Here is a 43,703-nt window from a genome sequence, read left to right as displayed (position 1 = left end):
CGAACCGTCCGCCGCCCTGGCCGTCCTGCGGCGACTGGAAGGACAGGCCGCCGGAGATGTCGAAGCCGGCCTGCTCCAGGGCCCGTTGCAGATCTCCAGCCCGGCCGCGCAGTTCGGCCGCCGCATGGGGATTGTCGAAGGCCATGGCGGCGGTGAGCTTGCCCTGAGCGTCAATATCGACCCGCACGTCCACCCGTCCGAGGCCTTCCGGCGTCAGCTGGATGTCGAAATGCGTATTGCGGCCCTGCAGCTTGCGCGACACCTGGGTCGCCAGGTCAGCCACGGTGGCCGAGGTCGCCGCCACGCGGCCGGCCTCGCGCGCTTCAAGGTTGGTCGAAGAGGCGCCGGTGGCCGCTGACGTGTTGGATTGATCGGGCGCGTCGAGATGGGCGGTGGCGTCCGGGATCTCGACGTCCGCCGGTGCGCCGTCGCCCGCTGTGGGTTCAGCCGCCGTGGCCAGCAGGGTCTGGGCCTCGGGCTTGGCGGCTGCGGCCGCAGGATCCGGCTGGATCAGGGCGAAGGCGTTCGGCTTGGCCTGTTCGACAAAGGCGTTGGGTTTGGCCTCGCCGGCCTTGGCGGCCGCTGGGGCCGTCTGGTCGGCGGTCTCGGTGGCGGCGGTCTCGACCGGGTCTGTGGTCTGGGTCGCCTTGAGGCTGGTGGCGGAGGCCGCCACGGCGGCGGTCATCAGCGGCTGGGCTGCGGCGACGACGGCGGCCTGGGCTGGGGCGGCCGGCGTCGGCGGCGAAGTCGTGTCCGTCGCGGCGGGCGCCGTGGGCGCTGCCGCAACCGACCCTGTCGCCGGGGGGCGTGCGGTGTTCTGGGCGGCCGGATCGCCCGATGGGACGTGGGCGGCCGGCTTGGAAGCCGCGGCCGGCGTCGGAGAGGGCGAAACCTCATTCGTGTCTGCTGAGGCTGCAGTCCCGGGCTTCGCCTCGACGGCAGGCGCCGGGGTGTCGGGGACCTCGGGCGCGGCGGTTTCGGCGGGAGGGGCCTCCAGCTCGGGGGAGAGCGCGGCGTCGACGTCTGGGACGGCGGCAGAGGACGACCCTACAGTCGTCGGGGTCACGGCGACGCCCGCGACGGGGTCGATGGCGGTCGCCGTCCGATCGGTCGGAACAGTGATCGGAATGACAGGCGGCGGCTGCGCCGCCGCCGCCAGCAGGGCGGCCTCGGCGGCCATGGCCTCGGCGTCTTCGCCTTCAGGCGCGTCTCCGGTTCCTTCAGGGGTGGTGGCGTCGGGCGTGCTCGCCTCGGTCGGGACGGCCGCCTTGCCCTTGTTCCCGGGACCGACAGCGGCTTGCCCCTGCGCCTCGGGGGTTTCGCCCAGCAGCGCCGCCAGCAGGGCGCCGAAACCCGACGCGGCCGACGCGCCCGGGGCGTCAGGCGCAGTCTGGCCGCCGGCTCCAGAGACGGCGGGGGGCGGAACGGCGATAAGCGGCAACGAAAACGACATCAGGGCCAGCAGGCTGGGCGCAGAAGCAATTGCGCCGGACGTGAAGTGGGATGTGGCGCCTGCTGCGCCGGGGTGTTCGACACAACGCCAGCAACCTTCACGCCAATTCCGACATCGCCACTAAGAAGCTGAAAAAGCTGGATAAACGCGAATTGCTCCGTTTCGGGCCTGGCTTGGGCGCAGGCGGATCTTGCCCAGTCGACCCTTGATGGCCCGGACGAGTCTGCCGCCTTTCAAAAGGGTTACCGGGCCGGTGCGCAAAAGCTGGCGCCAGACTTGCGACCGTTCAGGTGTCCGTTCCGGGCCCTGAATGGGTCGGTATTGAAAAGGCTAGGGTTTTTCCGGGCCCTCGCGTGCGCGTTCACTCTATGCCCGGCAGAATGCGCCGGGCGCCGCAGCGAGGATTGCCGGGTGGAAGGTGAAGGCCATGTCGCTGACAGCGGTCCTGAAGACAGCCAATTCCGGCCTGGTGGCGTCGCAGGTCGGACTCCGCGCCGTCTCCGACAACATCGCCAACGTCAACACCGCCGGCTACGTCCGCAAGACCGTGGACCAGCAGCAGCTGGTGGTCGGCGGTCGCGGCATGGGCGTCGAGGTCTCGGGCGTCAAGCGGGTGACAGATCAGTACCTTCAGTTGGCCAGTCTGAGCTCGGCCTCCGAAGCGGGGCGCTGGGAAGCGGTCGCCCAGTATATGGACAACGCCCAGTCCCTGTTCGGCGACCCGTCGGGCGACGGCTTCTTCTTCGGGCGGCTCGATGACATCTGGAGCGCCTTTGCGGCGACGGCCAATGATCCGTCCTCGAGCCTGCTCCGCAGCCAGGCTCTTTCCACGGTCGAGGATTTCCTCAACGAAGGCGGCCGGATTAACAACTCGCTGCAGGACCTGTTCCGGACCGTCGACACCAAGATCAGCGCCGACATCGACCGGGCCAATGACCTGCTCGACCAGATCAACAAGCTGAACGCCGACATCAGCCGGGCCAAGATGGTCAATGCCGACGCCTCAGGCTCGGAGAACATCCAGAGCCAGCTGGTGGACGAACTCACCACCTTGATGAACGTCCAGGTCTCGGCCCGGCCGACGGGCGGGCTGATGATCCGCTCCACAGAGGGCGTAATGCTGGCGGGCGACGGCGCAGCCGTGCTGTCCTATTCCCGCACCGACAGCACCAAGGGCTATATCACCGCCGTCACCACAGCCGGATCCGGCGTCAGTAAGCCGATCACCATCACCGGCGGCGAACTCCGCGGGCTGCTGGATTTGCGCGACGACAAGCTGCCTGGCCTGTCTGACCAGCTGGGCGAGTTCATGAGCCGGGCGGCCGACGCGATCAACGCCGCACACAACGGGGCCACCACCGTGCCGGCCCAGGCGACGCTGACCGGGCGGTATACGGGTCTTGACCTGCCCACGGCGGTCAGCGGCTTCAGCGGCGCCACCACGGTCGCCATCGTCGACGCCGCCGGCCAGCTGACCCGCCGGGTGGACATCGACTTCGACGCCGGGACCATGAGCGTGGACGGCGGCCCGGCGGCGGCCTTCACCCCGGCCAGCTTTCTGGCCGATCTGAACACCAGCCTGGGCGCCACCGGATCGGCGAGCTTCACCAACGGGGTGCTCAGCCTTTCGGCCGCAGCCGGCGGCGTGGCGATGGATGAGGGGACGTCCCAGAAGGCCGGGCGGGGCTTCTCGCACTTCTTCGGTCTGAACGACATCGTGCGCTCCGATGGCGTCACCAACTATGACAGCGGCCTGTCCCTCACCGACGCTCACGGCTTCACCCCGGGCGACCAGATGGTGCTGCGGCTGGCCCAGGCCGACGGCAAGCCGATCCGCGATGTGACGATCACGGTGCCCGCAGGCGCCACCATGGCCGACCTGGTCAACGCCCTGAACAGCAACACCACGGGCGTCGGGCTTTATGGCCAATACAGCCTGGACGCCAATGGCGCCCTGGCCTTTGCTGGGTCCGATCCCTTCTACGCCACCGTCTCGGTGGTGCAGGACAACACCTCCCGCGGCGCCGGCGGGCCTTCCATCAGCGAACTCTTCGGCCTGGGAGTCACAGAGCGCACGAGCCGGGCCAACCGGCTTCAGGTGGCTCCTTCCTTCGTGGCCGACCCGATGAAGGTTGGCCTGGCCAAGCTCGATCTCTCCATGGCGCCGGGGCAGCCCGTGTTGACCCCCGGAGATGGCCGCGGCGCCCTGGCCCTGGCGAATGCCGGTGATGTGGTGACTCGGTTCTCCGCGGCTGGCTCCCTGGGCGCGGTGAACATGACCGTCTCGCGCTACGCCTCGGAATTCGGCGGCTCGGTCGGTCGGGAGGCCGCCGCCGCCGACACTCGCAGAGATAGCGCGCGGGCGGTCCAGACCGAGGCCATGAACCGTCGCCAGGCTGTCGAGGGAGTCAATCTCGACGAAGAGCTGGTGCGAATGACCACATATCAACAGGCTTTCAACGCTTCGGCCCGCATGATCCAGGCGGCCAAGGAATTGTTCGACGTCCTGACCAACATCGTCTGAGGACCATCCACATGGTGAGCCGCGTCTCCACCGGCGGGAACTACAGCGCCGTCCTGGCCAATCTGATCGCCGCCCAGCAGCGTCAGACCGACGCCGGGGAAAAGGTGTCGAGCCAGAAAAACGGTTCGGACCTGAAGGACTATTCGCGCAACGCCGAGATGCTGACCGCGATGCGCTCCATCGACACGCGCCTAGCCAGCTATACCGAGCAGAATAAGCTCGTGAACGACAAGCTGATCACCCAGGACTTCGCCCTCAACCAGGTGGCCGACGCCGCTCAGACCGCCCGGCAGGCGATCGCCGAGGCCATCGCCAGCGGTCGGGTGGACACCCTGATGCAGGACATGCAGGGCGCCTTCCGCAACGGGGTTGAGGGGCTGAACAGTCGCTATGGCGGCAAGTATCTGTTTTCCGGCGGCCAGGTGGACACTCCGCCGTTCTCGGCCACCACGCTCAGCGACCTGACTATACCGGCCACCAATGTGGCCGACTATTTTCACAACGACACCTTCATCGCCCAGGCCAAGGTCGACGACTCCACCCTGGTGAACACCGGCTTCCTGGCCGACGCCTTCGGAACGGATATGATGGAGGCCTTCAAGTCCATGCAGGCGTTCCACGAAGGTCCCGACGGCCCGTTCACGGGCAATCTCACCGACGCCCAGCGAACCTTCCTTGAGGGTCAGTTGCAGATCTGGGACAGCGTTTACAACGATCAGATCAACACCGTCGGCCGCAACGGCATGGTTCAGAGCCGGGTCGAGTCGGTAAAGGAGGATCTGGTGATCCGCACCAACAGCATGAAGAGCATGATCGGCGAGATCGTCGACGCCGACATGACGCAAGCCATCTCCAACCTTGAACAGGCCCAGATCTCGGTTCAGGCCGCGGCCCAGGTCTTCGTGGCCCTGAAGGAAAGCTCCCTCCTCAACGTCCTGAGGTAGGGCCTAGCCCCCTACGGGGCGGCGAGAGAACATCTTGCGAACATAGAACAAAAAGCGTACACCCGAGTCCTGGCCGCGCGAGCCGGGGATCGCCCCGGTCGGCCCGATGGAATCATGGGATAAGGGGTCCCCTCAAATGGCACAGTCGGCGTTGAAACTCGTGGGTAAAGAAGAAGGCGACAAGCAGCGCGCGCTCGAGGCGGCGCTGTCTCAGATCGATCGGGCCTTTGGCAAGGGCTCTGTGATGAAGCTGGGGGACAAGGGCAAGATCGTCGAGATCGAGTCCTATTCCACCGGTTCGCTTGGCCTGGATCTGGCGCTGGGGATCGGCGGCCTGCCCAAGGGGCGGATCGTCGAGATCTACGGCCCGGAAAGCTCCGGCAAGACGACGCTGGCCCTGCATGTGGTGGCCGAGGTCCAGAAGGGCGGCGGCACAGCGGCCTTCGTGGACGCCGAGCACGCGCTCGACCCGTCCTACGCCCATAAGCTGGGCGTGAACCTGGACGATCTGCTGGTCTCGCAGCCGGACACCGGCGAGCAGGCCCTGGAGATCACCGACACCCTGGTCCGCTCCGGCGCCGTCGATGTGATCGTCATCGACTCCGTGGCGGCGCTTACGCCGCGGGCCGAGATCGAAGGCGAGATGGGCGACAGCCTGCCGGGCCTGCAGGCCCGCCTGATGAGCCAGGCCCTGCGCAAGCTCACCGGCTCGATTTCCAAGACCAAGACCCTGGTGATCTTCATCAACCAGATCCGCATGAAGATCGGCGTCATGTACGGCAGCCCGGAGACCACCACCGGGGGCAATGCGCTGAAGTTCTACGCCTCGGTGCGCCTGGACATCCGCCGCACCGGCTCGGTCAAGCAGCGCGACGAGATCGTCGGCAACAATGTCCGGGTCAAGGTGGTGAAGAACAAGGTGGCCCCGCCGTTCCGCGAGGTCGAGTTCGACATCATGTACGGCGAGGGCATTTCCAAGCTCGGCGAGATCATCGACCTGGGCGTCAAGGCCGGCGTGGTCGAGAAGTCCGGCTCCTGGTTCTCCTTCAACAGCCAGCGGATCGGCCAGGGCCGCGACAATGTGCGGGAGTTCCTGAAGGCCAATCGCGACGTGGCCGACGAGATCGAGAAGGCGGTGCGCGGCGCCACCTCCAAGATCGAAGAAGAACTGCTTGTGGGCGGGCCCGACGACAAGGACGACTGAGGTCCTGAGCGGCGCCTCAGGCGGGTCCTGGGACGCGCTCGCCATAGGTTTCTCCGCAGACAGCGTCGCGCCCGGGCCGGACACCCCCGCCGATATGCGTCCGGTCCTGCCAGGACCCCAACGTGGCGCCTCGTTTGCGGAGGAGGACGCCCTGGCCCGCCGCCAGGGCGTCCTTTTTCTTTGCGCGCGCCGTGGACTCCCGTAAACGACCGGCAAAATTCCCCTGCGCGGCGGAGCCTGCGCGCCCTATATGCAAGCCATGTCCAGCCTGAACCAGATCCGCAGCACGTTCATCGACTTCTTCAAGGGTCGCGATCACCTGATGATCCCGTCGGCGCCGCTGGTGCCGCAGAACGATCCGACGCTGATGTTCGTCAATGCCGGCATGGTGCCGTTCAAGAACTACTTCACCGGCGCCGAGACCCCGCCCGCGCCCCGGGCGGTGTCGGTGCAGAAGTGCGTGCGGGCCGGTGGCAAGCACAACGATCTGGACAATGTCGGCTATACCGGCCGCCACCAGACCTTCTTCGAAATGCTGGGGAACTTCTCCTTCGGCGACTATTTCAAGGAAGGCGCCATCGAGCTGGCCTGGGAACTGATGACCAAGGACATTGGTCTGGACCCCGCGCGGCTGATGGTCACCATCGCCCCGGATGACGAGGACGCTGCGGCCCTTTGGCGCAAGATCGCCGGACTGCCGGATTCCAAGATCGTGCGGCTGGATGAGAACTTCTGGTCCATGGGCGATACGGGCCCCTGCGGCACCAACACCGAGATCTTCTACGACCACGGCGACCACGTGGCCGGCGGCCCCCCCGGCAGCCCGGACGAGGACGGCGATCGGTTCGTCGAGATCTGGAATCTGGTCTTCATGCGCTGGGAACAGTTCGCCGACGGCACGCGCAAGGACCTGCCCAAGCCGCAGATCGATACCGGCATGGGCCTGGAGCGGATCACCACGGTCCTGCAGGGCGTCCATTCCAACTATGACACCGACCTGTTCCGCACCCTGATCGCGGCCAGCGAAGAGGCCACGGGCGCGGCCGCCCGCGGCGAGGCTCGGTTCTCCCACCAGGTCATCGTCGACCATCTTCGGTCCACCAGCTTCCTGATCGCCGACGGCGTTTCGCCCTCGAACGAGGGTCGCGGCTATGTGCTGCGGCGGATCATGCGCCGAGCCATGCGCCACGCCCACATGCTGGGCGCCGCCGAACCCCTGATGCACCGTCTGGTGCCGACCCTGGTCTCGGAGATGGGCGAGGCCTATCCGGAACTGCGGCGGGCCGAGGCGACGATCTCCGAGACCCTGCGCCAGGAGGAGGAGCGCTTCCGCCGTACGCTCGGCCGCGGCATGAGCCTGCTGGAAGAGGCCACCGCCCAGCTCGCGCAGGGCGGCGAACTGCCGGGCGAGACGGCCTTCAAGCTCTATGACACCTATGGTTTCCCCCTCGACCTGACCCAGGACGCTGTGCGCGCCATGGGGCTGAGCGTCGATCTCGCTGGCTTCGACGCGGCCATGAAGCGTCAGAAGGACCAGGCGCGCGAAGCCTGGACCGGCTCTGGCCAGGTGGCGGCGTCGGGCGAGTGGTTCGCCCTGCGCGAACGCCTGGGCGCCACCGAATTCGTCGGCCACGACACCACCGAAACCACAGCCAAGGTCCTGGCCCTGGTGGACGGCGGCGCAGAGATCGCCCGCGCCGAGGCCGGCCAGACTGTCCAGGCCCTGTTCGACCACACCCCCTTCTATGGGGAGAGCGGCGGCCAGGCCGGCGATCTGGGCGAGGTCGAGTGGGCCGGCGGCCAGGCCCGCGTGCTCGACACCCAGAAGCAGGCCGGCGACCTGCATGTCCATGTGATCGAGATCACCGACGGGGCCCTGGTCACGGGCGCCGCGGTGCGCCTGGCCCTGGACGCCGAGCGGCGCACCGCCACCCGGGCCAACCACTCCGCCACCCACCTGCTGCACGCCGCCCTGCGCAACGTGCTGGGCCCCCATGTGAGCCAGAAGGGCCAGATGGTGGACGGCGAACGCATCCGCTTCGACTTCAGCCACGGCCAGCCCCTGACGCTGGAAGAGATCGACCAGATCGAGGCCGAGGTGAATGCGGTGATCCGTCAGAATCTGCCGGCCGAGACCAAGAACATGGCCCCTGAGGAGGCCATCGAGGCCGGCGCCATGGCCCTGTTCGGCGAGAAGTATGGTGACGTGGTCCGCGTCCTGACCCTGGGCCGGGCCCTGGACGGCAGCGGCCCTTATTCGGTTGAGCTCTGCGGCGGCACCCATGTGGCGCGCACCGGCGATATCGCCCTGTTCAAGATTGTCTCAGAGAGCGGCGTGGCGGCCGGGGTTCGCCGCATCGAGGCCCTGACCGGCGAGCCGGCCCGACGTTGGCTGCTGGACCAGGCCCTGGTGTCTCGCCAGCTGGCCGAGCAGTTCAAGACCCCGGTTTCCGAGGTTCTGGGCCGAGTGGAGGCCCTGGAGGCGCAACGGCGCAAGCTGGAAAAGGAACTGGGCGACGCCAAGCGCCAGCTGGCCATGGGCGGCGGCGGCGCGGCGCAGGCGGGACCTGAGGACATTGGCGGCGTCCAGGTGCTGGCGCGGGTGATGGACGGCGTCGGCGGCAAGGATCTGCGGCCCATCGCCGAGGAGTTCAAGAAGCAGGTGGCCGACGGGATCATCGCCCTGGTGGGGGTGGCCGACGGCAAGGCCGCCGTCACCGTCGCGGTGACCGGCGCGGCCAAGGACCGCTTCAACGCCGCTGACCTCGCCAAGGCCGCGGTGATCGCCATGGGTGGCCAGGGCGCCGGCGGGCGTCCGGACTTCGCTCAGGGCGGCGCTCCCGACGGGGCGCGGGCCGAAGAGGGCCTGGCGGCTCTCAAGGCCGCCATCACCGGCTAGGCTAAGGCCCGTCAGGCCGGCGGCGTGCGCACGCAGGCCAGCTTGTTGCCCTGGGGATCGCGGACATAGGCGGCGTACCAGCCCTCGCCATATTGCGGTCTAAGGCCGGGCGGCCCCTCGTCGGCGCCCCCATGAGCCATGGCCGCGGCGTAGAAGGCGTCCACCACCTCCGGCGTTGGCGCGTAGAAGCCCAGCATGACGCCATTCCCTTCCCGGGCAGGCTGACCGTCGAAGGGCTTGCAGACCCAAAGCGTCTGGCCTGAGGGGTCGCCTTCGCGGCCATAGCCGGTCCAGCCTTCGAAGGCGTAGAGCTGGCTCAGGCCCAGGGGCGCCAGCGCAGCGTCATAGAAGGCGACGGCGGCAGGCAGGTCGTCTGCGCCAAGGGTCATGTAGCCAAGAACCGGGGCTGCGGCCCCGGCGGTCGGCGGCGTCGTCATCTGATCTCTCCCATCTCATCAGCCAGCCCGTTAGGCCCGCTCAACGATAAGAACATAACAGGAACGCTCTAGCTTAGGAAGTGGGCGGCCAGGGAGAGGGTCAGTGCGCTCAGCACCGTACCGGCAATCACCGCCTCGGCGGCGCCGCGGGCGAAGACGCCTAGGGCGCGGGTCTGAATGAAGACGTTCACGGCCGTCGGACACGCCGCCAGCAGGGTGGCGACAGCGCGGGTGGCCGGATCGGCTCCGCCGAGTCCCAGGACCAGCCAGACCAGCACCGGGGCGGCGAGCAGCTTCAGCCCCAGGGCGAGGCCCAAGGGGGCGAGGGCGGCGCGGTCCGGCCAGGCGCCCTCACGGCCGATGAGGCCGCCCAGCGCGATCAGGGCGATCGGGCTGGCGGTCGCCGCGAGCAGGCTGAGCCCCTGGTCGGCAGGTCCGGGCAGCCGCATGCCTGTCGCTGACAGGAAGAGGCCGCAGACGGCTCCCAGCACGGTGGGATTGGCCAGCACCCGCCGCAGCGCTGCGCCAAGACCGACCGAGGCGGCGCCGGTCTGCAGGATGGCCACGGCCAGGCCCATCAGGACGATGAAGTCCACCGCCACCAAGGCTGCGGCCTGGGGACGGACGGCTTCACCCAGCACGGCGACGGCCAGGGGCGCGCCCAGAAAGGCGGTGTTGCCGATGGCTGCGGCCATGGGCAGGCCGGCCACACTCTGGCGGGGCAGGCCGAGCCGCCGGGCCACCGCCCAGGCGACCAGCAGAATGAAGCCCAGGCTGATCCCATAGAGGCCCAGGGCGGCGGCTTGGCTCATGTCCGGCGGAGGGGCGTCGCCGAGCCAGCGGATCAGCAGGGCGGGAAAGCCGATCCAGAAGGTGTAGGCCGACAGCCAGCCCCCCAGGCGGCCGCCCAGCAGGCCGATCCGGCCGGCCACGGCGCCGACGGCGATGATCGCGAAGAAGGGCGCGATGCGCGCAACAAGGTCCAAGTCTCGACGGTCCGACCGGGTCTAGGGCTGTGGGCGCTCAGGCAGGCGCACATGGACCAGGGTCCACTGGAAAAGGGCGGTGCGCTGGAAGGTCAGGACACTCACCTCGCCCGGCCGCCCCGGCGGGTGGACGGCGAACCGGGTGCGGTTGACGCCCCAGTAGCGCAGGCTGGGCCAGGGCTCCCTGAGAGGGGCGGACAGGCGCCGGACGCCCTGCGCCGGCGGCGGCTCGGGTGGCGCGGCGCCCGGCTCATAGCCGCGGACCACGTCATAGAGCCCGGCCGGGGTCAGGTAGGGTTCGAGGCGGGCAGGCGCGGGGGTGAGCGGGGCCAGGGGCTCGGCGAAGGGCTCCAGCGCCCGGCGGACCGCGCCCATGGGATCACGCCAGATGTCGGGGGCGGGGTCGGCCTCGCCGGCGGCGCGCTCCGGCGGCGGCGGCTCGCGGACCTGGTCGCGCAGGCTGGTGCGCAGGGCGCGGAAATCCACCATCTCGGCCAGGCCCGCCACGTCCTGGTCCCGGGCATTGGCCTTCAGGGCCCGATAGGCGAACCAGGGCGCCGCGGCGAAGGCGAGCGCGAACAGGACAAGGCAAACCAGGAAGATCTGGAAGAGCTGACGTCTGACCATGGGCCGGTCGGGTCCCCTCGGCCAAGCTTTGCAGGTTATGGCTCAGGCTTAACACGGTGATCGCCCCGCCGCCATTTCCCTCGCCCCCCGGGAGGTCTGGGGTCGTCCGCCGCGTCACGGAGCCTAAGCTTGGCCTGTGCGTTTGAGACGCCATGGGGGCCCGCCTACACAAGCTTGCGCACGATCTGCGGACGACCTTCTGGGTCGTGCCCTCCGTGCTGGTTGCGCTCGGAACGGCGGCGGCGTTTGCCGCAGTGGCGGCCGAGGGGGCCGACTGGATTCCCGAACCACTCCAATCCCTGCTCTATGAGGGCGGCGAGAGCGGCGCCCGAACCCTGCTGGGGGCTATCGCCACCTCGACCATCGGCGTCACCGGCACCCTCTTTTCCATCACCATCGCGGCCCTGACCCTGGCGTCGAGCCAGATGGGGCCGCGCCTTCTGGACAACTTCACCCGCGACCGGGGCAATCAGGTGGTGCTGGGGGTCTTCCTGGGGACCTTCGCCTACTGCCTGGTGGTCCTGCGCCAGGTTCGCGGCGGCGAGGATGAGCTGTTCGTGCCCCGCCTGGCCCTGGCCGGCGCCATGGCTTTGGCGGCGCTCTGCGTGGCCCTGCTGGTCTACTACGTCCACCACATGTCGACGCGGATCAATATCGACACCGTGATCGACCTGGTTCGCCGCGAGCTGTTCGCAGCTCTGGACAGCCTGACGCTTGGCGAACCCGAACCCAATACCCTGGAGCCAGGGGACATTGACCTTGACTGGTCGAGCGCTCGGCCGCTCACCGATCGCCGCAACGGCTATCTCCAGGAGCTCGATGTGGAATCGCTCGCCGACTGGGCGCAGGAGGCCGGGGCGCGGGTCCGCCTGCTGGTGCGGCCTGGCGATTTCGTCGTCGCCGGCGGCTGCGTCGCCCTGGTTCATCCCGCCGGGACACAGGGGGCGGAAGAGGCTGTGGCGCGAGCCACCGCCCTGGGCGCCAAGCGCACCTCCGGCAGCGATCTGGAATATAGCGTGCGCCAGCTGGTGGAAGTGGCCGTCCGGGCGCTATCGCCGGGGATCAATGACCCCATGACGGCCATCGCCGTTCTCGACCAGCTGGGGTCGGCCCTTTGCCGGGTGGTTCCCCGGAGCTTTCCCACGGGGGTGACGATCCGGGATGGGCGCGTGGTGCTGCTCCGGCCGGTCAGCGACTATGCCGGCCTGGTCGATGTCTGCTTCGACATGATCCGCCAGAACGGGGCAGGCTCGCCCAGCGTGGCCATCCGGTTGCTGGAGATCCTGGCCCTGGTGGCTGAGCAGGAGCGCGATCCGCATCGGCTGGCCGTGCTTCGCATCCACGCCGACAAGGTCGTTTCGGACGCCCGAAAGGCCGTGACCAACAAGGAAGATCTGCGCGATCTGATGGCGCGGCGGCGCGCGTTCGGCGCGGTCGCCGCCCATGGCGGTCCGGCGCGCCGCGCCGAACCGTAGGGGCCTCAGGCCAGGCCTCAGCCTCGGGCGGCCAGGGCCTTGTCGAGATTGACCGCCACCTTGTCGATGAAGCCTTCGGTGGTCAGCCAGCCCTGGGTGTCGCCCACCAGCAGGGCCAGATCCTTGGTCATCGAACCGCTTTCCACGGTGGAGACGCAGACCTCTTCCAGGGTCTTGGCGAATTTGGCCAGGGCCTCGTTGCCGTCCAGCTTGGCCCGGTGCTCCAGGCCCCGGGTCCAGGCGAAGATCGAGGCGATGGAGTTGGTCGAGGTGCTCTCGCCGCGCTGATGCTGGCGATAGTGGCGGGTGACGGTGCCGTGGGCGGCCTCGGCCTCCAGGGTCTTGCCGTCCGGGGTGATCAGCACCGAGGTCATCAGGCCGAGCGAGCCGAAGCCCTGGGCCACCTGGTCGGACTGGACGTCGCCGTCATAGTTCTTGGCGGCCCAGATGAAGCCGCCGGACCACTTGAGCGCCGAGGCGACCATGTCGTCGATCAGGCGGTGCTCGTAGACGATGCCGGCGGCCTTGTACTGCTCGGCGTACTTGGCCTCGTAGACCTCGGCGAAGATGTCCTTGAAGCGCCCGTCATAGGCCTTGAGGATGGTGTTCTTGGTCGAGAGATAGACCGGATAGTTGCGGTTCAGGCCGTAGGCCAGGCAGGCCTCGGCGAACTCGCGGATCGAGTCGTCCAGATTGTACATGGCCATGGCCACGCCCGAACCCGGATAGTCGAACACTTCGCGCTCGATGACGTCGCCGTTTTCGCCTTCCCAGCGAATGGTCATCTTGCCCTTGCCGGGCACCAGGAAGTCGGTGGCGCGGTACTGGTCGCCATAGGCGTGACGGCCGACGATGATCGGCTGGGTCCAGCCGGGGATCAGGCGCGGGACGTTCTTGCAGATGATCGGCTCGCGGAAGACCACGCCGCCGAGGATGTTGCGGATGGTGCCGTTGGGCGAGCGCCACATCTGCTTGAGGCCGAACTCTTCGACCCGGGCCTCGTCCGGCGTAATCGTCGCGCACTTGATGCCGACGCCGTATTTCTGGATGGCCTCGGCGGCTTCGACCGTGACCTTGTCGTCGGTCTTGTCGCGATACTCGATGCCCAGATCGTAATAGGCGATCTCGAGGTCGAGGTAGGGGAAGATGAGCTTGTCCTTGATCATCTTCCAGATGATCCGGGTCATCTCGTCCCCGTCGATATCGACGACGGGATTGGCGACTTTGATCTTGGCCATAGGCGAGGCGCGCTCCGTGGCGGAATTGAGGGGTTGAGGCCGTATACAAGGCCTGCGCCGGTGCGCAAAGCCACGACGGCGTCAAAGATGATCGGCATGGGAACGTCGCACAGGTGAGCTAGTTAAACCTGCGTGCGCGCCGAACCTCTTCCACACGGCCTGATCGGAGCCCCAGTCCTGGTGCTGGTGGCGGAGCCGTGGGACTTCGAGTCGCCGGAAGGTCGCGGCCGTCTGCGCGGACAAGTCAGCAAAATCCAGGACTTCGCGCCCGAAGGTGGTCAGGAGCTGACCCTCGCCGTCGAGCCCATCTCCTTGGGCGGCGCCAGGGTCACCGCGCTGCGGGCGCTCGGGCTGCACCCGGCGCAGGAGAATCTGATCCAGCGACTTGAGACCGGTCGGGCGACCGGTGTTCGCCTCTATGGGCCCGGGGGAAAGTCGTTGCTGCTGGTCGGATCGATTCGCCTGCGCACCTGACTCAAGAAAAGTCCGCCTGACCCAAGGCAAGTCCGAAGGGCTCAGCCGATGGCGCGGGCCACGCTGCGGGCCAGGTCGGCGAAAATCGCCTCGCGCTCTGCCTCCGGCAGGGTGGAGCCGGAGAGGAAGACCGCGATCGCATATTGTCGGCCATCCTCCAGGGTGATGAGGCCGATGTCGTTGGTGGCGGGATTCATGCCCAGGTCCGTGCGGGCCGTGCCGGTCTTGTGGGCCAGGCGGGCGCCCGGCGGCAGGCCGGCCGCCAGTCGTCCCGCGCCGGTGGGAGTTTCGCCCATGATTTTCAGCAGGCGGGCGGTGGAAGCCTGCGACAGCAGCTCTCCCCGGGCGAGCTTGGCCAGGAAGAGCAGGGCCTCGCGGGGGGTGGTCGTGTCCCGCGGGTCGGCCAGATAGGCCTCCGTGGCGGCCTGCCGCTCGGCGGCGGGCACCTCCTGCAGGGCGGCCCGGTAGGCTGCTTCGCCCTTCCAATCCAGGCGGAAGGAGTCGAGGCCGGCGATCTCCGGCTGCAGCTGGCGCTCATAGCGATCGACCCGCATCTCACGGATGTCCTGGGCGCGCAGCCAGGCGGTGACGGCGCCGGGGCCGCCGATTCGTCGCATCAACACGTCGGCGGCGGTGTTGTCGCTGGCGCCAGCCGCCAGGGTCAGGAGCTCGGCCACCGTATAGTCCCGGCGGCCTGGATAGGCGTCGGCCACGCGGCTGAAGGGCGGCGAGATGTCTTCGTCCATCAGCGTAATGGTCTCCTCCAGGTCCAGGCGGCCGGCGTCGACCTCGGCCAGGACGGCGGCGGCCAGGGGCGCCTTGAAGACGCTCTGCATCGGGAAGCGATCGACGCCGTTGATCGCCCATAGCTCGCCGCTCTCCAGGTTCATCACTGCAGCCCCCAGGCGAGCTGGCGCGGCGCGGGCGGTGAGTTCGGCCGCCGTCTCGTCCAGGCGTTCGGCGTCCAGGCGCGGCGTAGTGGAGACGGTCTGCGGCATGCCCGGTTCGCAGGCGGCGGCAAGCAGGACGGCGGCCAGAAGGACGAGGCGACGCATGGGCAAGGCTCCGGACAGTGGGCGAGGGGCTTGCGCGCATCGTCGCTCAGACTGAAAACGCCACATGACCGTAATTTCTCCCCCCGCTCCAACCATTATCCTGTCCGCCCCTCAGCTGGCCGAGAACATCGGGGCCTGCGCCCGGGTGATGGCCAACTTCGGCCTGGAGGATCTCCGGCTGGTGAATCCCCGCGACGGCTGGCCTCAGGACCGGGCCTGGGCCTCGGCGTCCGGCGCCGACTGGCCCCTGGACGGGGCCAAGGTCTGCGGCAGCGTGGCCGAGGCCGTGGGGGACCTGCAGCTGGTGTTCGCCACCACGGCGCGCCCGCGGGAGCTGCAGCTTCCGGTGATCACTCCGCGGGAGGCGGCCGGAGAGCTGGCCGCCGCCGCCGCCGCGGGCCGGAAGGTCGGCCTGCTGTTCGGGGCCGAGCGCGCCGGGCTGGAAACCGCTGAGGTCGCCCTTTGCCAGGCGGTGGTGACCGTGCCGGTGGATCCGCGCTTCCATTCACTGAATCTCGCCCAGGCCGTGGCGATCAACGCCTATGAGTGGCGGATGACCCAGGCCTCGGGCCCCCCGCCGCGCTTCCGGGACGGGCCTGAGCCCGCCGACCAGGCCGCTATGATGGGGCTCTATGGACAGCTGGAGGCTGAGCTGGACGCCGCCGGCTTCTTCCATCCGCCCGAGAAGCGGCCGTCGATGATCCAGAACCTCCGCTCGGCCCTGGGCCGGGCCAGCTTCAGCGATCAGGAGGTGCGTACTTTTCGCGGGGTGGTGACCGCCCTCTCGCGCGGCCGCGGGCGGGTGCTGGACAAGCTGGCCCGCGAGAAGGCCGAGCGCGAGGCGGCGGCGGGTCCGGGCGGCTCGGAGACTTGACGCAGGGGCGCCTCCCGAGATCATAAGAGATCAATGATAACCTATCTGCGGTCGGGGAGAGCGCAATGTCGGGAACGGATCTGAAGACGGCGGCGATGAAGGCTTGGCTCTACGGCCTGCCGCTCATCGAGATCGCCACGACCCGGGCGCGGGGCCTGTCCTTCGGCCAGAGCCTCAACACCATCGCCCATGTGCGCAAGCTGGCCACGCCCAAGCATCGGGCGGTGACCACGCCGAACAACGACACCCTCTATTCGTCGGCTCAGCTGGACCTGTCGCAGGGACCGGTGACTCTGACCCTGCCGCAGACCGGGGACCGCTATTTTTCCCTGGCCCTGATGGACGCCTACACCAACAATTTCGCGATCCTCGGGACCCGCACCACCGGCCCCAAGGGCGGGACCTTCACCCTGGTGGGCCCCCATGAGGCGGCCGAGGGCGGCCATGTGGTCCGCGCCCCGACCAACCACGTCTGGGCTCTGGGCCGGGTCGTGGTCTACGGGCCAGATGACCTGGAGGCGGCGCAGCAGGTTCAGTCAGGCCTGGCGATCCAGGGGCCGGCGGCGCCGACCCCGCCGCCGGCGGTCAAGCGCAGCGCGTCCTGGCAGGACTATTTCACCGCCCTGGCGGACCTGATGAAGGCCAATCCGCCGCCGGTCACCGACCGCGCCCTGCTGGAGGAGATCGCGCCCCTGGGACTGGAGACGGGCTTTGATCCTGCGCGGTTCTCAGCCGCCGAGGCCGCCGAGATCGAGGCGGGCCTGGCCGAGGCGCGGGTGGCGGTGCGCCGGGGCGGCCTGACCGGCGACCACTTCATCGACGGCTGGTCCTATCCCAGCGCGACGCTGGGCGACTTCGGGCAGAACTATCACTACCGGGCCAGCGTGGCGCTGGGGGGCCTGGCCGCCCTGCCGCCGGTGGAGGCGCTCTATATGCGCGCCCGAGGCGACCAGCCCCGCGGGCTCTATGACGGGCTGAAGGCCTACCGGCTTCACTTCCCCGCCGACCGTCTGCCGCCGGTGAATTCCTTCTGGTCGCTCAGCCTGTATGAGGCCACCGAGGACGGCCAGTTCTTCTTCGCCGACAATCCCCTGGACCGCTACGCGATCGGCGATCGCACCGAGGGCCTGACCTATAACGAGGACGGCTCCCTCGACATCTGGATCGGCAGCGAAAGCCCCGGTGAGGATTTGCAGGGCAACTGGCTGCCGGCGCCCGCTGGGCCTTTCGCGCTCTTCATGCGCGCCTATCTGCCCAAGCCTGAACTGCTGGACGGCGCCTACCGCCTGCCGCCGGTGGAAGCGGTCTGATCACGCTCTAGCCCTGGAAGCCTGCGGGCGACGGCTGGGCCGGGCAGGCATAGGTGACGGTGAAGGTCTCCGGGCCGGCCGGCGTCTCCACCACCACCGAGGCGTCGTCGACGGGCTCGGCGTCTTCAGCGCAGATCCGCAAGGCGCGGGCGCCGGTCCAGGCGATCCCCAGGCTGCGGACCGAGTCCAGGGTGGCGAAGGCGGTCTCTGCGCCGCTCTCATGGCGCAGGCTCAGTTCGGCGCCCAGGCCCGGGCGCAGGGTCAGGCCGCCGCCTGTAAAGGTCACGTCGAGCATGAACTGCCCGTCGGGGCTTGGAGTCTCCATATCGTCGGGGGTCGACACCAGGCAGCCTGACAGCAGGAGCGCCGTCAGGCTCAGGGATGCGAAACCGCCACGTCCAGGCATCTGCTTCATCTCCAGAGAATGGCTGAGTCCCGGCATGGTTGCCGCCGCGCCCGACCGTGCCTCATGATGAAAGAACGTCGTCTTGCGAGGCGGCAAACGAGGCGTCGCGGCGATCCCGCCGGCAGCCGCCCAGCTTCTGGAGGATGACATGGCCCATTCCGATACGACGCCCTCGCGCCGCGCCTTGATCGCCGGTGGGATGGGCCTGGCCGCCGCGGCGGCCCAATCGGCCGCCGCCGCCGACCTGAAGACCCCGCCGGAGGGCGCGACCGCCCTGGCTCGGAATGGCCGCTTCGCCGGCAAGGTGGTGCTGATCACCGGGGCGACCTCCGGCATCGGCCGGGCGACGGCCAAGGCCTTTGCCCTGGAGGGCGCCAAGGTGATGTTCTGCGGTCGCCGCGAGGCCCTGGGCGCCGAGGTTCAGGCCGAGATCCGGGCCGCCGGCGGCGAAGCCATCTATCGGCGGGCCGATGTGCGGGTCGAGGCCGATGTGGCCGCCCTGGTGGCGGCCTGCGTCGAGACTTTCGGGGGGCTCGACATCGCCTTCAACAATGCTGGGATCGCGGGGCGGGCCGGCGACATGGGCGCGGACTTCGACTGGGCGGTCCACAACGACATCATGGCTACCAATCTCGAGGGCGTGATCCGCTGCGCCAATCACGAAATCCCGGCCATGAAGGCCCGGGGCGGCGGGTCGATCATCAATACTGCCTCGGTCATGGGCTATGTGGGCTCCGGCCCCATCATGTCCTACGCCCTGTCCAAGGCTGGCGTGCTGAGCCTGACCCGCTCCACCGCCCTGCAGGTGGCCGGCGACAATATCCGGGTCAACGCCGTCTCGCCCGGTCCCATTGACACGCCGATGATGGGCGGCGGCGCGGCGCAGGCCTCCGGCGCCCGGACCCCGGCCGGCCGCGCAGGCCAGCCGGAGGAGATCGCCCACGCCGTCATGTATCTGGCTGACAGCGCCGCCAGCTACGTGACCGGCGAGGACCTTCGGGTCGATGGCGGGGTCCGCGCCTGAGGCCTGCCCATGGCCGACAGACCCGCACGGCCTGACGCTTTCCGACAGGGCGCCCGTCCCGGTGGCGCCGGCTCGCCCATGGGGACGTCTTGATCCTGTGGATAAGTTGGGCCTAGGGTTTTGGCGGGGGCGATCATGAAAACCATCGCAGTCATTTCCCGCAAAGGCGGCGCCGGCAAGACGACGGTGGCGGTCAATCTGGCGGCGGCCCTGCGCGAACAGGGCGCGCGCGCGGTGCTGGCCGACGCTGATCCGCTGCGGTCCTCCAGCGAGGCGCTTCGGGCCCATAGCCTGTCGGTGGTGGAAACCTCGGCCTCCAAGCTGTTCGCCCTGACGACGGCGTCCCGGCGCAGCGGCGGGGACCTGCTGATCATCGACACCCCGGCCGCTCCGGAGGGCGATGTCGTCGCCGCCATCAAGGTGGCCGACCTGTGCCTGGTGGTCAGCCGCCCCACCTATCTCGACGTGGCCGCGGCCCTGAAGACCCTGGAACTCCTCCGCCAGCTTCGCGCCAGTGGCCTGATCGTCCTGAACCAGTGCCCCTCGGCGCGGCAGGGGCGGGAGCCCAGCCAGGTGTCCTCGACCCTGGACGCCCTGCGCTTCGCCGGCGTCCCCGTGGCGGCGGCGCCCCTGCGGGTGCGGCAGGCCTATCAGTCGGCCCTGTCGGAAGGGCAGGGGGTCACCGAATGGGAGCCCCGTGGTCAGGCCGCCATCGAGGTTCGCGCCCTGGCCGAGATCGTACGGCGGAAGGTTCTGGGCGAACTTCCGTCTCGCCCGGCCAATGACGCCATGGCCCTGTCCGCCATGGCCGCAAGGCCTTAGCCCCCCGGTCACCTTGACTCCCGCGGTCCCGGTGGGCATACACCGCGCCTTCACACCGGCGGGCGACTGCGCGGTGCGAAGACCATTACGGGTGATACGGGCCCCGCCGTTGAGATCGCGCCTCCACTCTCGGAAGCGCCGGGCCGTGTCGATGATGAAGAGTGTTCATGACCAAGCGTCATTCCGCGAAATACAAGCTCGACCGCCGCATGGGCGAGAACATCTGGGGCCGCGCCAAGTCGCCGGTGAACCAGCGTTCCTACGGCCCCGGCCAGCATGGCCAGCGCCGCAAGTCCAAGGTTTCTGACTTCGGCCTGCAGCTGCGCGCCAAGCAGAAGCTCAAGGGCTATTACGGCAGCCTGACCGAAAAGCAGTTCAGCCGCACCTATACCGAGGCTGCGCGCCGCAAGGGCAACACCTCGGAAAACCTGATCGCCCTGCTGGAATCGCGCCTGGATGCGGTGGTCTACCGCGCCAAGTTCGTCCCCACCGTGTTCGCCTCGCGTCAGTTCGTGAACCACGGCCACGTGACTGTGAACGGCAAGCGCGTGAACATCCCGTCCTATCGGGTGAAGCCCGGCGACGTGGTCGAGGTGCGCGAGCGCTCGCGCAACATGGCCCTGGTTCTGGAAGCCCAGGCTTCGGGGGAACGTGACGTTCCCGACTATATCGAAGTCGACGCCAAGGGCCTGTCGGCCCGCTTCATCCGCGCCCCGGAACTGGCCGAAGTGCCCTATCCGGTGAAGATGGAACCGAACCTCGTGGTCGAATTCTACGCCTCCTAAGGCGGTCGATCTGTGAAAGCGACAAGAAGGCCCCGGCGAAAGCCGGGGCCTTTTTCGTGGCCGCTGGGGCGAGGGATGTCGGAACGCCCGGAGGACGTCCGTCCTAGGGGAAACCCAAGGAGGGAACCGCCATGGACGCCAAGATCCCGACCCTGGTCCCAGCTCAGGACCTGGCCCGCGACAATCCGATCCGTATCCCCAATGAGAGCGCGGACTATCGCGCCGCGCGCACGGCCCTGCTGGCCGAGGAAATCGAGCTGCGCCGGCATATCGAGCGGGTGGCGGCCCAGCGTCGGGCCCTGCCGCCCGGCGGGCCGGTGACCGGCGACTATCGGTTCGGAGGCGAGGCCGGAGTGATCGACCTGGCCGGCCTGTTCGGCCGCCACGACACGCTGGTCACCTATTCCTACATGTTCGGGCCACAACGGGCGCGGCCGTGCCCCATGTGCACCAACCTGCTGGACGCCTGGGAGGGGAACGCCGCCGACATCGACCAGAAGGTTTCCCTGGCGGTCATTGCGCGATCACCCATCGACCGGCTGACCGCCTGGAAAGCCGAGCGCGGATGGCGTGACCTGCGGCTCTTCAGCGATCTGACCGGAGCCTATTTCCAGGACTATCTCGGCCTGACGCCGGAGGGCGAGGAGGTTCCGGCGATCAACGTCTTCACGCGCCGCGATGGCGTGGTCCGCCACTTCTGGTCCGGTGAGATGACGAGCCCCGATCCAGGGCAGGATCCTCGCGGTGCGCCCGACCCCGCGCCGCTCTGGATGGTGCTCGACATGACGCCGGAGGGGCGAGGCGCCGACTGGTATCCCAGTTTGACCTATTCGACCTGAGATCGCCGCGCCCCCGTTGACGGGGCCGATCAGTCCTCCTATGTCCGCCGCTCGGTCCGGGCCCCTCTGGTCGCGACGGCGGTCGCGACGATGTCGGATCTTCACTCTCCAGACGCGGACGCGGCGTCGTGACTATGAGAGGTGCGGGGTCCGATGGACGCTCTCCTTATATTTTTACAAACGCCGTTTCTCGGTCAGGCCGCATGGCTCTGGCTGTTGTTCCTTGGGATCGTGCTCACGGTCCTGACCCTCGACCTGGGGGTTTTCAATCGTAAGGACCACGTCATTGGTCCGGCGGAATCGGTGAAGGCCGCGGCCGCCTATATCGCTATCGGCCTGAGCTTCGGCGCCTGGATCTGGTACGATCTCGGCTCGCAGAAGGCGGTGGAATACTACACCGGCTATCTCCTCGAGCTGACCCTGGCGCTCGACAACGTCTTCGTCATCTCGCTGATCCTGGCCTATTTCGCCGTGCCGCGGGAGCTGCAGCACCGGGTGCTCTTCTGGGGCATTCTGGGTGTGATCATCCTGCGGGCGATCATGATCGGCATCGGCGCGGCCCTGGTCGCGAACTTCGCCTGGGTGCTCTACATCTTCGGGGCCTTCCTGCTGTTCACCGGCGCCAAGATGCTCAAGGAGTCCTTCGCCAGCGACGCCGAAGAGGCCAAGGACCTGACCGACAACGCCATCCTGAAATGGCTGCGGGGCCATCTGCGGGTGACCGACGGCTTCCAGGGCTCGAAGTTCTTCGTGCGGCAGGCTGATCCGGTCAGCGGCAAGCTGATGCTGTTCGTCACGCCGCTGTTCCTGGCCCTGGTGCTGGTGGAGTTCGCCGACCTGGTCTTCGCCATCGACTCGGTGCCGGCCATCTTCGCCATCACCCAGGACCCCTACATCGTCTACACCTCCAACATCTTCGCGATCCTGGGGCTGCGGGCGCTCTATTTCGCCCTGGAGAACGCGGTCCACCGCTTCCACTATCTGAAGGTGGCGCTGGCTCTGGTGCTGGTGTTCATCGGCTTCAAGATCTTTGCGGGCGACCTGTTCTTCGGCGGCAAGTTCCCCGCCCCCTGGTCGCTGGGCATCACCATCAGCCTGCTGGCCGGCGGCGTGATCGCCTCGTTGCTCAAGGCCAAACGGCCCAAGGGGGAGGTCGAAGGCGGCGTAGGCTAAGCGCCGGTTTATCCACACTGGGGACTTTCCCTGGCCGCAGGGATGTGGCCGATAGGGGGCATGACGCGCCGCTTCCTGATGATGGCCTCGGTCGCCGCCCTGCTGGCCGGCTGCGCCACGGTTCCGCCGCCGCCGATCCTGGCTCCGTCCGGTCTTCCCCTGGCCGAACTGGAGCCGCTCTACGCCGCCGAGGCCGGCCGGCGGGAGCTGACGATCAAGGTGGCGTCCAACGGCTGCACCACCAAGGGCGACTTCGCCTTCTATGTGGAGCGGCAGGGCGAAGCGGTGACCCTGGCCTTTGGCCGCAAGCGGCTGGACGAATGCCGCTCGCTGGTGGCGGGGCATGTGTCGCTCACCTTCAGCTATGAGGAGCTTGGGCTGATGGCCCGCGATCCGGTCTTCCTGCTCAATCCGCTGATCGCCTGGCCCGGCCTCTGACCTCAGCCCGGTCGCAGGCGTGCGGCCTTGCGTTCGCGCCAGACGCGGGCCGCCCGCATCAGCATCAGGACGACAATGACCGCCACGAGGCCGGCGAGGCCAAAGGCGATGACCGGCAGGAACACCGCCAGGACGCTGAGCAGGCCGGAGAGCAGATCCTCCAGCAGAGACAGCACGGGATTGCCCAGGCCGCCGGTGGTGGCGGTGGAGATCGGCCGCACCGCAGCCCGGCTCCCGTGAAACCCGCCAGCGACGACGAGGCCGGCCAGCGCGCCGATCGCCGGGTGCATGTCGCTGAGCACATTCTGCTGGCTGGCGAAGAGGACGGCGCCGGCGATGGGACTGACCAGGGCGCCCAGGCCGTGCCAGGCGCTATCGACCGCCGGGATCTTGTCGGCGACGAAATCGACGACCGCCAGGACACCGATGACCGCCAGCACCCAGGGCTGGGTGAGCACGTCGAAGGGCTCGGCCAGGGAGACCAGGTCGGTGTAGCGGGCCACGAGGCCGACGGTGAGCAGGGGCACATAGGCGTTGAGGCCGGCGGCGCTGGCCAGACCGAAGGCCGAGAAGAGACTGGCGAAACCGTCCATGAACCGCCTCCTGGGACCCCATCATGCCGCAAGCGGCGCCAAGGCGCTAAACCTTAACCAAACCGGGCGATCAGCTCGGCTGGGACCCGGCGGGGACGGCCGGTCGACCTTTCGATCAGGCACCAGACGGTGCGGACCTGGGCGCACATGGCGCCGTCGGGGCCATCGATGCGCACGAATCGGTCGAAACGCGGCCCCTCGGCCTTGTCGGAAACCCAGGTGCGGCCGAGCGCCGTCTCGCCCGGCAGCAGGGCGCGGCGATAGTCCACCTCGTGGCGAAGGGCCACCCAGGCAAGCGCATCGGATTCGTCAGGGCCAGCGGCTGAGTCCCAATGGGCGATCGCGAGATCCTGCGCCCAGCCCAGATAGACCACATTGTTCACATGGCCATTGGCGTCGATGTCCGACGCGGTCGGCGTGAAGCTGCGGCAAAAGACCTGCCGCCCGGGTGGGGGCTCGAAGGCCCGACTCACGCAGCCAGGACGCCCTGCTGGCTGAGAAAGGGTTTCAGCTCGCCGTTCTGGAACATCTCGCGGACGATGTCGGCGCCGCCGACGAATTCGCCCTTCACATAGAGCTGCGGGATGGTTGGCCAGTCGGTGTAGGTCTTGATCCCGTCCCGCAGGCCGTCGTCCTGCAGCACGTCGACGCCGACGAAGTCCACGCCGAGATGGTCGAGGATCTGGACCACCAGGCCGGAGAAGCCGCAGCGGGGCTGTTCGGGCACGCCCTTCATGAACAGGACCACCTGATGGTCCTTCAGGGTCTTGGCGATGAAGTCGTGGGCGGGATCGGTCATGGCCTCGCTCATGGGAACGGCCTTTCGATGGGATCGGAGTCTTGAGGCACAGAGCTAGGGAGGCGGCGCCTTCTGGTCAATAGCTGCTCACGCCGAGCGGGCCTCGGCGGGCGTGTCGATCCGCGCCATTTCGATCTGGGCGGCGAGGCCCGTGGGCAGTTCGCGGTCGGGCACGGCGGCCAGGCGCTCGATCACCTCGGGGCGGTGGGCCTCGATCTGGACGCAGGCCAGGGCTGGCTCGGTGAGGGCGTAGGCGAGGCAGAGCTCGTCGGCCGCCCAGTTGCGAGTCTCGTGCAGGAAGGCATAGACGCCGACCGTGGCCGCGCTCGGCCCCGCGCGGCGGAAAAGCGCCGCCTTGGCTGCGACCTGGGCGGGCGGGCGGCACAGCTCCGGCGGAAAGGCGTCGAAGCCGGTGATCGACATGTTGAGGTGAGCCGCTTCGCGGATCCGGCGGCGGATGTGCCACCCGGACGTCAGGTTGAACGGTGAGCCCAGGGCGTCGAAGGCGCCGGTGGCCACCGCCTGGTCCACCAGGTCGCCAACGCCAGCCACACCGATCTGCAGCGCCAGTCCGGCGGCCCGGAGGTCGTCCAGGGTTGCAGCGCCTTCCGGCGTCAGGGCCGCATAGGCGGCCTCGTCCAGGGTCAGCAGGTCGAAATAGCCGGAGCCGGTCTGGTTCAGGCCTTCGCGGACGGCCTCCCGCAGATAGCGCCCATCGGTGGGGGTGCGGCCATCGCCGATGATCCGCCAGGCGACGAACAGCAGGCGGCGCTCGACCGCCTCCATCGCCTCCCGGAACCCGGCCGCCAGCGGAGCGACGCCGGCTTCGAGTTCAAAGGCGTTGATGCCGCATTCCATGGCGCAGACGGCCAGCGTCCGCCAGGCGCCAGGAGCCTGACTGCGGCCGGTGTCGCGTAGCAGCAGGCTCAGCGCCGAGACCACCTTGCCTGATATGCCGAACGGCCGGTAGCGCATGGCCTCCCCGCCCTAGCCTGGAACCGAGGTCTCAAGGGCCAGCGCGTGCAGTTCGCCGCCCATCTTGCCTTTCAGAGCGGCATAGACCAGCTGGTGCTGGCGCACCCGCGGCAGGCCCTTGAAGGCGTCAGATATGATGCGCGCGCGGTAGTGGTCGCCGTCGCCGGCGAGATCCTCGATGGCGATCTGGGCGTCGGGAAAGGCCTCGCGCAGCGAGGTTTCCAAATCAGCCTGGGTCATGGGCATGGGCGCACGCTCTCTTCCGACAGGGTTTATGGGGCGGAATGGGTTAACGCCCCCATAGCGCATGCGGCGCCGATAGACCACGGACGGGCGGACGCCTCAGGCGGTCGGCTCGGTCTCGCGACTGGCGGCCTTCTCGGCGATGAGGCCGGCGGCCTCGGGATTGATCGCCTGAGCTTCTCGGCGGGGTTTCGAGAAGGGCGTCGGCTGCGGCGTCACCATATTGCCGCGCATCATGCCGCGCCCCGCCTCGATGCCGCCGACCAGCTGCGCCTCGAACCGCGCCTCGTCGCTGCGGCGGACCTCGACGATGGTTTCGGCGGCGTCCTCCGGCTCGACGCCCAGGTCGAGCAACAGGCGCTCGCCCATGGCCACCGCCGACTCGAAGGTTTCGCGGATCTGGAAATCGACCCCGGCCTGGGTCAGGCGCATGGAATGGCCGCGGTCATAGGCCCGCACGAACAGCTTGGCGTGGGGAAACTCGGACTTCACCAGCTCGACGATGTGATCGGCCACCTCGGGCTTGTCGACGCCGATCATGATCGCCTCGGCCGTCTCGGCGCCCGAGGCGCGCAGCACATCGAGGCGCGCGCCATCGCCGTAATAGACCTTGAAGCCGAAATTGGCGGCGGCCTGGATCATCTCCACGTCGTTCTCGATCAGCGCGATCTCGAAGCCTCGGGCCAGCAGCGGCTGGCTGACCACCTGGCTGAAGCGGCCAAAGCCGATCAGCAGGATCTGGCCCTGCAGGCCATTGGCCTCTTCGATCCCATCCATGGAGAGCTTCAGCCGGGGCGTCAGGCGATCCAGCAGGATGATCACCACGGGGGTCAGCGCCATGGAGAGGATGACGATGGCGGTCATGATGGCGCTGATGCGCGCATCGATCACGCCGCCGGCGAGGGCCGCGCCATAGAGGACAAAGGCGAACTCGCCCCCTTGCGCAAACAGGGCCGCCCGCTCGATCGACTCCCGGGGACTGGCCCGGAACAGGCGGGCGACGGCGTAGATGCCCGCCGCCTTGATGACCATGAAGGCCAGCACTCCTCCGGCGATCAGCGCCCAGGACTCCGCGACCACGGCGAGGTTGAGGGACATGCCGACGCTGATGAAGAACAGGCCGAGCAGGATGCCGCGGAAGGGCTCGATGTCGGCCTCCAGCTGGTGGCGGAAGGTGGATTCCGAGAGCAAGACGCCGGCCATGAAGGCGCCCATGGCCATGGAAAGACCGCCCCAGTCGAGGAACATGGCCGACCCCAGCACCACCAGCAGGGCTGCGGCCGTCATGATCTCCCTCGCCCCTGTTCGCGCCAGCAGGCCAAAGAAGGGGTTGAGCAGCCAACGCCCGGCCGCCAGCAGGGCCGTCAGGGTTCCGACCGCCATGAGGATGGAGAGCCAGACTGGCCGGGCGGCCTCCACGGCCTGACCCGACAGCGAGGCCAGCACGGCCACCAGGGCCAGCAGGGGAACCACGGCCAGGTCTTCCAGCAGCAGGATCGAAACCGCCCGCTGACCGGCGGGGCTGTTGGTCTGGCCGCGCTCGTCCAGCATCTTCATGATCACGGCGGTGGACGACAGCACAAAGCCGCTGGCCCCGATCACCGCGGCGACCAGGGGCAGGCCGGCCAGGACGCCCAGACCCGAGAGCAGGGCGGCGCAGACCAGGACCTGGGCGGCGCCGAGGCCGAAAATCTCCCGCCGCAGGTTCCACAGCTTGGCGGGCCGCATCTCCAGGCCGATGATGAACAGAAACATCACCACGCCGAGCTCGGCCACATGAAGAATGGTCTCGGGCTCGGAGATGAAGGCCAGGCCGAACGGGCCGATCAGCAGGCCGGCCGCCAGATAGCCCAGCACAGAGCCGAGCTGCAGCCGGCGAAACAACGGCACGGCGATGACCGCGGCGCCCAGCAGCACCACGGCGTGGCCAAGGTTTAGTCCCGCTGCGTCCGTCGCCATGTGATCTCCTGTCCTCGCCTGGACCCATTGCGCCAAGGTCGCGGGGCCTTGTCCAGCGACCTGGGGCCGCGGGAGCCGTTCGGCCCCCTCATGGCCGGGCTTTGACCGGCTGGCTAGAAGATTAGCGACTGATGCGCGCCGATGCCGGCCATGACGCCGGCGGCCGAGGCCAGGGTGGCGTTGTGCATCGGGCTGGCGACGTCGCCGGCGCTGTAGACGCCGGGCAGGGTGGTCTGCTGGCCGGTTTCCAGTTTCACGTGCGGCCCGGTCATGCCGTCCTCGAAGGCGCAGCCGAGCTGTTCGGCCAGGGGGCTGGCCGGCGCGGTCTTCGGCGCGGTGAAGATGGCTTCCAGCGGCGCCACGCGGCCATCGGCCAGGCGGACCGCGGCGATCTCCTGACCCTCCCCCAGCACCGCGACGATGGGCGTGGTCTCCGCCTGCACCCCGCGGCCGGCGAGCTTGGCGGCGAGGTCGGCGTCGATCTCCATTAGCCCCTGCGTGAAGAAGGTGGTCGGCCCCCAGTCGGGCAGCATCAGGGCCTGGTGGGCCGCCATGGGATGGTTGGCCAGGACGCCGATGCGGCGGTCGCGCACCTCATAGCCGTGGCAATAGGGGCAGTGCATGACGCTGACGCCCCACCGCTCGGCCAGGCCTGGAATGTCGGGCAGGGTGTCGGCGACCCCGGTGGCCAGGATCAGCCGGCGGGCGGCATGAACCGCGCCATCCTCCATCTCCACCTCGAACCGGTCGAGCTCGCCCCGGGCCGCCGCCGCGTGGCCATGGACGAAATCCACGGTGGGATAGGCGCTGAGCTGGCGCAGGGCTTCGCGCATGATGGCGGCGGGCGCTGCGCCGTCCTGGCCGAGGAACCCGTGGGAAGCCTCGGCGAAGCGGTTACGGGGCAGGCCTGCGTCGATCATCAGGATTGGCCGTCGCGCCCGGGCAAGCTGCAGGGCCGCCGACATGCCGGCGAAGCCGCCGCCGATGATGATGACGTCGTAGGACATGGGAACTCCTGATCTTTGCTCGCGGCCTTTCTTGCCGCTTCAGAAGTTACATGATGGGGCTTGAGGGCATATCACGCAACTCCTGTTGTTCCGAGAATTATGGCCTATGCTGGAGGACGAACCGGAGAGTCCCGATGCGAAGCGACAGCCGCCTCTCGCGCATGCTGCACGCCCTGATCCATATGGACCGCCACGACGGCGCAATGACGTCCGAGCACCTGGCCCAGATGCTCAGCACCAATGCCGTGGTGGTCCGCCGCACCATGGCGGGGCTGCGCGACCAGGGCATCGTGCGCTCTGAAAAAGGCCACGGCGGCGGCTGGGCGCTCAACCGCACCCTGGCCGAGGTGAGCCTGCTGGACATCTACCGCGCCCTGGGCGACCCACGCCTGTTCGCCATCGGCCTGGCCGACGACGACCCCCGCTGCCTGGTGGAACAGGCCGTCAACGCCGCCGTCGCCGACACCCTCTCCGCCGCCGAGGCTCTTGTCATCGCCCGGTTCGGCGAGGTGACGCTGGCCGACATCGCGCGGGACTTCGACGGGCGGTCTGCGGAGGTGATGAAGGGGGCGAGCTGACGGAGTCTTGGCCTGTCCCGTCAACAGCTCCGAGGCCGAGATGGTCAGAAGAAGCCGCCGTTGGCGAAGACCAACTGCCCGTTGATCCATTCGCCGTCGTCCGAACAGAGCACGGCGATGGCGTTGGCCACGTCCTGGGGTTCGCCGATCCGGCCATAGGGTGTCGCCTCGGCCGCCTGGCGTCTGAGAGGCTCGGGAACCCGGAACAGGTCTGTGTTGGTCGGTCCTGGCGCCAGGGCGTTGACCGAAATCCGGCGGCCGGCCAGCTCCTTCGCCAGCGAGCCGCTGAGCATTTCCTGCGCGGCTTTCGTAGCCGCGTAGGGACCATGGGTGGCCCGCTTCTGCGTCATCGAGGTCGAGGCCAGGCTGATGATGCGGCCCCCGTCTCGGGTGCGTCGCGCCGCCTCGCGCAGCACGTTGAAACCCCCCTTCAGATTGGTGGCGATCATCCGGTCGAACGCTTCGTCCGTCATCTGAGCCAGCGGTGCGATGTTCATGATGCCGGCGTTGCTGACCACCACATCGACGCCCCCGAAGGCGCGTTCGTTCGCCTCGAACAAGGCGTGCACGGCGCCGGGATCGGCGACATCGGCCTGATGGGCGATCGCGCGCCCGCCTGTCGCCTCGATGTCCGCAACCACCTGGGCGGCGAGATCGCGATTGGTGAGATAGTTCACGGTCACGGCGAAACCGTCCTGCGCGAGGCGTTTCGCCGTCGCAGCGCCAATGCCTCGGGAAGAACCCGTGACGATGGCGGTCCGGCCGGCGCCGGGCGAGACCGAGGCGTGGCTGTTGGTCTGGGCTGAAGCGCCGCTGGCGACGGCGAGGGGGGCTGCGGCGGCCAGGGCGATCAGGGAACGGCGCGAAGTCTCTGACATGAGTGTCTCCTTAGGTTGAATGCGAGAGGCGCAGGATATCGGCGGGCGCGGCGCCCAGTTGAGCTGCGATGCGCTGATCGGCGATCAGGCAGGCCAGGCCGGCGAGGACGACGCCCGACGGCGCAATCAGCAAGCCGAACCCCAGGCTGTTCGACAGCCCGGAGCTGGCGACCGCGTCGCTGACCATTCCGACGAGGACAGGGCCGAGGGCCGGTCCCAAGAGGCCCGACGCGATCATCATCAGGCTGGAGGCCAGGGCCTGCCGGCCGGGTCCCGCCACCAGATGCGCCGCGCCGAAGGCCCAGGGCAGAAGGAAGGCGAAGGCGAACATGCCGGGCGTGAACAGGGCGATCGACATCCAGCCTTCCGGCGCGAACAGGCCCGCGGCCAGCGCCGGGGCGGCGATCAGCAGGGCGAGGGCCGGGGGACGCAGCACATGGCCCGTTCCCGACTGGGCGGCGCGGTCGAAGGCGCGGCCGCCGAGCAGGGTCCCGAGGACGCCCATCAGGCCCTGGAGCAGGCCGAAGGCGAGCCCGACCTCGCCGGCGGTGTACTCATGCGTGCGGATCAGGAAGGGGGCTGAGAAGGCGTAGAAGGGGGCCGTGCCGAAGCCGACGGCCACCCCGCCGGCCAGCAACCAGCGGAAGCCGGGCGCGGCGGCGAGCCGGAGCGCCGAGGCGAGGAACGGTTGGTTGTCGGCCTCGCTCCGAGGCGCGGGTGGGGTCGGGCGAATGACCAGCAGGGCCAGCAGGGCGGCGAGACCGCCAGCCGCTCCTGCCCCGATCAGGGCGGCGCGCCAACCCAGGGTGTCGGCCATCGCGCCACCGGCCGCGAAACCGACCATGGTGCCCAGCGGAATCCCCATGGAGAAGAGGCCGATGGCCAGGCCCCGGCGCTCAGGTGGGACGAGACGGACGATCAGGGCGTGGCCGGAAGGGATGGCCCCGGCCTCGCCGAGGGCGACGCCGAACCGGGTCAGCGCCAGGAACAGGAAGCTTGCCGCCATGCCCCCAAGCGCCGTCATCGCGCTCCAGACCACCAGGCAGATCAGCAGGACCAGCCGGGGCGAGCCGCGGTCGGCGGCGCGCGCCAGGGGAAGGGACAGCAGGGTATAGCAGACGGCGAAGGCGACGCCGGTCAGCAGGCCGATCTGGGTGTCGGACAGTGACAGGTCGGTTTTGATCGCCTCGGCCAGGATAAACGGCAGAATCCGATCGATCTGGCTGATCGCATTGATCAGCAACAGGATCGCCAGGAGTGCGGGGAGTCGCCAGCCACGGGCATACTGCGTGTGCATGGAATTGGAGCCCGTCATGGCTTCGCCGGGAATCTGACGCCGGTCAGGTCTTCCGAGACCTCCCACAGGCGATCGCAGGCGGCCTTGTCCGTCGCCGGCCGGGGAATGCGGGCTTCGGTCGGAAAGCCATTCAGTTCGGCCAGTCCGTCCGGGCCATAGTAGGCGCCGCCCTCGGCCGCCGACGCTGTCGCGGCGAAGAGTTGCGGCAGGGCGCCCTGGGGCACGGGCTGGAACATGAACCACAACAGGGCGCGCAGGGTGCGCCTGAGGCGGGTCGGTCCGCCGGGCGCGTTATAGAGGAGCCTGGTGCGCGAAACGCCTGGATGAGCGGCCATGCTCGTCACGCCCCAGCCACGGTCCTGGCTTCGGCGCTGCAGCTCCAAAGCGAACATGAGGCAGGCCAGCTTCGACTGAGCGTAGACAAGCATGGGGTTGTAGCCCCCGCCTGCCTGCAGGTCCGAGAAGTTGATCCGCCCCTGTCGAGCCGCGATGCTCGACACCGTCACCACCCGCGCCTGTCCCGCGTTCATCAGAAGCGGCAGCAGCAGGGCGGTCAGGGTGAAGTGGCCCAGATAGTTGGTCCCGAACTGCAGCTCGAAGCCGTCGGCCGTCTCCATCCGACGGGGCGGCGTCATCACCCCGGCGTTGTTGATCAGCAGGTCCAGCCCCTGGATCTGGTCGCGAAGCCGGGCGGCGAGCGCGGCGACCGAGCCGAGGTCGCCCAGGTCCACCGCCTCGAACCGGACCAGGGCCGAAGGGATCTCGCGCTTGATGCGCCCGATGGCTTCGGCCCCTGTCTCCGGATTTCGGCTGGCGACAATAACCTGAGCGCCAGCGCGGGCCAGCGCTCGGGCGGTCTCGAAGCCCAGACCGGCAGCGCCGGTCACGACAGCGGTCCGGCCCCTCTGCGGCGGGATGTCTTCGGCGGTCCAACGGCTCATGAGAGGCTCCGACTTCAGGACCGCCGGGGCGGTCGGTTGAGGTCCTCAAGCTCGTGCGAACGCCCGGAAAAGCGAATGTCGGAAGCGCCGCGTTTTTTGCCTGAAACTCCAGGTCGCCTTGCCGGAGCCTGATCAAGGGCGTAGCCCTTGGAGCGTGAAATGGGAGGCTCCGATGGCCAGCCGACTGACTGACGCAATCGCCGGAGTTCTTGACCGGCAAGGGGTTGAGAACGGGGGAATCGAGACAGCCGTGCCGGGGCTGCGGCTGATCCGAACTTATGGCTGCGTGCCGCCGAGGCACATGACCTATCGCCCTTCGCTATGCCTGATCGCCCAGGCGGCCAAGCGGGTGATGATCGGCGACAGCACCCTGACCTACGGCCACATGCAGTCCCTGGTGATTACGGTCGAGGTGCCGGTGCTCAGCGAGATCATCGACGCCACGCCGGAGAGGCCCTTTATCGGCGCGACCCTGGCGCTTGATCCCGACATCATTCTCGATGTGGTCACCCGGATGGAGAAGGCCGCCCAGCCCCGCGGCCCGGCGGGGCTCGGCCTGGTGGTCGAAGAGGTCGATGAGCGGATCGCTGCGGCCATGTTGCGCCTGATCGAGCTGGTGGAGCAGCCGGCCGCGGTCGACATTCTCTATCCCGGTGTCATGCGCGAGATCGCCTACTGGCTGCTGACCAGCCGCGCGGCGGCGAATGTCGCCCGCATGGTCCTGCCCGAGGGGCCGCCGCAGCGGATCGCCGTCGCCATCCATCACCTGCGGGAGCACTTTGATACGCCGCTCAGTGTGGCCGAGCTGGCAGGCCTCGCGGGCCTGAGCCCCTCGGCCTTCCATCAGCATTTCAAGGCGCTGACCTCCATGTCGCCCTTGCAGTACCAGAAGCATCTGCGCCTTCTGGAGGCTCGGCGCCGCATGCTGACCGAAGGCGAGCGGGCAGGCCCCGCCGCCTTCTCGGTGGGCTATGAAAGCGTGTCCCAGTTCAGCCGCGAATACGCCCGGATGTTCGGCGCGCCCCCACGGCGCGAGACCCAGCAGGCCCGTGAGAGCCTCGTGGCGAGCCGGGGCGCCTCCGCAGCCCTTGCCGAGGCCATGTGAGCGCCTAGCGCTTCGCCACGCCGATCAGGGCCGTGGACGGGATCGGAAGGATGGCGCGGCCTGCAGCCATCCGGCGGACCTCTGCCACTACGGCGCTCTTGTCGGCGTCGGTGAGGCTGGTCCAGTCCGGCGACATGCCAAAGAGCGTGTCAGGCTCATCCAGGGCGGCGACATCGAGCTCAAAGTCGAAGATTGCGGCCTGGATCTGCGGATCCGCAAATCCGGCGGTGACCATCTCGCGCGCGAAGTTCTCCGGTTCGCTCAGGGCTATGACCGCCTCGGGCATGCTCATCCCCTCGCGCCCCGGGAACAGGGTCCGGCGCACCTGGCTGAGCAGCAGGAAGGTGGCCGCGCCGCTGTCGCGCCAGGTGGCGATGACGCCATGACCGCCCGGGCGGGTGACCCGCGCCATCTCGGAAAGGCCCTTTCGCCAGTCCGGGAACATGATCACACCAAAGATCGAAAAGACCGCGTCGAACCCGCCGTCCGGCAGCGTCAACGCCTGGCCATTCATGACCCTGGCCTCAACATTGGGCAGGCCCTGAGCTGCAATGCGGGCGACCATGCCGGGCGAAAAGTCGGTCGCCAGCACCTGTGCGCCTGCCCGAGCCGCCTCCAGCGCCAATGCGCCGGTCCCCGCCGCTATATCGAGAACGCGGGCGCCGGGCGACAGGGCGACCATGGCCAGCGCGGCCTTGGCATATTTCGCCGTGAATGGGTGAGCGGTCCGCTCGTAGTGCTGCGCCGCCGTGTCCCAGTGGTCGGGGTCCTCAAATGCTCGCATCTCGCCGCTCCATCATGATACTTTAAAAGTAGCGTGATGTCGGGCGCTTGCCAATGGTGGTGTAGCTTCTCGGTGACCGGTCGAGCATTTCGGCCGCGCCCACCTATATAGCCCTCCATGATCCCGCTCTCAGTTCTCGACCTTTCGCCCATCCTGCAGGGCGGCAGCCCTGGCCAGTCGCTCCGTGACAGCCGCAACCTGGCCCGCGCCGCCGAGCGGCTGGGGTTTGCGCGCTACTGGATGGCCGAGCACCACAACATGACCGGCATCGCCAGTGCGGCGACCGCCGTGGCCCTGGCCTATGTGGGAGAGGGGACCTCGACCATACGGCTGGGGGCCGGCGGCGTCATGCTGCCCAACCATGCGCCGCTGATCATCGCCGAGCAGTTCGGCACGCTGGAAGCGATCTATCCGGGGCGGATCGACCTGGGCGTCGGCCGGGCGCCGGGGACCGACCAGGTCACCGCCCGGGCCCTGCGGCGCAATCTGGCCGGCGGCGTCGACCAGTTTCCGCAGGATGTGATGGAGCTAATGGCCCTGCTGGACGACGCGCAGCCGGGCCAGACGGTGCGCGCCGTGCCCGGCGTCGGGTCCAAGGTGCCGGTTTGGGTGCTGGGCTCCAGCCTCTATGGCGCCCAGCTGGCCGCCGCGCTGGGCCTGCCCTACGCGTTTGCCTCCCACTTCGCGCCGGCCATGATGGACCAGGCCGCGCAGATCTATCGCCAGCAGTTCAACCCCGCCCAGCCCGGCGACCAGCCGCGCCTGATGCTGGCGCTCAACCTGGTGGCGGCCGAGACCGACGCCGAAGCCAAGTACCTCTTCACCTCGCTGCAGCAGGCTTTCGTGAACCTGCATCGGGGCCAGCCCGGCCCTCTGCCGCCGCCGATCGACGATGCGGACGGCGCGTTGGCCGGCACGGTGGCCCCGGGCTCGCCGCTCTCCAAGGCGGTGGTCGGCGGGCCTGAGACCGTGCGCGCCGGCCTCGAACGGTTCGTGGCCGAGCACCGCCCCGACGAGATCATCATCACCGCCCAGATCTTCGATCAGGCCAAACGCGCCCGCTCCCTGGAGATCGCCAGCGCCGCCCGCGACGCCCTGGCCGCGGCGGCCTAAGCTGCCGTGCTGACCTCATCATAGCCGCGGTTGAGGAATTGGATCAGGCATAGGCCGTGGCCGAAGGGGTCGGCCAGCAGGGCGATCCTGCCCCAGACCTCAGTGCGCGCCGGCTGCTCCAGCGTGGCGCCGGCGTTCAGCGCGCGGGCCAGGGCGGCGTCGAGATCGTCCACCACCACGTCCATATGCACCGGCGTCCAGTGGCGGCGGTAGCGGCGAATGTCGTCCCCGGCGCCGATGGAGCCCTCGGGCTTCTCCAGCAGATAGAGCCGCACGGGGAGGCCTGACAGCTCAACCCCGCCCTGGCCAAAGCGGCGAGTGGGCCTCAGGCCGAGCGCCGCCACATAGAAGGCCTCGGCGCGGGCGAGGTCGGGCACATCGATATTGACCAGCAGGTCCATGGCTCGGCCGTTATCCGAGTTTGAGAGAGGCCGATGGTCGCGCGATCTTCTAGGATCGGGCAAGGGGAAGAGGAGACGACATGCTGGAGGCGGGCCTGTGGGGCCTTGTCGGGGGATCGGCCCTGATCCTGGGCGCGGTGCTGGCCTGGTTTCTCGATCTGCCCAAACGGCTGATCGCCGGCGTGATGGCGGCGGGTTCCGGCGTGCTGATCTCGGCGGTCGCCTTCGACCTGATGGACGAGGCCTTTGCGCAAGGGGGCCTGGTCGCTGCTGGCGGCGGATTCCTGGCCGGCGCCCTGGCCTATACCCTGGCCAATATCGCCGTCTCCCGCGCCGGCGCGCGGCATCGCAAGCGCTCGGGCTTCAATCCCGAAGAGTCGCAGGCCGCCTCATCCACTGCGGGCCTCGCCATCGCCATCGGCGCCCTGCTGGACGGCGTGCCGGAGTCGGTGGTGATTGGGGTCAGCCTGCTGGACGGGACCGGCGTCAGTCTGGTGACGGTGGCCGCGGTCTTCCTGTCGAACCTGCCGGAGGGCCTGTCTAGCGTGGCGGGGATGAAGCGGGCCGGGCGTTCGGCGGGCTATGTGTTCGGCGTCTGGGGCGCCATCGCCCTGGCGTCCGGGGCGGCGGCGATGCTGGGGCATGCGGCCTTGGCCGACGCGCCGGCCGAGGCGATCGCGGCGGTCACCGCCGTGGCGGCTGGCGCCATACTGGCCATGCTGGTGGACACCATGATCCCCGAGGCCACGGAGGAGGCGCACGAGGCGTCCGGCCTTATCGCCGTGGCGGGTTTCCTGGCCGCCTTCCTGCTGTCGAAGATGGCGGGATGAGCGACGGGGCCAGCGCAGGCCGGCCCCGTGCCCCTGGCCTCAGTCGGTGATGGCCGAATAGATCAGGCTCTTGAGCTGGCCGCGGAAGTTGAAGGTGCCGGACGGCATCAGCTGGGTCATGAAGACCAGCGTCAGGTCCTCCTTGGGGTCGACCCAGAAGATGGTCGAGGCCGCACCCCCCCAATAATAGTCGCCCACGCCCAGGGACCCGGTTTCCACCTGGCCCATGGTGGAGGCGAAGCCGAGGCCGAAGCCCACACCCTCATTGGCCGTCTCCGAGAAGGCGCCGATGGCCAGCTGGGTCAGATCCTTGCCGCCGGGCAGGTGGTTCATGTGCATCATTTCCAGGGTGCGCGGGCCCAGGATGCGATGGCCGTCCAGCTCGCCGCCCCGGCGCAGCATCTCGGTGAACCGGCCATAGTCGGCCACGGTGCCGGTCAGGCCGCCGCCGCCGGATTTGAAGCCGGGCTCGCGCACGAACTGGCTGTCGCCGCCCGGATCATCGATCAGCTTCAGCTTCTTGTCGGGGCCGCGCTGATAGTTGGCGCAGAACCGCTCGACCTTGTCCGGCGTGACGTGAAAGGCGGTGTCGACCATGCCCAGGGGCTCGAAGATCTCTTCCTTGAGGTACTGGTCGAACGGCTTTCCGGAGATGATCTCCACCAGCGCGCCGCAGATGTCGGTGGACAGCGAATACATCCAGCGCGTGCCCGGCTGATAGAGCAGGGGCACCTGGGCCAGCTTGTCCATGAACTCGTGCATGGAGTCGGCGCCGCCGACGGAGCGCACCTTCAGGCCGCGATAGATCCGGTCCACTGGATGTTGCTCGCCCACGCCTGGCAGGCCGCCGCCATAGGTGAAGCCGCTGGTATGAGTCAGGACGTCGCGGAAGTTCACCGGCCGGTGGGGCGCCTCGGTGACCATGTCGTCACCCTCGCCCGAGACCCAGACCCGATGGTTGCGCCAGGACGGCACGAACCGGCTGACCGGGTCGGTGAGCTGGAAGTAGCCCTTTTCGTACAGGGTCATGAGCGCCACCGAGGTGATCGGCTTAGTCATGGAATAGATGCGGAAGATGGCGTCGTCGCGCATCGGCTTGTTGCGCTCCACATCCATGGAGCCGAAGGCCTTCTCGTAGGCGATGTGGCCGTGACGGGCCACCTGCACCTGACAGCCGGCGATCTTCTGCGGCTCGATATAGTTGCGTTGCAGGTGGTCGGCGATGCGGTCCAGACGTGTGGCGTCCAGGCCCGTCCATTGTGATTGGGCGTCCATGTGAAAAATCCTCCCGAAAATCGCGGCGCTTCTAATTGGCGCCATCATGGGCCGGAGACGGCTTGCGGCCAAGACGTTCGTCGCCCGGGCCTGCTAGGTTCGGCGCGAAACAGGGAGTGAGACGAGCATGAGCAATCTGGCGGAACTGGCGGCGCAGGTGGGCGAGGCCCTGAAGGCGGGCGGACAGAAGGTGGCGGTGGCCGAGAGCTCATCCGGCGGCCTGATCTCGGCGGCCCTGCTCGCGGTGCCCGGCGCCTCGGCCTACTATCTCGGCGGGGCGGTGGTCTATACGGGCAAGGCCCGGATGAGCCTGCTGGAAATCCCGCGCGAGGCGGTGGCCGGCATGCGCTCGGCGTCCGAACCCTATGCGCTTTTGCTGGCGCGCACGGTTCGCGAGCGGTTCGGCGCCGACTGGGGCCTGTCGGAGACCGGCGCGGCCGGCCCCACCGGCAACGGCTATGGCGATCCGGCGGGCCACACCTGCATTGCGCTCTCTGGCCCCGTGGAGCTGGTCACCACCCTGCGCACCGGCTCAGACGACCGCCAGGCCAATATGGAAGCCTTCGCCGCCGCGGCGCTGGACCTGCTGCGCCGGGCGACGGAGACGGAGCCGCTTTAGGCCCGGCGGGCGGCGATGTGCCGGTCCACCACGCTCTCCAGAACGGTGAGCGGCATGGCGCCTGACAGCAGGGTGGCGTCGTGGAAGGCCGGCAGGGCGAACTGGTCGCCCAGCTGCGTCTTGGCCTTCTCCCGCAAGCGAAGCCAGGTGAGCTTGCCGACCATGTAGCTGCAGGCCTGGCCTGGCCAGACGCTGTAGCGTTCGATTTCGGTGGCCGCCGAGCTGGTCGGGCTGCCATCGATGCTGGTCATGGTCTCGATGGCCTTTTCCCGGCTCCAGCGCTTGGCGTGCATGCCGGTGTCGACCACCAGACGCGCGGCCCGGAACAGGGAGGCCTGGATCTGGCCGAGCTCGCCCAGGGGGTCGTTCTCATACATGCCCATCTCCAGGGCCAGCTGCTCGGAATAGAGCGCCCAGCCCTCGCTATAGGGTGAGAAGCCGGCGATCTTGCGCAGCATCGGCAGGTCGGCCTCCTGCTGCAGGGAGCGCTGCAGATGGTGGCCGGGAATGGACTCGTGATAGGTCAGCGTCTTCAGCGTCCAGCTGGGGTTCTCGGCGGAGTCCCGCAGGTTGATCCAGTAGATGCCGGGCCGTGAGCCATCGAGCGCAGGGCGATTGTAATAGCCGCCGGGCGCGCCAGCCTCGATGAACTTGGGCACACGGCGGATCTCGACGGCGGCCTGGGGCAGGGCGTCGAAGGCCTGGGGCAGGCGCGGGGTGATCTCGCGGACCTGGGCGTTCAGGTCGGCGATCAGCTGCTCCTTGGCCTCGTCGGTGTCGGCATAGAGGTATTTCGGGTCCTTGAAGAGGGCCTGGATCCGCTCGCCGACCGTGCCCCGGGTCAGGCCTTGGCCCTGCAGGATCGTCTCGGCACGGGCCGACAGGGCGCGGGCCTGCTCCCAGCCCAGCTCGTGGATCTCATCCGGGGTCAGGGTGGTCGTGGTCGAGCTCTTCAGGGCGTCGCGGTAATAGGCATCGCCATCGGGCAGGCGCCAGCAGCCGGCGTCGTGGACGGCCTGAGGCTGCAGCGATCGCACCCAGGCGATCTGCCGATCCAGGGCCGGGATGACCTTCTCCAGATAGATGGCGCTGGCCTGGGCGGCATAGTCGCCCTCGATCCCCTTGGCGCGAGCCCGATCGGCGACGGAGGTCACCAGAGGGGAGGCGGCCGGATCGCCCTTCAGGCCTTCCATCTGGGTGAGCGCCCGCTCCAGGGCGAAGTCCGGCGGGATGACGCCGAGGCCGGCGTCCCGACGGCTGCGCTCGGTCTCCTGGTCCATGACCTCGGCAAACTGGGTGAGGCGGGCGAGATAGGCGTCGGCGTCGGCCTTGGTTTCGATCCCGTGCTGGGTGCCAAGGAAGTCCGGCACGTCCTGATAGGCGCCGTTCAGCTGCGAGATCACATAGGGATCACCGGCGCCGGCGTCCCCATAGGCGTAGCGGCTGTTGGCTTCGGCGTCGGCGGCGGTGGTGAACATCACCGCGTCGTAGTGGGGCAGCTCTGAAGCGCTCAAGGCGTTGCGGTCGATCGCCTTCAGGCGGACCAGATTGGCCGCGTTGCGCGCCTTGGCCTCATTGAGGGCGGTGATCGAGGCCGGCGTCAGCTGCGCCTTGGCCGCCATGCGCGGGCCTTGGTGAAGACCCAGCCGGGTCACCATCTCCGGCGAATGGTCCAGCATCTCGCCGAAGATCTGGTCGAACAGAGCCCGCAGGCGCTGGTTCTCAGCGTTCAGGGCCGTCCCGACCTTGGGCTGGGCGTGGGCGCCGGTGGCCAGGGCGGCGGCCGCGGCGGCGGTCAGGAAGGTTCTGCGATCCATGGGCGAACTCATAGGGAAGGGGCTGGGATTGGGCCGAGCCTAGCATGGCCTTTTGGCCTCAGAACGAGAAAGGGCGGCCGCATGCGACCGCCCTCCCTCGCCCCGCAGGCATGAAAGCCTAGAAGCTGCTCTTCATACCCACATAGAAGTAGCGACCCACGGGACCGACGGGCGAGGCGCCCTCGGTGAAGGCCGCAGCCCCCGTGGACGCCGTACCGGTGGAGCCGCGATCGGGCAGCTGGTTGGTGAAGTTGTTGACCCCGGCATAGGCCTGGTAGCGATCCCGGAAGGTGTACTGGACCTGGATGTCGTGGGTTTCCCGCGGCGACCAGTTCCAGTAGCCGTCCGGCACATAGTTCGGGTTGGAAGCCCGGCGCTCGTCGGTGAAACGCTTGGTCTCGTCGAACCAGTTGAAGCCGTAATTGACCATCAGGTCGTTCCACAGCCAGGTCACGTCGAAGTTCGCCTGCCACTTGGGCGCGCCGGCGAAGCCGAGCTCGCTGGAGGCCTCGGCGCCGTCGATCTCCACGAACTCCAGCTTGGTCAGCCGGTTGGCCACCAGGTTGAACTGGAAGGTGCCGACGTCGCGCTCGACGCCGAAATCCACCGGGTTCAGCAGGTACTGCATCGAGAAGTCGAAGCCGGCGGTCTCATATGACGAGACGTTCACCGAATACTCCTGGAAGGAGTCAACGAACTGGCTGTTCGGATCGCGGGTGAACAGGCCGCAGAAGTCGTTGGGCTGCTCCAGGTCGTAGCAGCTCTCGATGATGGTGTTGGCGGTGAAGAGGTTCACCGCATCGGTGAGGGTGATGCGGTAATAGTCCAGCGACATGGAAAGCCCCGGCGCGAAGCGCGGGGTGAAGACCAGGCCCAGGGTCTGGGTGTCGCCGGTCTCGGCCTTCAGGTCCGGATTGCCGCCGACGACGCCCTCCACCGACGACGACGTGGTGTTGATGAACTCCACCTGCGTCGGATCGAAGCCCAGGGCGGCGGTGCAGTTGGCGACGCGGAATTCCGTGCCGGCTTGGACGTTGTCGCTTTCGCAGGGGTCGGTGATCGTTCGGAAGGTCTGGGTCTGCGGCAGGAACAGTTCGCTGATATTGGGCGCGCGCACCGCCCGGGCCCGGCTGCCGCGGATCATCAGGTCCGGCGTCACCCGCCACTGGGCGCCGATGTTCCAGGTGTCGGTCGTGCCGATCGTGGAATAGTCGGAGAACCGGTAGGCGAGGTTCAGGTCGAAGGAGTCCACCAGCGGCAGGTCGCGGACGACGGGAATGGCCAGTTCGCCGAACAGTTCGTGGACCTCGAACTCGCCGGTCTCCACCGCGCCCTGGCCCAGCCAGGTGACGTCATAGCCGAGCTGAGCGCCCAGCAGTTCGTCGTCCGACGGCGTGTCGGTGCTCTTTTCCTTGCGGTACTCGGTCCCGAGCACGAAGCCCACCGGACCGGCCGGCAGGGAGAAGGCCTGCGAGGAATCGCCGGTGATGTAGGCGCTGAACACCTGCTGCTCGATCTTGGCGCTGGAGGTGGCCTCGTCGTTGATCCAGGCGGCGGCTTCCGGAGAAATGCCGCCTTCGCCGAAGATGTTGATCGGTACGCAGCCGCTGGCCTGGCCGCCGCCCACATAGACGCTGTTCCACGCATCGGCGTCGACGGGGGTTCCAAACTGGTCGCCGTCGGGGATGGCTGAGGGATCGAGGGTGGAGCGGCAGACGATGTTGCCCGAGTTCGGGTCCCGCACCGCATCGATGGCCGCAAACCAGCGCAGATTGTTGCGGTTGTTGAGCTCGGTGTTGGATTCCTTGGTCTGACCGTAGGTGTAGGAGACGTTGTAGGCCACCGAGGGTGACAGATCGCCCTCGAAGCCGATCACGCCGCGGAAGGTCTCGCGCTCGATCTCGCGGCGCACATTGCCGAGATCGAAATTGTCACGGGCCACCAAAACGCCCGGCGTCGGCAGCCACGTTCCCGCTGCCGCCGTGCCGCCCGGCGCCAGGGCGTCGGCGCGGATGGAGGCCGGGATATAGGGATTGTCGATCGGAACCAGGATCCCATAGTCGAAGGTCGGCTGGGATTTGAAGCTGGTCTTGGCGTTGTTGTACTTGAAGTCGGCGAACATCCGGTGGTTCGGCATGATCTCGAACATGCCGCCCACATAGCCGGTCCAGCGCTCCAGGCCCGGGACCAGTTCGGTCTGGAAGAGGTCCAGCGGCGTGCCTGAGCCGCCCAGCATCGAGAAGCCGCCGGTATAGATGCCATCCTGCCAGGGCGTTCCGTCCCCCTGGAAGCTCACGCCCGACAGGGTGGGGCCGAAGCCAGCGCGGGTATAGACGCCGCCGCCCAGGGCGGTGTCGATGTAGCGGCCGTCCCGGGCGAAGACGAGGTCGGTGTCGCCCCAATCGGCGCGATCGACGCCGGGGTTCTCGTCAGGATAATCGGCCGGGTTGTCGACCAGGGTCTCGCGCTGGCCGACGCGGGAGAAGTCGCGGTCCTGCGGGTCTATGGCATCGCGGTTGGAGTATTCCAGACCGACGGTGAGATTGGCCCGGCCGTCCATGAAGTTGCGGCCGCCGAGCGCGGAGATGAAGCTCTCCTCACCGCCGCCCAGGTCCGACCAGCCGTACTGGGCGCGGACATCCAGGCCGTCGAAATTGCGCTTGGTGATGAAGTTGACGACGCCAGACACGCCATCGGCGCCATAGATGGCCGAGGCCCCGCCGGTCAGCACCTCGACCCGGTCGATCAGGGCGACGGGAATGGCGTTGGTGTCGACGGCGGCCGAGCCCGCCTGGCCGGCGACGTGGCGGCGTCCGTCCACCAGCACCAGGGTGCGCTTGGTCCCCAAGTTGCGCAGGTTCAGCAGGTTGAGGCCGACGCTGCCGCGGTCGGCGGCGTTGGACAGGGCCTGGGTATCGGTGGAGCCCACCAGGGCCGGGTAGTTCTCCATCAGGTCGGTGACGTTGGTGACGCCCGAGCGCTCGATAGCCTCGCCGGTGAGCGTGCTGACCGGATTGGGGGAGACGAAGTCCTGCAGCCGGATGCGTGAGCCGGTGACCACCAGCTCCTCGACGGCGACAGCGTCGTCCTGGGCGAAGGCGGCCTGTGGCGCGGCCAGAGCGGCGACGGCCGCGGCGCTGGAAAGCAGGGTCGTGGCTAGGAGATGGATCTTGGTCGGCATCGGCTCGTCCCATGAAAGGTTCGTTTGCCGAATTTTCGATCATGGAAGGTTTGGCCTTGCCCACCCCATCAGGGCTCAATGTGGCGCGAACTTGCCGAAGTTCGCACAAAACAACCCTTTTTCCGCCAGCTGTGCGGCGCCATTGCCACAGGGTGACGGAACTGCGTCATCTGTGTGACGGCCACCTTGTGAGGAAAAGCTTAGCTATATCGGTGGCTTAAGGTGGAGCTTGTTTGTGTGTCGGCCAGGCGCCGTCTGGGAGCCGCCCGGTAGAAAATGCCTGTCCGTCAGCGCCGCTTTCCCAACTCCGCGGCGATGTCC

General features: G+C 68.3%; 41 protein-coding genes. 19 read left to right on the top strand and 22 right to left on the bottom strand.

Annotated features, from left to right (window positions below; translation table 11 throughout):
• On the bottom strand, positions 1-1,453 hold a 1,453-nt coding region (locus V7702_RS06210; RefSeq protein ID WP_335649269.1), incomplete at its 3' end, for a flagellar hook-length control protein FliK.
• Between the two features lie 427 nt (positions 1,454-1,880).
• Here V7702_RS06210 and flgK point away from each other — a divergent pair.
• The 4 genes from flgK to alaS all read left to right on the top strand — a co-directional run bounded on the left by flgK (position 1,881) and on the right by alaS (position 9,024).
• Complete coding sequence (gene flgK / locus V7702_RS06205; protein ID WP_335649268.1) at positions 1,881-3,977, top strand: flagellar hook-associated protein FlgK; 2,097 nt, start codon at positions 1,881-1,883, stop codon at positions 3,975-3,977.
• An 11-nt stretch (positions 3,978-3,988) separates the two neighbouring features.
• Positions 3,989-4,921, top strand: coding sequence for a flagellin (locus V7702_RS06200; RefSeq protein WP_335649267.1), 933 nt, complete (start codon positions 3,989-3,991; stop codon positions 4,919-4,921).
• Between the two features lie 106 nt (positions 4,922-5,027).
• Positions 5,028-6,125, top strand: a complete 1,098-nt coding sequence (gene recA / locus V7702_RS06195) for a recombinase RecA (RefSeq protein WP_442958399.1) — start codon at positions 5,028-5,030, stop codon at positions 6,123-6,125.
• A 259-nt stretch (positions 6,126-6,384) separates the two neighbouring features.
• Complete coding sequence (gene alaS, locus V7702_RS06190; RefSeq protein ID WP_335649270.1) at positions 6,385-9,024, top strand: alanine--tRNA ligase; 2,640 nt, start codon at positions 6,385-6,387, stop codon at positions 9,022-9,024.
• Positions 9,025-9,035: 11 nt separating this feature from the next.
• On the opposite strand, the gene V7702_RS06185 is transcribed toward alaS, so the two are convergent.
• The 3 genes from V7702_RS06185 to V7702_RS06175 form a co-directional block, all read right to left on the bottom strand.
• A complete protein-coding gene (locus V7702_RS06185) occupies positions 9,036-9,461 on the bottom strand; it encodes a VOC family protein (RefSeq protein ID WP_335649266.1) in 426 nt (141 codons plus the stop codon).
• A 68-nt stretch (positions 9,462-9,529) separates the two neighbouring features.
• A complete protein-coding gene (locus V7702_RS06180; RefSeq protein WP_335649265.1) occupies positions 9,530-10,447 on the bottom strand; it encodes an AEC family transporter in 918 nt (305 codons plus the stop codon).
• Positions 10,448-10,468: 21 nt separating this feature from the next.
• Positions 10,469-11,074 (bottom strand): DUF2939 domain-containing protein, encoded by a 606-nt coding sequence (locus tag V7702_RS06175; RefSeq protein WP_335649264.1) that lies wholly within the window; start codon positions 11,072-11,074, stop codon positions 10,469-10,471.
• Positions 11,075-11,226: 152 nt separating this feature from the next.
• Between V7702_RS06175 and V7702_RS06170 the strand changes: the two genes are divergently transcribed.
• Positions 11,227-12,549: a DUF2254 domain-containing protein gene (locus tag V7702_RS06170; protein ID WP_335649263.1), complete on the top strand. Its 1,323-nt coding sequence runs from the start codon at positions 11,227-11,229 to the stop codon at positions 12,547-12,549.
• 17 nt (positions 12,550-12,566) lie between these two features.
• Here the strand turns inward: V7702_RS06170 and V7702_RS06165 are convergent, their stop codons facing one another.
• Positions 12,567-13,787 carry an NADP-dependent isocitrate dehydrogenase gene (locus tag V7702_RS06165; protein ID WP_335649262.1) on the bottom strand — a complete coding sequence of 407 codons (1,221 nt, stop codon included), beginning with the start codon at positions 13,785-13,787 and terminating at the stop codon, positions 12,567-12,569.
• Between the two features lie 180 nt (positions 13,788-13,967).
• On the opposite strand from V7702_RS06165, the gene V7702_RS06160 reads away from it, so the two are divergent.
• Entirely contained in the window at positions 13,968-14,261 is a 294-nt protein-coding gene (locus tag V7702_RS06160) for a hypothetical protein (RefSeq protein ID WP_335649261.1), read from the top strand.
• 41 nt (positions 14,262-14,302) lie between these two features.
• On the opposite strand, the gene bla is transcribed toward V7702_RS06160, so the two are convergent.
• On the bottom strand, positions 14,303-15,316 hold the full coding sequence (bla, locus tag V7702_RS06155) for a class A beta-lactamase (RefSeq protein ID WP_335649260.1): 1,014 nt from the start codon (positions 15,314-15,316) through the stop codon (positions 14,303-14,305).
• A 64-nt stretch (positions 15,317-15,380) separates the two neighbouring features.
• On the opposite strand from bla, the gene V7702_RS06150 reads away from it, so the two are divergent.
• Together V7702_RS06150 and V7702_RS06145 are read left to right on the top strand one after the other, a co-directional pair.
• Positions 15,381-16,190, top strand: coding sequence for an RNA methyltransferase (locus V7702_RS06150; RefSeq protein ID WP_335649259.1), 810 nt, complete (start codon positions 15,381-15,383; stop codon positions 16,188-16,190).
• A gap of 65 nt (positions 16,191-16,255) precedes the next feature.
• A complete protein-coding gene (locus V7702_RS06145) occupies positions 16,256-17,500 on the top strand; it encodes a DUF1254 domain-containing protein (RefSeq protein WP_335649258.1) in 1,245 nt (414 codons plus the stop codon).
• Between the two features lie 7 nt (positions 17,501-17,507).
• Here V7702_RS06145 and V7702_RS06140 read toward each other — a convergent pair whose 3' ends face one another.
• Positions 17,508-17,942, bottom strand: a complete 435-nt coding sequence (locus tag V7702_RS06140) for a hypothetical protein (protein ID WP_335649257.1) — start codon at positions 17,940-17,942, stop codon at positions 17,508-17,510.
• A 112-nt stretch (positions 17,943-18,054) separates the two neighbouring features.
• Between V7702_RS06140 and V7702_RS06135 the strand changes: the two genes are divergently transcribed.
• The 6 genes from V7702_RS06135 (at position 18,055) to V7702_RS06110 (ending at position 22,987) form a co-directional block, all read left to right on the top strand.
• The gene (locus tag V7702_RS06135; RefSeq protein WP_335649256.1) at positions 18,055-18,930 is read left to right on the top strand and encodes an SDR family NAD(P)-dependent oxidoreductase; all 876 of its coding nucleotides are present in this window, start codon (positions 18,055-18,057) and stop codon (positions 18,928-18,930) included.
• A 135-nt stretch (positions 18,931-19,065) separates the two neighbouring features.
• On the top strand, positions 19,066-19,752 hold the full coding sequence (locus V7702_RS06130; RefSeq protein ID WP_335649255.1) for a ParA family protein: 687 nt from the start codon (positions 19,066-19,068) through the stop codon (positions 19,750-19,752).
• 167 nt (positions 19,753-19,919) lie between these two features.
• On the top strand, positions 19,920-20,537 hold the full coding sequence (gene rpsD, locus V7702_RS06125; protein ID WP_335649254.1) for a 30S ribosomal protein S4: 618 nt from the start codon (positions 19,920-19,922) through the stop codon (positions 20,535-20,537).
• Positions 20,538-20,668: 131 nt separating this feature from the next.
• Positions 20,669-21,376 (top strand): DUF899 family protein, encoded by a 708-nt coding sequence (locus V7702_RS06120; RefSeq protein ID WP_335649253.1) that lies wholly within the window; start codon positions 20,669-20,671, stop codon positions 21,374-21,376.
• 153 nt (positions 21,377-21,529) lie between these two features.
• Positions 21,530-22,549 carry a TerC family protein gene (locus V7702_RS06115; RefSeq protein WP_335649252.1) on the top strand — a complete coding sequence of 340 codons (1,020 nt, stop codon included), beginning with the start codon at positions 21,530-21,532 and terminating at the stop codon, positions 22,547-22,549.
• A gap of 60 nt (positions 22,550-22,609) precedes the next feature.
• Complete coding sequence (locus V7702_RS06110) at positions 22,610-22,987, top strand: hypothetical protein (RefSeq protein WP_335649251.1); 378 nt, start codon at positions 22,610-22,612, stop codon at positions 22,985-22,987.
• Between the two features lie 2 nt (positions 22,988-22,989).
• Here the strand turns inward: V7702_RS06110 and V7702_RS06105 are convergent, their stop codons facing one another.
• From V7702_RS06105 to V7702_RS06075, 7 genes are all read right to left on the bottom strand, one after another.
• Entirely contained in the window at positions 22,990-23,580 is a 591-nt protein-coding gene (locus V7702_RS06105) for a DUF4126 domain-containing protein (RefSeq protein ID WP_335649250.1), read from the bottom strand.
• 53 nt (positions 23,581-23,633) lie between these two features.
• A complete protein-coding gene (locus V7702_RS06100; RefSeq protein WP_335649249.1) occupies positions 23,634-24,053 on the bottom strand; it encodes an acyl-CoA thioesterase in 420 nt (139 codons plus the stop codon).
• The gene (grxD, locus tag V7702_RS06095; protein ID WP_300576416.1) at positions 24,050-24,391 is read right to left on the bottom strand and encodes a Grx4 family monothiol glutaredoxin; all 342 of its coding nucleotides are present in this window, start codon (positions 24,389-24,391) and stop codon (positions 24,050-24,052) included. Before grxD ends, V7702_RS06100 begins: the two co-directional genes overlap by 4 nt.
• A 75-nt stretch (positions 24,392-24,466) precedes the next feature.
• A complete protein-coding gene (locus tag V7702_RS06090) occupies positions 24,467-25,354 on the bottom strand; it encodes a hypothetical protein (RefSeq protein WP_335649248.1) in 888 nt (295 codons plus the stop codon).
• A 12-nt stretch (positions 25,355-25,366) separates the two neighbouring features.
• Positions 25,367-25,600: a BolA family transcriptional regulator gene (locus V7702_RS06085; RefSeq protein WP_335649247.1), complete on the bottom strand. Its 234-nt coding sequence runs from the start codon at positions 25,598-25,600 to the stop codon at positions 25,367-25,369.
• A gap of 96 nt (positions 25,601-25,696) precedes the next feature.
• Complete coding sequence (locus V7702_RS06080; protein WP_335649246.1) at positions 25,697-27,556, bottom strand: monovalent cation:proton antiporter-2 (CPA2) family protein; 1,860 nt, start codon at positions 27,554-27,556, stop codon at positions 25,697-25,699.
• Between the two features lie 113 nt (positions 27,557-27,669).
• Positions 27,670-28,563, bottom strand: a complete 894-nt coding sequence (locus V7702_RS06075; protein ID WP_335649245.1) for an NAD(P)/FAD-dependent oxidoreductase — start codon at positions 28,561-28,563, stop codon at positions 27,670-27,672.
• 134 nt (positions 28,564-28,697) lie between these two features.
• Between V7702_RS06075 and V7702_RS06070 the strand changes: the two genes are divergently transcribed.
• A complete protein-coding gene (locus V7702_RS06070; protein WP_335649244.1) occupies positions 28,698-29,141 on the top strand; it encodes an Rrf2 family transcriptional regulator in 444 nt (147 codons plus the stop codon).
• Positions 29,142-29,185: 44 nt separating this feature from the next.
• Here the strand turns inward: V7702_RS06070 and V7702_RS06065 are convergent, their stop codons facing one another.
• The 3 genes from V7702_RS06065 to V7702_RS06055 are packed head-to-tail and all read right to left on the bottom strand — an operon-like array spanning position 29,186 to position 32,257.
• The gene (locus tag V7702_RS06065) at positions 29,186-30,019 is read right to left on the bottom strand and encodes an SDR family oxidoreductase (RefSeq protein ID WP_335649243.1); all 834 of its coding nucleotides are present in this window, start codon (positions 30,017-30,019) and stop codon (positions 29,186-29,188) included.
• Positions 30,020-30,029: 10 nt separating this feature from the next.
• The gene (locus V7702_RS06060) at positions 30,030-31,334 is read right to left on the bottom strand and encodes an MFS transporter (RefSeq protein WP_335649242.1); all 1,305 of its coding nucleotides are present in this window, start codon (positions 31,332-31,334) and stop codon (positions 30,030-30,032) included.
• Positions 31,331-32,257, bottom strand: a complete 927-nt coding sequence (locus V7702_RS06055; protein WP_335649241.1) for an SDR family oxidoreductase — start codon at positions 32,255-32,257, stop codon at positions 31,331-31,333. Before V7702_RS06055 ends, V7702_RS06060 begins: the two co-directional genes overlap by 4 nt.
• Before the next feature lie 172 nt (positions 32,258-32,429).
• Between V7702_RS06055 and V7702_RS06050 the strand changes: the two genes are divergently transcribed.
• A complete protein-coding gene (locus tag V7702_RS06050) occupies positions 32,430-33,362 on the top strand; it encodes an AraC family transcriptional regulator (protein ID WP_335649240.1) in 933 nt (310 codons plus the stop codon).
• Between the two features lie 4 nt (positions 33,363-33,366).
• On the opposite strand, the gene V7702_RS06045 is transcribed toward V7702_RS06050, so the two are convergent.
• Positions 33,367-34,146 carry a class I SAM-dependent methyltransferase gene (locus tag V7702_RS06045; protein ID WP_335649239.1) on the bottom strand — a complete coding sequence of 260 codons (780 nt, stop codon included), beginning with the start codon at positions 34,144-34,146 and terminating at the stop codon, positions 33,367-33,369.
• A 117-nt stretch (positions 34,147-34,263) separates the two neighbouring features.
• Here V7702_RS06045 and V7702_RS06040 point away from each other — a divergent pair, with 117 nt between their 5' ends.
• Positions 34,264-35,259: an LLM class flavin-dependent oxidoreductase gene (locus tag V7702_RS06040; protein WP_335649238.1), complete on the top strand. Its 996-nt coding sequence runs from the start codon at positions 34,264-34,266 to the stop codon at positions 35,257-35,259.
• On the opposite strand, the gene V7702_RS06035 is transcribed toward V7702_RS06040, so the two are convergent.
• A complete protein-coding gene (locus V7702_RS06035; RefSeq protein ID WP_335649237.1) occupies positions 35,256-35,660 on the bottom strand; it encodes a VOC family protein in 405 nt (134 codons plus the stop codon). The two genes, V7702_RS06040 and V7702_RS06035, sit on opposite strands and share 4 nt — an antisense overlap.
• 80 nt (positions 35,661-35,740) lie before the next feature.
• On the opposite strand from V7702_RS06035, the gene V7702_RS06030 reads away from it, so the two are divergent.
• Complete coding sequence (locus tag V7702_RS06030; RefSeq protein WP_335649236.1) at positions 35,741-36,490, top strand: ZIP family metal transporter; 750 nt, start codon at positions 35,741-35,743, stop codon at positions 36,488-36,490.
• A gap of 39 nt (positions 36,491-36,529) precedes the next feature.
• Here V7702_RS06030 and V7702_RS06025 read toward each other — a convergent pair whose 3' ends face one another.
• Complete coding sequence (locus tag V7702_RS06025; protein WP_335649235.1) at positions 36,530-37,765, bottom strand: serine hydrolase domain-containing protein; 1,236 nt, start codon at positions 37,763-37,765, stop codon at positions 36,530-36,532.
• Between the two features lie 127 nt (positions 37,766-37,892).
• Between V7702_RS06025 and V7702_RS06020 the strand changes: the two genes are divergently transcribed.
• On the top strand, positions 37,893-38,384 hold the full coding sequence (locus tag V7702_RS06020; protein ID WP_335649234.1) for a CinA family protein: 492 nt from the start codon (positions 37,893-37,895) through the stop codon (positions 38,382-38,384).
• On the opposite strand, the gene V7702_RS06015 is transcribed toward V7702_RS06020, so the two are convergent.
• The gene (locus V7702_RS06015; protein WP_335649233.1) at positions 38,381-40,201 is read right to left on the bottom strand and encodes a DUF885 domain-containing protein; all 1,821 of its coding nucleotides are present in this window, start codon (positions 40,199-40,201) and stop codon (positions 38,381-38,383) included. The genes V7702_RS06020 and V7702_RS06015 overlap by 4 nt on opposite strands.
• Positions 40,202-40,319: 118 nt before the next feature.
• Positions 40,320-43,382 carry a TonB-dependent receptor plug domain-containing protein gene (locus tag V7702_RS06010; RefSeq protein WP_335649232.1) on the bottom strand — a complete coding sequence of 1,021 codons (3,063 nt, stop codon included), beginning with the start codon at positions 43,380-43,382 and terminating at the stop codon, positions 40,320-40,322.
• Positions 43,383-43,703 lie beyond the last annotated feature (321 nt).

Origin of the sequence: Phenylobacterium sp., assembly GCF_036963605.1 — a bacterium.
Classification (GTDB): Bacteria; Pseudomonadota; Alphaproteobacteria; order Caulobacterales; family Caulobacteraceae; genus Phenylobacterium.
Note: the sequence above shows the minus strand (reverse complement) of the source record. Positions and strands in the feature narration are given on the sequence as shown.

Excerpts from the sequence above, each read along its gene's own strand:
- V7702_RS06150 (WP_335649259.1), top strand. The coding sequence starts at position 15,381 with ATGACCGTAATTTCTCCCCCCGCTCCAACCATTATCCTGTCCGCCCCT.
- V7702_RS06035 (WP_335649237.1), bottom strand. The coding sequence starts at position 35,660 with ATGGACCTGCTGGTCAATATCGATGTGCCCGACCTCGCCCGCGCCGAG.
- V7702_RS06045 (WP_335649239.1), bottom strand. The coding sequence starts at position 34,146 with ATGCGAGCATTTGAGGACCCCGACCACTGGGACACGGCGGCGCAGCAC.
- V7702_RS06065 (WP_335649243.1), bottom strand. The coding sequence starts at position 30,019 with ATGTCAGAGACTTCGCGCCGTTCCCTGATCGCCCTGGCCGCCGCAGCC.
- recA (WP_442958399.1), top strand. The coding sequence starts at position 5,028 with ATGGAATCATGGGATAAGGGGTCCCCTCAAATGGCACAGTCGGCGTTG.
- V7702_RS06025 (WP_335649235.1), bottom strand. The coding sequence starts at position 37,765 with ATGGACGCCCAATCACAATGGACGGGCCTGGACGCCACACGTCTGGAC.
- V7702_RS06120 (WP_335649253.1), top strand. The coding sequence starts at position 20,669 with ATGGACGCCAAGATCCCGACCCTGGTCCCAGCTCAGGACCTGGCCCGC.
- V7702_RS06020 (WP_335649234.1), top strand. The coding sequence starts at position 37,893 with ATGAGCAATCTGGCGGAACTGGCGGCGCAGGTGGGCGAGGCCCTGAAG.
- V7702_RS06170 (WP_335649263.1), top strand. The coding sequence starts at position 11,227 with ATGGGGGCCCGCCTACACAAGCTTGCGCACGATCTGCGGACGACCTTC.
- V7702_RS06090 (WP_335649248.1), bottom strand. The coding sequence starts at position 25,354 with ATGCGCTACCGGCCGTTCGGCATATCAGGCAAGGTGGTCTCGGCGCTG.
- V7702_RS06015 (WP_335649233.1), bottom strand. The coding sequence starts at position 40,201 with ATGGATCGCAGAACCTTCCTGACCGCCGCCGCGGCCGCCGCCCTGGCC.
- flgK (WP_335649268.1), top strand. The coding sequence starts at position 1,881 with ATGTCGCTGACAGCGGTCCTGAAGACAGCCAATTCCGGCCTGGTGGCG.
- V7702_RS06055 (WP_335649241.1), bottom strand. The coding sequence starts at position 32,257 with ATGAGCCGTTGGACCGCCGAAGACATCCCGCCGCAGAGGGGCCGGACC.
- V7702_RS06135 (WP_335649256.1), top strand. The coding sequence starts at position 18,055 with ATGGCCCATTCCGATACGACGCCCTCGCGCCGCGCCTTGATCGCCGGT.
- V7702_RS06200 (WP_335649267.1), top strand. The coding sequence starts at position 3,989 with ATGGTGAGCCGCGTCTCCACCGGCGGGAACTACAGCGCCGTCCTGGCC.
- V7702_RS06060 (WP_335649242.1), bottom strand. The coding sequence starts at position 31,334 with ATGACGGGCTCCAATTCCATGCACACGCAGTATGCCCGTGGCTGGCGA.
- alaS (WP_335649270.1), top strand. The coding sequence starts at position 6,385 with ATGTCCAGCCTGAACCAGATCCGCAGCACGTTCATCGACTTCTTCAAG.
- V7702_RS06040 (WP_335649238.1), top strand. The coding sequence starts at position 34,264 with ATGATCCCGCTCTCAGTTCTCGACCTTTCGCCCATCCTGCAGGGCGGC.
- V7702_RS06115 (WP_335649252.1), top strand. The coding sequence starts at position 21,530 with ATGGACGCTCTCCTTATATTTTTACAAACGCCGTTTCTCGGTCAGGCC.
- V7702_RS06080 (WP_335649246.1), bottom strand. The coding sequence starts at position 27,556 with ATGGCGACGGACGCAGCGGGACTAAACCTTGGCCACGCCGTGGTGCTG.
- grxD (WP_300576416.1), bottom strand. The coding sequence starts at position 24,391 with ATGAGCGAGGCCATGACCGATCCCGCCCACGACTTCATCGCCAAGACC.
- V7702_RS06110 (WP_335649251.1), top strand. The coding sequence starts at position 22,610 with ATGACGCGCCGCTTCCTGATGATGGCCTCGGTCGCCGCCCTGCTGGCC.
- V7702_RS06130 (WP_335649255.1), top strand. The coding sequence starts at position 19,066 with ATGAAAACCATCGCAGTCATTTCCCGCAAAGGCGGCGCCGGCAAGACG.
- V7702_RS06075 (WP_335649245.1), bottom strand. The coding sequence starts at position 28,563 with ATGTCCTACGACGTCATCATCATCGGCGGCGGCTTCGCCGGCATGTCG.
- V7702_RS06085 (WP_335649247.1), bottom strand. The coding sequence starts at position 25,600 with ATGCCCATGACCCAGGCTGATTTGGAAACCTCGCTGCGCGAGGCCTTT.
- V7702_RS06070 (WP_335649244.1), top strand. The coding sequence starts at position 28,698 with ATGCGAAGCGACAGCCGCCTCTCGCGCATGCTGCACGCCCTGATCCAT.
- V7702_RS06140 (WP_335649257.1), bottom strand. The coding sequence starts at position 17,942 with ATGCCGGGACTCAGCCATTCTCTGGAGATGAAGCAGATGCCTGGACGT.
- V7702_RS06105 (WP_335649250.1), bottom strand. The coding sequence starts at position 23,580 with ATGGACGGTTTCGCCAGTCTCTTCTCGGCCTTCGGTCTGGCCAGCGCC.
- rpsD (WP_335649254.1), top strand. The coding sequence starts at position 19,920 with ATGACCAAGCGTCATTCCGCGAAATACAAGCTCGACCGCCGCATGGGC.
- V7702_RS06145 (WP_335649258.1), top strand. The coding sequence starts at position 16,256 with ATGTCGGGAACGGATCTGAAGACGGCGGCGATGAAGGCTTGGCTCTAC.
- V7702_RS06030 (WP_335649236.1), top strand. The coding sequence starts at position 35,741 with ATGCTGGAGGCGGGCCTGTGGGGCCTTGTCGGGGGATCGGCCCTGATC.
- V7702_RS06185 (WP_335649266.1), bottom strand. The coding sequence starts at position 9,461 with ATGACGACGCCGCCGACCGCCGGGGCCGCAGCCCCGGTTCTTGGCTAC.
- V7702_RS06010 (WP_335649232.1), bottom strand. The coding sequence starts at position 43,382 with ATGCCGACCAAGATCCATCTCCTAGCCACGACCCTGCTTTCCAGCGCC.
- V7702_RS06165 (WP_335649262.1), bottom strand. The coding sequence starts at position 13,787 with ATGGCCAAGATCAAAGTCGCCAATCCCGTCGTCGATATCGACGGGGAC.
- bla (WP_335649260.1), bottom strand. The coding sequence starts at position 15,316 with ATGCGTCGCCTCGTCCTTCTGGCCGCCGTCCTGCTTGCCGCCGCCTGC.
- V7702_RS06050 (WP_335649240.1), top strand. The coding sequence starts at position 32,430 with ATGGCCAGCCGACTGACTGACGCAATCGCCGGAGTTCTTGACCGGCAA.
- V7702_RS06175 (WP_335649264.1), bottom strand. The coding sequence starts at position 11,074 with ATGGTCAGACGTCAGCTCTTCCAGATCTTCCTGGTTTGCCTTGTCCTG.